A 57,671-nucleotide genomic window follows, 5' to 3' on the forward strand; every position below is an offset into this window, starting at 1 on the left:
GCGGTATGCCGGGATTACCGGCTTCGGACCTATATTGATATTGCTCTTAAATTTTTATTATTTTGAAAGCCGCGCCCGGCCGCCGAGTGTTCTACGGGATATTCTGAAAGGTGAGCCTAGACACTGGCGATACGCAGAAAGCGCATTCCTCCCGGAACCGGTGCAGCGGTTTTATTATAGCGCCGGGAATGAAAAAATGCAACGCTACAGCAGCTTTTTTATGGCATCCATGAGATAGAAGAACCATGCCAGCATCCTGCATCACCCCGCCTTCTGATAGTAGTATATGCAGAAAGCAGGATTCTTTCCGTGACAGAATGGGAACAGACTGCTATAATGGGGAAAAACGAAACGCATTTTATGCGGAGAAGAGGAGAGTCAAACATCATGATTCGTTTACACAATGATTACAACCGCGGCGCCTGTGTCAAAATTTTAGAGAAGCTGGCAGAGACCAATGCCGAAAGCTATGATGGATACGGAGAGGATACCTGGTGTGAAAAGGCAGCGGACCTGATACGGAAAAAATGCAAAGCTCCGGAGGCAGCTGTTCATTTCTTCCCAGGTGCAACCCAGGCAAACTTTATTGTCCATGCAGCAGCGTTAAGCCCGATCCAGAGTGTCATCTGCCCGGATTCCGGCCATGTGTATGCCCATGAAGCTGGTTCGATTGAGAACACCGGACACAAGCTGGTTCCGCTTCCATCTGCAGACGGAACCATTACAGCAGAACAGATCCGCAAGGCAGCCGCAGCTTATTATGAGGCAGGAGAACCGAACTATCTCTGTGAGCCGAAGCTGGTTTACATTTCCTTCCCGACCGAGTGGGGAACGCTGTATTCTGAGCAGGATCTGAAGGATATCCGCAAAGTATGCGATGAGTACGGTATGTATCTGTTTGTGGACGGTGCACGCCTGGGTTACGGACTTGGTTCTGCGAAGAATGATGTGACGCTGGAAAAACTGGCAGAACTGACAGATGTATTTTATATCGGCGGAACAAAATGCGGAGCGCTCTTTGGTGAGGCACTGGTCATCACAAACAGCGGACTGGCACGGAAATTCCGCACCTATATGAAACAGAATGGTGCGGTGCTGGCAAAAGGCTGGCTTCTGGGTCTGCAGTTCTGTGCGCTTCTGGAGGATGACACCTACGAGAAGATGACGGCCCGGGCCGATGCCTACGCTATGGAAATCAAGGCAGCCTTCAAAGAAAAAGGTATCCCGGAATTCGTGGACAGCTACACTAACCAGCAGTTTGTGATCGTGACCGACGAACAGGCAGAGAAGCTGGCGAAGGAGTATACCTTTGAGCAGGAGCGGACACTGGACGATGGAAGAAGGGTCGTACGGTTCTGCACAAGCTGGGCCACCACGGAAGCGGAGAAGAATCAGTTGATCGGAGATATTCGGAAACTGTAAGAATTCTATTGGAATTACGCTTCCTGACCGAATTTATGCCGGTATTTTAACGGCGACATTCCGTAGCTTAACCGGAACTGCTCTATAAAATGGCTGATCTGATTGTATCCCACATCGGCACTGATATCGGAGATGAATCTGTCGGTGTGCAGGATCATGTTTTTGGCAGTGTAGAGGCGGTATTCATTTACATACTTGATGGGGGACATGTTAGTGTGTGTTTTAAAGAGGGCGGTGCAGCGGTTCTTGTTTAGGCGCGCGGAATCCGCAATGTCTTTCACGGAAAGCGGCTGGGCAAAATTGGCGTGAACGAATCCAAGCATTTCGTGGAACAGCCGTGTTTCCTCCAAGTCCGGCGTTTCTGCATTTTCTTCAAATTCTTTTAAAATTTCTTCGAACACCTGGGATAAAAAGTTCATGACAGAAAAGTATCCCAGGGGTTCTTGTTTCCAGTTCTGGAATTTTTTCAGTTTCGTAATCTGATGAGGCTTTAACAACAGCAGGGAGTAGGCAAAGGCATGGCTGTCCAGCATGGGCTGGATGTATTTCTGTAAAATCAGAGGATGGAAAATCTCCGGGGTAAAGTTGATGCACAGAGTTTTCACATCGCAGGTGGTGGTACGGGAACTGTGGAGCTGATGACTCTGGAGCAGCAGCAGCTTATCACTTCTCAGCCGGAATTTGTCTCCGCTGATGCAGTATTCCAGCTCACCATCAGAAATCCAGGTAATCTGCAGCTCATCGTGCCAGTGGAATGGGATGGAGTCTGATGCCGCGTGGTTGAAATTTTGTGTATACATGGCAATGGGGAACTCTTCTGAGAGAAACTTGCTTTCCTCCTGGAGCTCTTCGTTTGTAGAAATAACAAATTCGATTCCGCCCTGATTGCATTTTGGAAATGATATGCTCATAAACCGATTTTCCTTTCTTTGTAATACAGATATTGCTTTTATGATATTTTATAGCATAAAACAGATGAAAAGAATAGTAAACGAAAAAACTTTGGTACAAATCTGATAAAAGTGATGGGGATATTGATAGAATCCGCGATGTGGGACTGATATACTAAAGGCACAAGGATAAAGATACAGGAGGGACGGATTATGTTATCAGTGAATGGAGCAAGATTACTGGAGAGAATCAATGAGCTGGGTACGATCGGCAAGGATGAGGAGGGAAGAAGAACCCGTCTTGCCGCTTCCGATACTGAGAAGCAGGGCAGAGATAAGGTGGTCAGATGGATGGAGGATGCAGATTTGAAGGTGGTTGTGGATCGCATCGGCAATATCTTCGGAATCTGGGAAACCGCGGAGAACAAGGATAAAAAGCCACTGATGATCGGCTCCCATATCGATACCGTCATCAATGCAGGCCAGTATGATGGCTGCCTGGGGGTGATTGGCGCCATCGAGGTCATCAGAACGTTAAAGGAAGCGGGGCGTCAGAGCGAGAGACCGATCGTGGTCTGCGCCTTTACCAATGAGGAGGGTGTGCGTTATTCACCGGATATGATGGGATCCCTGGTTTACGCGGGGGGACTTCCGGTAGATCAAGTATTAAAGACCGTCGGCACCGATGGTACCATCCTGGGTGAGGAGTTAAAGCGCATCGGTTATGCGGGAAGCGTGGAGCCGGGATTCTTACAGCCGGAGGCATTCGTGGAGCTGCACATTGAGCAGGGACCGATCATGGATACAGAGGGAGTGAAGATCGGCGCAGTAGAGAATCTGCAGGGTATTCACTGGCAGCGCGTTACCATTGAGGGGCTTGCCAATCACGCAGGAACTACGCCAACTAATTTAAGAGTGGACGCTGGTCTGGCCGCAGCAAAAATCAATGTGTTCTTAAGAGAACTGGTGAAGAAATCCGGCGGCGTGGCAACCGTAGGCTGCATTGAGCATGAGCCGAATGCCATCAATGTTATCCCGTCCAGGGCCGTGATGACGGTGGATTTAAGAAATCCAGATAAAGGTAAGCTGGATGCAGATGAGAAGAGCCTTGCGGCTTACTTCAAAGAGCTGGAAGAAACCGATCATGTGAAGATCAGCAGCGAGCGTCTGACTGAATTTGCCCCGGTCCTGTTTGATGAGAATATCGTACAGAAGATTGAGGCAGCTGCATCAGCCAGAGGACTGAACACCCGCCGCATGACTTCCGGCGCAGGCCAGGATGCCCAGATGATGGCGCGCATCTGTCCGACTGCGATGATTTTTGTGCCGAGCATCAAGGGCATCAGCCACAATCCCAGAGAGTACACACCGGATGAGGGCTGTGTAGCCGGCGCAAATGTATTTCTGGATGTTGTGATCGAGATGGCAGGTGTGCAGTAAACGAAGACTCAATGATGATATTCTGCTGACCGGTGCGGAGTATTTTGCTGAACTGGTAAAATAGCGGATGCCTAAATAAAGCGATACAAGTACTTTCTGTGCATCCAGATGGACAGTAGCAGTGTCACAAACTCTGCCACAGGAATAGCCAGCCATGCCCCATTGACCCCGAAGAACCGCGGAAGCACCAGCAGTGAGATCACGGTGAAGAGCAGAGTACGGCAAAAGGAGATGATGGCAGATGATTTTCCGTCGGACAGGGCGGTGAAAAAGCCGGAGGAGGCAATGTTAAAGCCGCTGAATAAAAAGTTATAGGCAAAGATCCCAAATCCGGTCACGGCCAGTGCATGAGTTTTCGGATCATCCGTGAAGATAGTTACAATACCGGTCGAAAGATAGACAGCGGCAAAGGCTATGATCACAGAGGAAAGGCTGACAAAACGGAAGGAAATACGGTAAATGCTTTTCAGCTCCTTCCGATTTTCGGCACCGTACTGATATCCCACGATCGGGCTGATCCCAATGGAAAAACCCAGGTAAAAGGCATTGAACAGAAACTGTCCGTACAGTAGGATCGTGATGGCAGCTACACCATTCGGACCTGCCAGACGCATCAGGATGATGTTGAACAGAAAGGTGATCACGGCATTGGAAAACTGGTTTACCATTTCAGAGGAACCGTTGTAGCAGGCCTGGATCAGTTCTTTTGTGTGCATGGTGAAGCGAGTCAGATGAAGAGCATGCTTCTGATTCAGAAAAAAGACCAGTCCTGCCAGGGCCGGTACCATCTGGCCAAGTCCGGTAGCCAGGGCAGCTCCGGCAATGCCAAGATCGCAGGATACGATAAGTACATAGTCCAGTCCCGCGTTGATGATCCCGGCGATCATGGTGAGGAAGAGTCCGAGGTGCGGCGCTCCGGCAGTTACCAGATAGGACTGGAACAGAGTCTGGAGCATGCAGGCCGGAGCAAAGCCCATGAGGATGCTGAGGTAGGTGCGGCAGTCTGCTAACAGCAGATCGTTGGCACCGAGTGCCCGGCTGATGAAATCCGGAAAAAGCAGGGACAGGATGGACATCAGCAGACTTAACAGAAAGCCAGTCAGAGTAAAAAGGGAGAGACATTCTTTTGCCAGCTGTATTTTCTCCTCGCCCAGATACCGGCTGATGACTGCATTGCCGCCAGTGGCCAGCATGGTGCCAATGGCAATGACGATGCTGGCCACCGGATAGACGATGTTTAAGGAGGACAGGGCATTACTGCCAATAAAGCGGGAGATGAAAATGCCATCCACGATGGTGTAGAGGGACATAAACATCATCATAATGATAGAAGAAAATGTAAACTTCAGCAGACTCCAGGGAGAAAAATGCTGGCTGATGGATGTACTCATAATCAAAAACTCCTTATAAAAAAGAAATAGCTTGAAAACTTAAGTGACCTTTGAGAGAATAAACCATAGGGTTACCCGATAGTCAAGAGGTTTGAATGTTTTTTTGAAAAACGGTCGCTAAAAAATCAGGATAGTAGCGAAGGAGAAATATGTATGGACCGTAATCTGTATATGACAACAGGAGAGTTTGCCGCGCTGATGGGCGTTTCCAAACATACGTTATTCCATTATGATGATATTGGCCTGTTTTCTCCGGAATATGTGGCAGAGAATGGTTACCGTATGTATTCACGTTATCAGCTGGAAACTCTGGAAACGATTCTGATGCTTCGGGATCTGGGTATGCCGCTGAAAGAAATCCGGCAGTTCCTGCAGGTACGAAGCCCCAAAGAGCTGGTCCGGATCTTTGCGGAAAGGGAACAGCAGATTGAGAAAGAATTATCCAGATTAAAAACGATGCAGGGGTGGATCCGGCAGCGGCGAAAAAAGATCAGCATGGTAATGCAGCAGGATTTTTCTGACATTGGGATCCATCATTTTCCGGAACGTTATTATCTGATCCGGCAGATTGACGGGACATCAGAGAAGGATTATATGGAAAAAACCAACCGGCTGATTCTGGATTTTAAACATGCGGAACAGCGCAATGATTACGAAGTGGCATATCTGCAGTATGGAAAAAATCTGTCCAGGCAGATTTATAATGCGTATGACAATGTACTTCTTCTTCTGGAGCAGAAACCGAAGCATATGGAATATCGTATCATGCCGGAGGGAGATTATCTGACGGGATTTCATGTCGGACACTGGAATGCAATCGGAGAAGCTTATGCGCGCATGGAAGCTTACCGGAAGGAACACAAAATTCAGACAGATATGGTGTATCTGGAGCGTGACATGGTGGATCAGCTTGCGGTGACAAGCGTGGAAGAGTATGTGACGGAAATTGCGGTTCGCATTGTACACGAAAACTGGACTGATTGAAAAATATAAAACTGGATATTTAAAACAATCCAGATAGCCGCTATAATCTCCATCAAGATAACCGATGCGGTCCGGAACGCAGGGATACTGACTGTTGGTTGCGCAGCATGTGCATAGCAGCAGACAATACGTTTACGCAAAGGAGACAGATGGAATGAATACAGAGAGATATGAGTTAAATAAGCAGCTGGCACAGATGTTAAAGGGCGGCGTTATCATGGACGTTACTACCCCGGAGCAGGCAAGGATCGCGGAAGAGGCAGGCGCATGCGCAGTTATGGCGCTGGAGCGTATTCCGGCGGACATCCGCGCGGCAGGTGGTGTTTCCCGCATGAGCGATCCGAAGATGATCAAGGGCATTCAGGAGGCTGTATCCATTCCGGTCATGGCAAAATGCCGGATCGGTCATTTTGTGGAGGCACAGATCCTCGAAGCCATCGAGATCGATTACATTGACGAGAGTGAAGTTCTCTCCCCGGCGGACGATGTGTTCCATATCGACAAGCGCAGATTCAACGTTCCATTTGTCTGCGGTGCGAAGGACCTGGGGGAGGCGCTCCGCCGCATTAACGAGGGAGCTTCCATGATCCGTACCAAAGGTGAGCCGGGAACCGGGGATGTTGTGCAGGCTGTTCGCCATATGCGCAGGATGAATCAGGAGATCGCTAAGATTACCTCTATGCGTGAGGATGAACTGTTTGAGGAGGCAAAGGTTCTCCGGGTTCCGTATGATCTGGTGCAGTATGTACATGACAATGGACGTCTTCCTGTTGTAAACTTCGCGGCAGGCGGCGTGGCAACCCCGGCCGATGCAGCCCTGATGATGCAGCTTGGTGCAGAGGGCGTGTTTGTTGGATCCGGCATCTTCAAATCCGGAGATCCGAAGAAGCGTGCGGCAGCCATCGTAAAAGCAGTTACCAACTTCAATGATCATAAGATGCTGGCTGAGCTTTCCGAGGATCTGGGGGAAGCCATGGTCGGCATCAACGAGCAGGAAATTGCGCTGTTGATGGCAGAAAGGGGCAAATAAGATGAAGATTGCAGTCCTTGCAGTTCAGGGTGCCTTCATCGAACACGAGAAAAAGCTGGGGGCTCTTGGAGCAGAATGCTTTGAACTTCGTCAGAAGAAGGACCTGGACACCGGTTTTGACGGCCTTGTGCTTCCGGGCGGCGAGAGCACGGTGCAGGGAAAGCTTTTGCGGGAGCTTGAGATGTTTGATACACTGAAAGAAAAAATCGAGAGCGGCTTGCCGGTTCTCGCCACTTGTGCCGGTCTTATTCTGCTGGCAGAGCAGCTGACCAATGATGACCATGTATATTTTGGTACGCTTCCGGTTTTGGTACGTCGAAATGCCTATGGAAGGCAGCTTGGAAGTTTTCATACGGTACAGGAATTTGCCGGAATCGGAGAGGTTCCCATGACGTTTATCCGTGCTCCTTATATAGAAGAAGCAAAAGCAGGTGCGCAGGTGCTGACTGAGGTGGAGGGGCACGTTGTGGCGGTGCGCAGCGGAAACCAGTTTGGAATGTCCTTTCATCCGGAGTTGGATGCAGACAACCGGATCCATGAATTATTTTTAAAGACTGTGCAGGCATGGAAAACGCACCGATAATCCGGAAAAACAAAAAAGAAAACCCGAACATTCACCGGAAAGGCGTTGGTTCGGGTTTCTTTTATAAAAGGACTGACGTTTATTCTGCAGTGGGTTCAGCTGTACAGAGCTTTTTGAGCGGCAGTTCAAGACGGGAACGCCACAGGCGGACCAGCTGGCCGACGCAGAGTGCATTGAACAGGGTACCCTCTCGCACACCGTTGAGCTTGTGGAAAGCGATAAGGGCAACTGCCATAGCCAGGATGGTCAGGGTACTGTCGAAGGCAACCTTGGCATTTCCGAAAGGAATACCGGTCTTTTTCGAAAGCTCGCGCACGAATGCTTCGGCCGGAAGCATGATCACATCGGCAATTACCTCAAAGCTGATGCCAAGTGCCATGATAATGCATCCGATGACCAGGTAAACAAAGGACGGACCCCATGGACCGCCGAAGCGGGTCGGGATAAAGCCCATAGCCGTATCAATGCAGAAGCTGAAAAAGAATGTCACCGGAATTTGCAGAGCCTGCTGGATGGTAAATTTCCTGCGAAGAATGGCTTCCAGCATCAGGAACGTCATATTGAATAAAAATGTGTAGGTTCCCATGGAAATGCTGGTGATCAGGCTCAGAACAAACGGAAGACCGGATACTGGCGAAGTGCCGAGACCGGCACGCGTAATAAAGGCAATGCCGGTGGCGCTAAGGATGACTCCGGTCAGGAACAGAGCATAGCGCCGGATGTAAGTGTGAATAGACATGACTGTAAACCTCCCAATTGTCATTGTCTATATTTTAACTGCAATCTAACTATTTTTCAAGTATAATAAAAAATATTTTGGTAAAAATCACTGTTTCAGGCCCTGAAGAAAATGGATCAATTCAGCAGAACAGTTATTTTTGATGATGATCATGCCCTGGTTGGCAGCTGTCATCAGATAAAAATGGGTTCTGGTTTCTACCAGGTGGGCAATGCTGCTGTATGGAACATCAACGGACTGCTGATTGCTGGTCTCCTGAAGATGGTCTTCATAAAAACGCATGACAGAATGGCGCTCCTGCAGCTGAGGATTGGCATTGTAGACCCTGCGGCACTGGCGCTTGGAAACATACACCAGTACAAGCGGTAAGGCAAATACAACAAGCAGGTAAGTAAAAGCCGAGGTACCGGGGGCTGTGAAAACCCGCAGGAAACCGGAGAAGATCATAAGGATGTAGCATACAGCCAGGATCTTTGGGCGGTATCTGCTGATCCGGAGCGGAACGATCATGTTGAAGCGTGTAAATTCTTCCAGGTTATAATCAGTAAAGGTCTGGTATAAAAATTTCATATGTGAAAGCCTCCTATCATCCCGATTATAGCGAAAAGTGATAAAAATTACAACCTGCATTGTGTATTTTATACAACTTTTTTGTTGTGAATGTTACAGGGGAAGTGTGTGGACTTTAGATAATTAAGAAAAATATGAAAAAATGGATTGCAATAGTGTGCAAAATAGAGAAAGTAATGACGCCAACTTGACTTTTGTAAAGTATCATGCTATCATACGTGTCAAGACAAAGGGGTCTACATCAGAGAAGGAGATGTAGGCCCTTTTTTGTTCTATCTTAACAACATTTTAATAAAAAGACCCCCAATGCAACCCCAAAACCCTTGCATCGAAAGAGAGGAGATAGACTTGATGAAAAAACTGATCGGACTGATTCCTTTGTATGACGATGACAAGGACAGCTACTGGATGCTTCCCGGATACATGAAGGTTCTCGAAGCCTGCGGAGCCCTTCCGGTCATGCTTCCGTTAACCACGGATCCGGAAGAACTGAATGACTGTTTCAGTCTTTGTGATGGCATTCTGATGACCGGCGGACACGATGTGGACCCGGCACTTTACGCAGAGACGGCAAAGAAAACCTGCGGAATACCATGCAGCAGCCGTGATAAGATGGAAGCGTATCTGTTTGAGAAAGCGTTACAGGAAGACAAGCCGGTATTTGGAATCTGCAGAGGAGTACAGCTTATGAATGTACTGCTTGGCGGGACTCTGTATCAGGATCTTCCTACAGAACATCCATCTAAGACGGAGCATCACATGGCGTCTCCTTACGACAGGCCGGTACATAAGGTTACAGTAAAGGAAGGAACACTTCTGGCGGATATCATCGGAGCCGGAGAGCATGGCGTGAACAGTTATCATCACCAGGCGGTAAAAGACCTGGCACCAAAAGCCGAAGCCATGGCATACTCTGAGGACGGACTGGTGGAGGCCATTGCGGTACCGGACAAAACCTTCATCGTGGGTGTGCAGTGGCATCCGGAATTTGCATTTGAAAAAGATCCGGAGTGCAGGGCAATTGTTCAGGCCTTTGTGGATGCCTGCAGTAAAAAAGAATATTGATCCTTGACCGGCTATGGCCGTTGGGATAGATCGGGTGGAGAGGCTTCTTCACAGCGTAAAAAGAGAGGAGAATTATTATGAAAAAGAAAGTAATGGTTATGGTAATGGCAGCAGCAATGGCAGCAGCAATGACAGCATGCGGCGGTTCCAAGAGCGCAACTGCAGATACTACCGCGGCAGCAGCAGATACCACCGCAGCAGATACCGCAGCAGAATCTAAGGCAGATGATACCACCGCAGCAGCAGACACTTCCGATAAGACCTGGGTCATCGCAACCGATACAGCTTTTAAACCTTTCGAGTATACGGATGAGAGCGGCAATTTTGTAGGTATCGATATGGATATCCTCAAGGCAATTGCAGAGGATCAGGGCTTCAAGTATGATATACAGGTACTTGGCTGGGACGCTTCCATCGCAGCATGCCAGGCTGGTCAGGCAGACGGTATGATCGCAGGCGCATCCATTACCGATGAGCGTAAGAGCTCCGGCTGGATCTTCTCTGATGGCTACTATGATGCAAATCAGAGCATGGCAGTTGCAGAGAACTCTGACATTACCGGCTTTGACGATTTGAGCGGAAAGAAGGTTGCAGTTAAGACCGCATCCATGAGTGCAGATTACGCAGAAAGCATCAAAGACCAGTACGGATTTGAGATTACCTACTTTGAGGATTCACCGACCATGTATCAGGCAGTTGTAGGCGGTCAGGTAGCTGCATGCTTCGATGATACCCCGATCATGGCAAGCAACATCAAGGATACTGGCATTGCCATGAAGCTGGTAGATGGCACCGGCAATGATCCGGCTGAGTACGGCTTTGCAATCTTTGATGACAGCAAGCAGGAGCTGGTTGATATGTTCAATGCTGGTTTGAAAGACATCAAGGACAACGGCACCTACGACGAGATCATCGCAAAATATTTAGGTGAGTAATTTCGCTTAGAAACCAGAGGATGCGCCGCCGGCGCTTCCACGATATGGAAACAAGGCAGGCCCGCGCAATGCGGGCCTTGCCGACTGTAACACTAAAACAAAGAAAGAAAAGGGTGAGGCATTATGATCAAGATTATCACCACCTACGGACAGCTTCTTCTGCTTGCAATGGGGCGGACCCTGCTGCTTGCATTCTTAGGTTTGATTTTCGCGTGTATTCTGGGAATGATCTTCGGACTTCTCAGTGTAGTTAAGAATAAGGCATGCAACATCATTGCACAGATCTTCGTATTCGTAATACGTGGTGTGCCAATGATCGTGCTGGCCTTCTATGTATTCTTTGGTATTCCGTATCTGCTCAATACGATTCTGGGTATCGGAAACGGCTTTACGCTGTCAGCACTTCAGGCCGGCGTTATCTGCCTTGCCTTAAACTGCGGCGCTTATATGGCTGAGATCATTCGTGCCGGCATCCAGTCTGTGGATATCGGTCAGATGGAGGCCGGAAGATCTCTGGGTCTTCCATATTGGAAAACTATGAGAAAGATCATTCTTCCCCAGGCAATCCGCACCATGATCCCGAGCATCATCAACCAGTTCATCATCACCGTAAAGGATACCTCCATTCTGTCCGTTATCGGTTTTCCGGAGCTGGTTCTGGCTGCAAAGAATGTGCAGGCAGGTACCTTTAAGTCCTTTGAGACCTGGACCATTGTCGGAATCATGTATCTGATCGTCATTACGATCCTGTCTTATCTTGCAAAAATGGTAGAGAGGAGGGTGAACCGTGGAGTTAAACGATAAAACTGTAAAGATCAAAGTCGAGAAGCTTCGCAAATGCTTCGGCGACCTGGAGGTTCTGCGGGATATTTCCACAGAAATCCATGAGGGCGAAGTGGTTGTTATTCTGGGACCGTCCGGTTCCGGTAAATCTACCTTCCTGCGCTGCTTAAACAAGCTGGAGACTACGACTGCCGGAAGCATTGTGATCGATGGCGTTAATATTTCAGAGAAAAAGGTAAACATGAATAAGGTGCGTGAGAACATCGGTATGGTGTTCCAGCATTTCAATCTGTTCAACAATATGGATGTGCTCCATAATCTGATGCTGGCTCCGACGGAGCTGAAAAAAGCAGACAAAAAAGAAGCGAAAGAGCGGGCGATGGCTATGCTGAAGCGGGTCGGTCTTGCCGAAAAGGCAGATGCGTATCCATCCCAGCTTTCCGGCGGACAGAAGCAGCGAGTTGCCATTGCGCGCGCACTGTGCATGAAACCGGACATCATGCTGTTTGATGAGCCGACCTCTGCACTGGACCCGGAGATGGTCGGTGAGGTACTGGCGGTTATGAAGCAGCTTGCCGCAGACGGCATGACCATGGTCATCGTGACCCATGAGATCGGTTTTGCCAGAGAAGTGGCTGACCGTGTTATCTTTATGGACGGCGGTTACATTGTGGAGGAAGGAACTCCGCAGGAGGTTATCTTAAATCCAAAAGAGGCACGTACCATCAGTTTCCTGAATAAGGTACTTTAGACGGAGGTGCAGCCATGGAAAAATATGTGATCACCATCTCCAGACAATACGGTTCCTTCGGACGCCTGGTGGCAAAAAAGCTTTCAGAGCAGCTCCATATTGATTTTCTGGATCGTGACATTGTCGAGGAGACCGCGAAGCGGATGAATACCTCGGTTAAGCAGATCAGCCGGGAAGAGGAAATCACCCACTCTAAATTTTCGTATCTCAGCTATCCCTTTGGACTGGGTACACCGGATGTGAGCGATGAGATCTTTCTGGTACAGCAGAGCATCATTGAGGATTTTGCCAGAAAGGGCTCCTGTATTATCGTGGGACGCTGCGGCGCCTACTGTCTCAGGAATGAGCCGAGACTTCTGCGGGTTTATATTTATGCACCTTATGAAGTCCGCTTAAAGAACTGCGTGGAGTACTTCGGCATGACCGGAAAAGAAGCCGTGCGGGCCGTGAATGAGGCCGATAAGGCGCGGGAGCATTATCACAAAAAATATATCCCCGGATATCAGAGCGATACGTTAAACAGCGACCTGTGCATCAACAGCGCATATTACAGTATCGAGGAAGCAGCCGAGCTGATCACGCAGGCAGCGCGGATGAAGTTTGGGGAGATATAAAAATTTAAGAGCGTACAGCACTACAGGTCCGAAGCCGGTAATCCCGGCATACCGCTGCGCAAAATATGGGTATTGTGTTCGGACGATGCAGCTGACAGATGTTTGCGGATAGTCGGACAAGATGTCCGCCTTCCTCAAACACCAGTCGCTGCATAGCCGGACACGTATACCCATATTTATGCTCCGCGGAATGCCGGGATAACCGGCTTCTATTGTATTGGCTCCACTAAGAAAAGATAGACACAGCCAGAACGGTACTGATAAAAGCCATGATTTCCAGCTTTTATCAGTACCGTTCTGGCTTGCGTTGGCGGCGAAAATCTCCTACAATAGGAAGAAGGAGAATCTTGCAAATTGTACATGAGGTGGAATTTTATGAAGCAGAATGGATGTTACATTGACCTTCACGCCCATCTGGACGGAAGTGTTACCGTAGATATCGCGAAAAAACTGGCGGCGCTGCAGAACATTGCGCTGCCAACGGACAATGACGAGGAGCTTCTGGCACTGCTTTCCGTGCCGGATTCCTGCGAGAGCTTAAATGACTTTCTGCAGTGCTTTGAACTGCCGGGACGCCTGATGCAGACGCCGGAGGGACTGCAGAATGCAGTGACCCTGGTGCTGGAAAATATGGCACAGGACGGCGTGATCTATGCGGAGCTGCGCTTTGCGCCGCAGTTTCATACCCTTGGCGGCATGACCCAGGAGCAGGCGGTGCAGGCGGCAGTTGCAGGACTGAAAAATGCTCCGATTCCGGGCAATCTGATTCTGTGCTGCATGCGCGGCGAGGGCAATGAAAAGGCAAATGAGGAGACCCTGGCACTGGCGAAGAAATACCTGGTGAAGGACCACGGTGTAACAGCCATGGATCTGGCCGGAGCGGAGGCGCTGTTTCCGACTGTGAATTATCTTGGCTTGTTCGAAGAAGCGAAAGAGGCCGGAATTCCGTACACGATACATGCCGGGGAGGCAGACGGACCGGAGAGCGTGCGGACAGCTATCCAGACTGGAACAAAACGCATCGGCCACGGGGTACGCAGCATGGAGGATGAAGCTGTGATGGAGCTGATTCGGGAAAAGGGCATCACCCTGGAAATGTGTCCCACCAGTAACCGCCAGACCCACGCCATTCTGGATATGAAGCAGTATCCGCTGGTGCGCTTTTTAGAGAGCGGCATCCGCGTGACCGTGAATACTGATGATATGGGCATTGAGCGTACCTGCCTGTCAAAGGAATTTGACTATCTGAAACGGGAGTTTGGACTGACTGAAGAACAGCAGAAGCAGGTGGTGCTGAACGCGACGGACGCAGCCTTTGCCAGTGAAGAGACAAAAAAGATGTTGCGGGAGAAGATTTTGAAAGTCTATGGAGCATCCTTATGATAAATCGCGAAGACATGATGGAACTGACCCGGCGCATGACACCGGCCCGCTCCTCTGTGGGGCGGATTGCCGGTGCTTATTTTGATGAAGAGGGTTATGTGGATGGAACCTTCAATACGAATTTTTTAAAGCTGTCCACACCGGAGCGCACAAAGAATTTAAACCTTGCAAAGACGGTGCTATTTTCCACTACCAACGAACAGCTGCGGGAATACCGCATCCCGGACAGCGCAAGAAAGCCGGGCGGCCTGTGGCAGCTTCTGAATGCCATCAAGCGGGATGGCATGAAAAATGACGCGTCCCTGGATCTGTTTTATGAGGTATTCGGTGAGCATTTTCAGCCAGGATATCCGTATGCGGTCTTTCTGTTTCATGGCCGGTATGATGTGCCGGTGAAGGGTACCGACAAGGAATGGCAGGAAGGATCGGAGGAGATTTACGAGTACCTGATCCTGACGGTCAGTCCGCTGACCGGAGAGTACGAACCGGGAGAGCCGGAGTTTGGTTTTCTGTATCCGGCCTTTAAGGAGCGGGGAGCGGCGATGAATTTTGTAAATATTTTTGAGAAAAATCCGGCACGGGTACACCGGGAACTAGGCGCCTGGATGCTGCAGGGATGAGACAGATGAACGGAATGAGATAGATGAGTGGGAAGAGAGACAGCGGAGCAATGAAAGCAGCACAGGCGGTGCGGATTCTGGCATTGGCAGCAGAGGATGATTTTGAAGCCGCAAAGAAAAAATACCGGAAGCTGATGGGACAGTTCCACCCGGACTCAGCTGGCGCAGGTGAGCCGGAGTATGTACGGCAGGAGTATGTAAGACGTTCTCAGGAAATCAACGAGGCATACCGGGTGATCCGGGGAGTCTGGGAGAACGGAGAATGGGAGCGGGTGCGGAGCCTGTGTCTGGAAATGACAGAAGGGCCGGTATCCGGGCGAAGCGGATTGAACACTTCTGGAATGTGGAACAGTGGGAAAAAACGCAGCAGACGTGCAACAGAGAACACATCCTGGCACCCATATGAGAATGGCAAAATAAATGAAGCAGCTTTTTGCGAACGCAACATTTATTGTCATTACAGTATGAAACCAGAATCAGAGACTCCGCTCTATTACAAAGCTGCCCGGGGCCGGTATTACTGGAATCCGGAGGAGGAAGCGTTTTCACTGTTCCTTACCAGTCTTCACCATGCATCGAAGGAGTTGTTGGAGCAGGCAGAGGAGCAGTGGATGGTATCTGGCGGTCATGACAGAGCTGGAACAAATCCCCGAAGCCGCCGGGAGTGGCAGGAGGGCGGCAGACTCAGCTCCGAGGAGCGTTTTGCCCGCCAGGCCAGACTGGTGCAGCTGTTAGCCGGGCAGTTTCTGCATCCGGTGGAGACCCTGCAAAAGTTATCCGAACCGGCACAGACCGACAAAAGCGGCAGGCCCATCTATCATTTCCAGGCTTTTCTGGGCAGCGGACCCTATGGTACTTACGGAAAACAGGTGGCTGGGTTAAAGGCGGGAGACTGGCTGTTTCCGGAAGCCTTTCAGGGCAGTAAGATCATGGTAAAGACGGAAGATGGGAAAAGCCTCGGACATCTCTCTTTTTCGGAGGACTGGCTGTATTTCTGCCTGATTCCGCTTTTGAAGAAACGCCATGGACAAATCAAGATGGTGGTGCGCCAGGTGCAGAATGGAAGAAAAAATGGCAGGCGCCAGCCTGTAGCGGAGATTGATCTGTATTTCCGTATGGAAGCGGGCGCCTCGTGGCATGCTGATAGTGATGAGAATCTGGAAATCGCGGAGATTCTGAACCGATGATTGGAAACGCGTGGATTGTAAATAAGATTTTGCGCGAGTTCATGATGAAATGTGAAAATGGAGCGTGATGATAAGATATGAAGAAACGGGATTTTTACCTGCCGTCCAGTGATGGAAAGTCCAGGCTGCACTGTGTGGAGTGGATGCCGGAACCTGTAGGGCGTGTTGCGAATTCTCCGGAGCGCGCGGATTTGCCAGAAGGAAAGCCGGATCCGGCAGTGCAGAAATCCAGGGCGGAAATCAAACTCTGGGTCCAGCTTGTTCATGGAATGAATGAGCATATGGGCCGCTATGGGGAATTTGCCGCTTTTCTGGCTGAACACGGCATTGCCGTGATCGGACATGACTGCCTTGGCCATGGATCGACTGCTGCTTATGGAGCAACGGAACTTTCAAAAGAAGACCGAGGCTTTTTTGCAGCGGAAAACGGCGGAGCTTTTCTGCTGCGCGATATGCGCCGGGTGGCCAGTTATGGTGCAAAACGCTATCCGAATGCAAAACACATCATGCTTGGCCACAGCATGGGTTCGTTTTTGACCCGGCGTTATCTTTCGGCATATCCGGGAAAAGAACCAGACGGAGTTATCCTTCTGGGAACCGGTTTTCCGGCTTTACCGCTGGTGTTTACCGGCGAAATGCTGGCCTCTTTATTTGGAAAACGGAAGGGAAAGCATTACCGGAGCCGTCTGCTCTATGAGCTTTCCATCGGAAACTATAACCGGAAATTCCAGCCGGTGCGCACGGACTATGACTGGCTTACCAGAGATGAGCGGTATGTGGACCGCTTTTTGAATAATCCGCGCTGTGATTTTATTTTTACTGTTGGTGCTTACCGCGATTTCTTCCATGAGATCCATGCGGCCGAGAAGGCAGAAATGGTGGGCTATATGCCAACAGTCATTCCGTATCTGATCCTGTCCGGAGACAAGGATCCGGTGGGAGAGAATGGGAAAGGCGTGAAAAAGCTTGCCGCCCTGTATCGAAAGGTAGGCGTGCAGGATATCACAATGAAGCTGTATCCCGGTGCGCGCCATGAAGTGCTCAATGAGGTGAACCGGAAAGAGGTATTTGAGGATATCCTAAGGTGGCTGACAGAGAAATATAACATCATATTCTAAAGTCTGATATCAGCGCCGTTCTGTCCGTTTGCATGCTCAGGATGCCTTCTGTCCGGGCTGTTTTTTCATCCACACAAAGGCAATGGCGCAGATCAATACAGAAAGCAGGGATCCTGCCGGAGCAGCACAGCCCATGGGAAACAGGTTGTCCGGATAGTATTTTGATGCCAGATAAGCCAGCGGAATACGGGCACAGACAACGGAAAGAATGTTGTGTAAAAAGGAGATTCCGGAAACTCCGTAAGCACAGAAATATCCGCTGAAACAGAAGTGGATTCCGGCAAAAACGCAGTCCCAGATATAACTGTGCAGGTACTGGCTGCCCAGACGGATGACATCGGCATTACCTGAAAAAAGGCTGACAATATGGTGTCCGGTAAACTGTATGAGAATGGAAATCACAATACCATAGGACACCGCAATGGTGGTGGCACAGGCCAGTGTCTGGCTTGCCCGATCGTGCTTTCCGGCACCAATATTCTGTGCGCACAGGGCTGAAACGGTAGACAGCATAGAGGACGGAACCAGAAAAAACAGGCTGATCATTTTTTCCACAATGCCAACTGCAGCAGCGTCATTTAAGCCGCGCCGGTTGGCAATAATGGTGATGACAATGAAGGCAATCTGGATAAATCCGTCCTGCATGGCGATCGGAAATCCGATTTTTAAGAGACCGCCCATCATGCTTCGGACCGGTTTTAAATCTGCAAAATGAAATTCCGGGATCATGCGTTTGTGACAGATCATGGTCAGGGAAATCAGCACGCTGATGGTCTGGGACAGGGTGGTGCCAAGCGCCGCGCCTGTGGGACCAAGCTTCAGCACGCCGATGAACAGATAATCCAGGGCAATATTAAAAGCACAGGCAATCGCAATGAAAAACATAGGACTCTTCGAGTCGCCCATGCCGCGGAAAATGGAGCTGATGATGTTGTAGGCTGTGATAAACGGGATACCGAGAAAACAGATGGTCAGGTATCTGATGGTACTGCTGACAGCTTCCTCCGGGGTGGACATGACAGCCACAATGGGTTTTACAAAACAGAGCAGGATTGCGGTCAGAGCAACGGACAGCAGCATGAACAAAGATGCCGTGTTGCCGACGGCCAGGTTCACCTGCCTGCGGTCCTGCGCGCCCACTGCACGTCCGGTCATAACCGTGGTGCCCATAGCCAGCCCTACGATCATGACGGTAAGCATGTGCATGACCTGACTGCCGATAGAGACAGCGGTGGTGCTGTCTACAGAGTTAAACTGTCCGATGATGAGCAGATCTGCGGTGCCGTACAGGGTCTGTAAAAAATAGGAAAGAAAGTATGGCAGTGAGAAAGAGAAAATGGTTTTTGGGATACTGCCGGTAGTCAAATTGCGTTCCATTTGTATGGCTCCTTATCGTTCGATTCTGATTTGATTATACTGGGAAAAAAGGATTAAGTCCATTATAATATCAGAACGGTAAAACGAAATTCAGTTGACAGTTTTTCCCTCATGCCGTAAACTATCCTACGGAATAAGTGTCGGCCGTTCGGGGCCGGTGAAAAGGGAAACGGGTGTGAGTCCCGTGCGGTGCCGCCGCTGTAAGCGCATGAAGGGCAGTCTGGATTTCACTGTTTTATATGAAAAATGGGAAGAAACCAGACAATATTGCCGCGCAAGCCAGAAGACCTGCTTTTTCCGCTTTTGCTGTCACGGTCCATGACAAGGCAAGGGAAACAAGGGCGGAGTCTGCCCTGGATGCAAAAATACGGTGCATCATCCGGTTTACTTTTGATAAGCCGGATGGTGCTTTTATTTTGCCAATATGTGTCGCAGGACACATTTTTGCATCGCGTTCCTGCATGGGTGATACGAAAAAAATTCAACATCAGGAGGAAAACAATTATGAGAAACAAGAAACTGGTAATCTTAACTATGGCTGCCTGCATAACTGCAGGTCTGGCAGCCGGATGCGGCGCAAAGAGCGCAGATATCGCAACAACAGCTGCAGCGGCAGCAGAGAGCACCGCAGCAGAGCCTGCGGAGAGCAGCGCGGAGGTGACGGAAGCAGCTGGCGATTCCACCGCAGATGAGGCATATGAGCCGGTTACCATTACCTTAAACCTGGAGCGTTCCGGTCTGGGTGAGAACGTAGAATATACCTTCACCGAGAAGCCGTCCGCAGTGGTTGCTTCCGGTGATCAGATGGCAGATTTCTTCTTTGATCTCGGTCTGGAAGACCAGATGGCCGGTTACACAAAGGGAAGCTGCTGGAGTACCGTTTCCCAGTATCCGGCAAGAGATAAGGTGCCGCAGCTGTTAGAGGCAGGAAAGGGCATTTCCAATCTTTCCAAAGAGGAGCTGGTGGCAACCGGATGCGATTTCCTGATGGGCTGGGATTCTGTATTCTCCGATAAAAACTTTGGAAAAGAGTTCTGTGATGCCAACGGAATCGCAATGTATTTCCCCTATGTATGCTCGGATAAGGCAACCTTTGAGGAGCTGTACAAAGACTATGAGACACTTGGGAAAATCTTTAAAGTAGAGGATGTGGCATCTGAGAAGATCCAGGCTATGAAGGATACGCTTCAGGAAGTAAAAGACACGCTGGGGGATGATGTTTACCAGAATCCGGTGACTGTTTTTGCATACGATTCCGGTGAGGATGCCCCGTTTACCGCATGTCAGGGTATGCCGGGTGATATCATCAAGCGGGCTGGCGGTATCTCTATTTTCGATGACATTGAGGCTGGATGGGCTACTCCGTCCTGGGAGGAAGTGGTAGAGCGTGACCCGGATGTAATTCTGATCCTGGACTATACCGGTGACATTTCTGAGAAGAAAAATTTCCTGGAGACCAACGAGTTTACCAAAGATTTAAGAGCAGTGAAAGAGGGAAAAATCTATTCCGCATGCTGCAGTGATATGCAGGGTTCTGCAGGTTCCGCAGAGGCAGTCAGAGAGATCGCAAAGCAGCTGTATCCGGATAAGTTCTAATCAGAAACTGTTGGAACATGAGGAATTTCCTGCATGGGAAGTCCCTGTTTTTGGAGAAAACATGAAATCAGAAATCAGTAAAAAAAGTGACCGGGAAACTGGACGTTTTATAGGTACCCTTCTGATGGTTCTGCTTCTGATCGCGGCAGTAACGACCATCTCCGTGACCCTGGGCGCTATCCATGTGTCACCGGATGAGATCGTAAAGATCCTGGCAAATAAGACATCCGGAAAGGATATTTTTGCGGTGTCCTGGGAGCAGAAAACAGAAAATATCATCTGGAACATCCGTTTTCCGAGGGTTATCATGGCATTTATTGTGGGAGCAGGCCTGTCTCTTTGCGGTGTGCTGATGCAGGCACTCACAAAAAATCCACTGGCAGATCCCTATGTGCTGGGAATTTCTTCCGGTGCCTCTGCCGGAGCAGTCAGCGTCATCATTCTCGGCCTGTTCAGCTTTATGGGCGGTTATTCCGTGATTTTTGGTGCGACGCTGGGTGCGGCTGTGGCCATCAGTCTTTCTCTGAGTATTGCGTCTGTAAAAGGGAGGATTACCTCTACCCAGCTGGTGCTGGCCGGAATTGCCACTTCCGCCTTGTTCTCCGCACTGACGAATCTGATCGTTTACGGGTTTAACAATGGTTCCGATAAGACCAAGATGGCGCTTTACTGGATGGTAGGCTCCTTAAGCGGAGCTACCTGGAGCCGGGTAAAATATGTGTTCATCGTGTCTGTTGTTATGATGGCAGTGATTCTGTTATTTGCGCGGGAGCTGGACATTCTTCTTTTGGGAGATGATGTGGCAGAGACGCTGGGAGCAGATACCAGACGCATCAAGCTGCTGATCATTCTGGCCTCCACCGTACTGACCGGTGTGGTTGTTTCGGTCAGCGGTGTCATTGGCTTTGCAGGACTTGTGGTGCCTCATGTGATGCGAGGCTTCGTGGGCTCCGGCCATAAGCAGCTGATCCCAATGTCTATTCTGGGCGGTGGTCTCTTTGCCATGATCGCGGATCTGATCTCCCGCATCATCATTGCGCCGGAAGAACTTCCAATCGGTGTCATTGCGGCATTTTTCGGAGCTCCGTTTTTCCTGTATCTGATTCGGAAAGGAAGTGTGGGCCGATGAGTTTAGCTGTAAAAAATCTGGATTATGAAATCGGAAATGAGCGGATCCTGAATCAGATTTCCCTCGAAATCAAAGAGGGAGAATTTGTGGGCCTGGTTGGACCGAATGGCTGCGGCAAGTCCACACTGCTGAAGCATATCTATCGGACCTATAAGCCTAAGGGGCAGACCGTCTTTCTGGATGGGAAAGATATCATGGACCTTTCAGCTAAAAAACTGGCGGGAGAACTGGCGGTCATGGCGCAGGAAAATCAGCTGGAATTTGATTTTACCGTTCGGGATATGGTTATGTTCGGACGTTACGCCCACAAGAAATTTCTGGAGGGAGATACGGCAAAGGACCGGGAGCTTTGTGAAAAATGCCTTCGGGAAGTAGGACTGAGCGGCTATGAAACACGCTCCTATTTAAGTCTTTCCGGCGGAGAAAAACAGCGTGTCCTCCTGGCCCGGGTACTGATGCAGGAAAGCCGCTACATTGTTTTGGATGAACCGACCAACCACCTGGATGTCAGCTATCAGTATCAGATCATGGATATTTTACGAAACCAGGATGTCACGGTATTCTCCTCCATCCATGACCTGAATCTGGCCGCGCTTTACTGTGACAGGATCATTTTTCTGTACCAGGGAAAGATTGTAGACCGCGGCACACCGGAAGAGGTGCTGACGAAAGAAAATATCCGGAAATATTTCGGAATCGAAGCACAGGTGACAAAAAATGAAGCCACCCGGAAGATGCAGATTTATTATCTGCCGGGGTGGGTGAAGGAAAAGGGCTGAGTTTGAAAAATAATAGTTGACGTTGGTTATTCAAAGGGGTATATTATAATTAGTTTTGTACCATACAAAATTACATCATAAGTTCAAATAACGATTTATCGTAAACGCCGCGTGTGCGGCTCACAGTGTGTGAAAAAGTAACTGCTATTCGGAATCAGAGTGGCAGTTTCTTTTTACATAAATATAAACAGAGATGAAGAATGTGGGAAAATAAAATTTGCTATTGGTAAAAGATATAAAGGAGGAAACTTTAAGTAACTGAATAAGTTGTCAGATGTGATAATATGTGTTTAAATATACTCATGGAGGTATACTATGAATACATCAAATATCACAAATTACAAGCCAAAAGATTTTGCTGAATTGCTAGGTGTTTCTGTCAAAACGTTACAGCGTTGGGATAGAGAAGGAACTCTAAAAGCAAATCGTACTCCAACTGATAGGCGTTAGTACACTTACGACCAATATCTTCAATTCAAAGGCATAAATACAGAAGATGATACGCGTCAAGTTGTCATTTATGCCAGAGTCTCTACAAGAAATCAAAAAGATGATTTACAAAAACAAGTCACATTTCTACGACAGTTTTGTAATGCTAAAGGTATTATCGTAGACCAATGTATTGAAGATTATGGGAGCGGCCTTAATTACAATCGCAAGAAATGGAACGAATTATTAGATGAAGTAATGGAACAGAAAATCAAAACCATTATCGTAACTCATAAGGATAGATTTATCCGATTTGGCTATGATTGGTTTGCAAAATTCTGTATGAAGTTCAATACAACCATAGTGGTAGTAAACAATGAAGAACTATCGCCTCAAGAAGAACTCGTGCAGGATATTGTTTCAATACTCCATGTATTCTCTTGTAGGTTATATGGACTTCGTAAATATAAAAAACAAATAGAAAGGGATGAGGAAATTGCGAAAGAGCTTCAAGACGGAAATAAATCCAACAGAAGAGCAGAAAATCAAGATACGCAAGACGATAGGAACTTGTAGGTACATCTATAACTTCTATCTTACTCATAATAAAGAACTTTATGATAATGGCAAAAAGTTTATGAGTGGTAAATCGTTTAGTGTCTGGCTTAACAACGAGTATCTTCCAAACCATCCAGAATATTCTTGGGTTAAGGAAGTAAGTTCAAAATCTGTAAAGCATTCAATCGAATGTGGGTGTACTGCTTTTACAAGATTTTTCAAACATCAGAGTGCTTTCCCTAATTACAAAAAGAAAGGTAAATCTGATGTGAAGATGTACTTCGTTAAGAATAATCCAAAGGACTGTATTTGCGAAAGGCATCGTATCAACATTCCAACTTTAGGTTGGGTACGTATCAAAGAAAAAGGATACATTCCAACAACCAAAGATGGATATATAATCAAAAGTGGTTCAGTTTCAATCAAAGTTGACAAATTTTATGTTTCCGTTCTTGTGGAAATTCCTGATGGCCAGATTGCTAATAACTCTAACGATGGAATTGGTATTGATCTTGGTTTAAAGGATTTCGCTATTGTTTCCAATGGTAAAACGTATAAGAACATTAACAAATCTGCAAGATTAAAGAAACTTGAAAAGCAACTTATTCGAGAACAAAGGTGTCTCTCTCGAAAGTATGATGAAAATTTAAAGAAAGGAGAAGTCACTCAAAGAGCAAATATACAGAAACAAAAGCGCAAGGTACAAAAACTTCATCATAAGATAGATAATGTCCGTACGGATTACATTAACAAGACAATCGCTGAGATAGTAAAAACCAAACCATCTTATATAACGATTGAGAACTTAAATGTAAAAGGAATGATGAAGAACCGACATCTTTCAAAAGCCGTTGCATCACAGAAGTTTTATGAGTTTAGAGCAAAACTTCAATCTAAATGTAATGAAAACGGTATTGAGTTAAGAGTAGTAGCCAGATGGTATCCATCTTCAAAAATGTGTCACCGATGTGGTTGCATCAAGAGAGATTTAAAACTTTCGGATAGAATTTACAGATGCGAATGCGGTTATGTTGAAGACAGAGACTTTAATGCTGCACTTAATTTGAGAGATGCTATAACTTACGAAGTTGCATAGTCAAACGCAAACGTAAGTATGTACCGAAGGCTTATTCGGGAATTAACGACTGTGGAGTGTACAAGAACCTGCAAGTAGATATGATTTCGGTCAATCAAAAGCATACACGATGAAGCAGTAAGTAGAGTTCGTGAGAACCTATATTATCTCGATGTGCGTATATTTACACACATTTTGAGTGGCAGAATGTATGGGAAAAGATTACTATGTAGGGCTTGACTCGGGAACTGGATCTCTCGGATGGTCTGTCACGAATGAAACGTATGAAATTCAGCGTTCTCACGGCAAAGCATTATGGGGAGTCAGACTGTTTGATGCAGCGGAGACAGCAGAAGAACGCCGTGGATTTCGAACAAACAGAAGAAGGCTGGATCGCAGAAACTGGAGACTGGAACTTTTACAGGAAATTTTTGCAGAAAAAATCAATCAGGTCGATGATGGATTTTTTCTGCGCATGAAAGAAAGCCGTTATCTGCCAGAGGACAAAAGAGGTACAGATGGAAATTGCCCGGAGCTTCCATATGCTATATTTGCAGATCATGATTATACAGACAAGAATTATCATAAGCAGTTTCCGACGATTTATCATTTGCGAAAATGGCTTATGGAAACGTCAGATACTCCCGATATTCGACTGGTCTATCTGGCGATGCATCATCTGGTAAAGCATCGGGGGCATTTCCTGTTTTCCGGAAGCATCGATGAAATTCGGGAATTTCATACGGCGTTTGACGCGTTTTTAGATCTGGTACGCGGTGAGGAACTGGGATTCGAGAGAACTTTCGATGAAAATTGTTATCAGGAGACAGAAAGAATCCTGAAGGATGAGCATCTTACGCGTTCCATGAAGAAAAGCCATCTGGTAAAATGTCTTGATGCCGGAACTGCTGCAGAAAAGGAACTGATTGGGGCGATTTCCGGCTGTACTGTGAAATTAAGCAGTATTTTTGCAGATGGAGAACTGGATGCCTGTGCACGACCAAAATTTTCTTTTTCAGATATTTCTTATGATGAATATGCGGGAGAACTGCAGGATATTCTGGGAGAACAGTATGTGATCATTGAAAGTGCCAAGGCCGTGTATGATTGGGCCATTTTGGCCGATGTGCTTGGCTCTTATCGTTCTATTTCGGAAGCGAAAACAGCTTTATATGAGAAACATAAGAAAGATCTGCGGTACCTGAAAAAACTGGTGAAAAAGCATTTATCCGCAGAGGCATACAAGGAAATTTTTGTACGGTCGAGTGAAAAAGTTTCCAATTATCCAGCATATATCGGAATGACCAAAAAGAACGGAAGGAAAGTACCGATTCAGGGAAAACAGTGCAGTCAGGGTGAGCTGTACGTATATCTGAAAAAAAGCGTGATCGATCAGATCGCAGATGAAAACGCAGCACAATATCTGCGGGATGAAATGGAACATGGAACATTTCTTCCAAAGTTGGTATCAAAAGAAAACAGCGTCATTCCATATCAGATTCATCTGTATGAGCTGAACCGCATTCTGGAGAATTTACAGGATAGAATTCCTCTTTTGAAACAGGAGGGAGAGCATATCAGGCAGATTTTTGCATTCCGTATTCCGTATTACGTAGGACCGCTGAATGGAGTTCGCAAAGATGGAAAGGAAACAAACTGGGTTTGTCGGAGGCAGGATGGAAAAATTTATCCCTGGAACTTTTCGGAGATTATTGATACAGAGGCCAGCGCAGAACGGTTTATCCGCCGGATGACAAATAAATGTACCTATCTTCCGGCTGAGGATGTTCTTCCAAAAAATTCATTGTTATATGGAAAATTCATGGTGCTGGATGAATTGAATAATCTTCGTCTGAATGGGGAACCGATTTCCGTTGAGTTAAAACAGGCCATTTATCAGGATGTATTTAAGCGTTATCGTAAGGTAACACAGAAGAAGCTGCTTGCTTATCTGATTCGGGAAGGAATTGCAGGGAGAGAAACAGATATTACGGGAATTGATGGTGATTTTAAGAGCAGCCTTACTGCATATCATGATTTTAAGGAAAAATTATCTGGAATAGAGCTGTCTCCATCGGAAAAAGAAACGATTATTTTAAATATTACATTGTTTGGAGAAGATAAAAAGCTGCTGCAGAAAAGACTGAAAAAGTTATTCCCGGATATGACAGAGAAACAGCGTATTGCAGTCAGCAATTTATCGTACAAAGGATGGGGACGGCTGTCCGGAAAATTCCTGGAAGGCATTACAGCGCCGGATCCGGAGACAGGAGAAGTGTGGACGATCATTCGCACCATGTGGGAAACAAATGATAATCTGATGCAGGTTCTCAGCAGTAAATATCAATTTGCAGAGGCAATCGAACGGGAAAATGATGCGGACGAAAAAAAGGAGATTTCTTATCGGCTGATAGAAAATCTGATGGTTTCACCGGCTGTCAGACGTCAGATCTGGCAGATGCTTCTTGTTCTGAAGGAATTATGCAAGGTTCAGGGAGCGCCGCCAAAACGGATTTTTATAGAGATGGCAAGAGAAAAAGCAGATTCCGGAAGAACACGTTCCAGAAAGAAAATGCTGATCGATTTATATAAAAAATGCAAATCTGAAGAGCGAGACTGGATCAATGAACTGGAGCAGACAGAGGATTCACGTTTGAGAAGCGATCGCTTATATCTTTACTATACGCAAAATGGACGTTGTATGTATTCGGGAGATCCTATTGAACTGAAGGATTTGTGGGACAACACGAAATATGATATTGATCACATTTATCCGCAGTCGAAAGTGATGGATGACAGTCTGGATAACCGGGTGCTTGTGAAGCGTGTTTATAATGGAGAAAAAGAGGACCGGTATCCGATTGAAAAGTCCATACGTGATGCAAGACACGGATTCTGGAAATCATTGTTGGATAAAGGATTTATCAGCAGAGAAAAATATAAACGCCTGACCAGAACAACGGAATTTGAAGAGGCAGAATTAACTGGCTTTATAGCCAGACAGCTTGTCGAAACCAGGCAGGGAACAAAGGCAGCAGCCAGCATTTTAAAACAGGTATTTCCGGATACGGATATCGTTTATGTGAAAGCTCCGGTGGTATCCCGGTTCCGTCAGGATTTCAAGTTTATAAAAGTTCGTGAGATGAATGATCTGCATCATGCAAAAGATGCTTATCTGAATATTGTAGTCGGTAATACTTATTTTGTGAAATTTACGAAAGACGCGGGCTGGTTTGTACGGAAAAATCCAGGAAGAACCTATAACTTGAAGAAGATGTTTCTTTCAGGCAAGGTAGAGCGGAATGGAGAAACAGCATGGATATCCGGAGACTGCGGAACAATTGGCACGGTGCGCCGCTTTATGGCCCAAAATAATATCATTGTGACGAGGCGTCCTTATGAGGTAACCGGTGGATTTTATGATCAGATGCTGATGAAAAAGGGCAAAGGACAGATTCCGATTAAGACAGGGGATGTACGTCTTCAGGATATTGCAAAATATGGAGGATACAATAAAGAGACAGGCGCGTATTTTGTATTGGCAGAGTCGGATGGGAAAAAGGATACCCGTATCCGTACCATAGAGTACGTTCCTGTTCGATTGAAGAAGGAACTGGGAGATGAGAAAAAGCTTTGTTCTTATCTGGAACAGAGAGGATTAAAAAATCCTAAAATTCTATTGAAAAAAATTAAAATTGATACCTTATTCAGAGTTGATGGTTTTTATATGTGGCTTTCTGGAAGAACTGGAAACCAGCTTATTTTCAAAGGAGCCAATCAGTTGATCTTATCTCAGGAAGACAGTGCAGTATTGAAGAAAATTCAGAAATTTATAACCAGAAGAAAACAGGATAAATCAGTTCAGATTTATGATACTGATGGGCTTTCAGAAGAAAATCTGAGCCATTTGTATGACACATTTTTAGAAAAATTGCGAACTACGGTCTATGCAAAACGATTAGGAACACAGGAAAAAACACTCTCTGAAAAGAAAAAAGATTTCCTGGCTCTTGGGAAAGAAGATAAATGCATTGTTTTGAATGAGATTTTGCATCTGTTCCAGTGTCAGAGTGGTTCCGCAAATCTGAAACTGATCGGAGGACCAGGAAGTGCCGGAATTCTGGTATTAAACAGTGACATCACAAAGTGTCAGGATATTTGCATTATAAATCAGTCACCGGCTGGAATTCATGAGCAGATCGTGGATCTGAAAGCATTATGAGCTGGCGCGTAGTAGTGATTTCAAAGCGGGCGAAACTGGATTATCAGTTAGGATATCTGGTGGTGCGAAATGAGAGTGTAACGAAGATTCACCTGGGAGAAATTTCTACGCTTCTGATTGAATCTACGGCAGTTTCCATTACTACAAGTCTTCTTGCAGAACTGACAAAGAAGAAAATCAAGGTGATATTCTGTGATGAAAAAAGAAACCCGTCATCGGAACTGGTTGGATATTATGGAAGTCATGATACCAGCAGTAAGGTTCGAAATCAGATTCAATGGAGCAGAAACAGTAAAGATACTGTATGGACAGAAATTGTGACTGAAAAAATAAGAAAGCAAAAGAAACTGTTGGAATATCAGGGAAAGGAAGAGTCAAAACTGCTTGATTCTTATTTGCAGGAGATCAAATGGAACGACGAGACAAATCGGGAAGGGCATGCTGCAAAAGTTTATTTTAATGCTCTTTTTGGTTTGGATTTTACGAGAACGACAGATTGTTCGGTTAACTCTGCACTGAATTATGGTTACAGCATTATTCTGTCTGCATTTACAAGAGAGATTACCGCAAATGGTTATATTACCCAACTTGGACTGTTTCATGATAATATGTTCAATCAATTTAATCTGGCTTCGGATTTGATGGAACCGTTTCGTGTTTTGGTTGATAAAGAAGTTCTTGAAATGAAATTTGAGGAGTTTGAAGTAGACGAAAAACGAAGACTGGTGAACATCCTGAATCATGAAGTGGTTATTGACGGAAAAGTTCAATATGTGAATAATGCGGTGAAAATTTATTGTAAAAGTGTATTTGATGCTTTGAATGAGAATGACAGTTCATTGATTCGCTTTTATAAGTTTGAGCTATAGGTTTATGAGAATACTGGTATTTTTTGATCTTCCGGTAACAACCGGAGAGGAACGGCGTGCTTATACAAAATTCCGCAAATTTTTGATCAAAGATGGATTTTTAATGCTTCAGGAATCTGTGTACTGTAAGCTGGCATTAAATGGAACTGCAGCCAATGCAATTACAGAACGGGTGCGAAAAAATAAGCCGGAACAAGGTCTGGTGCAGTTGCTTACGGTAACGGAAAAGCAATATTCTAAAATGGATCTGATCGTCGGAGAAATCAAAAGCGAGATTCTTGACAGCGATGAAAGGCTGGTGGTCTTATGAAACTGACACATACGGAATTAGAAAAACAGCTTGTGTTTGAAACTGGTAAAGCTGTGGAATGGATCATAGAATCACCTGCCAGCTTTTCAAAATATGTCAGGGATTTGTATGAAATCATGCAGGACAACGAGGGGAAATTTACGCTTTCAGATGAAGATGAAATCATTGATTTTCAAAAGTATGCAGAATTGATTATAGATCCCTTTTTGCTTGATTTTCATAACCGTCAGATACAGAAAAAATTATATGTAGAATTACAGAAGCTTGCAGTCGGCAGTGAATTTTATCTGCAGACGCAGGAATTAAAATCTCAGATTCAGAAATATTTTATTGATCTTGAATATGCAAGCGGATATGATCTTGAAATAGCGGATGAAATTGATCTGCCAGCTATTTTTAAGGCAGTTGGCATTCAATTGGATGGTGGAAATGAAGAAACACTGTTTGAGCGGATAGCGATTTATATTAAGATTATGGCAGAACTGCTGAAAAAGAAACTCGTGATTCTGGTAAACAGCAGAAGCTACCTGACCAGCGATCAGATAGATCAGATAGCAGAACTATGCATGTACAGCGAAGTTGCATTGCTGCTGATTGAAAATGTACAGCGCGACTTTTCAAAAAAGCGAAATTACTGTATAATTGATTGTGACGAATGTTGTATTAGCTAAAAAACGTTTGAGTACCATGCCCGGTGCGGATGAGGCACTGCATTTTTGAACTTTGAGGTTTGAGAATGATGTAAAAACGTATGGTACTCAAACCATGGATGCCTTTAATGATCCGCATATCCGGTTTGAGAATGATGTAAAAACGTATGGTACTCAAACATGAAAAAGAGCTGGACGAACTTTTTTCAGGTTTGAGAATGATGTAAAAACGTATGGTACTCAAACATAACACAAACGCTCATCTTTGTAAAGCATGTTTGAGAATGATGTAAAAACGTATGGTACTCAAACGGCCAGGTCAGTAGAGCCGTAACCGCTTTCGTTTGAGAATGATGTAAAAACGTATGGTACTCAAACATATCTGAAAACGGATATGTCATCGATACTGTTTGAGAATGATGTAAAAACGTATGGTACTCAAACTATCTTTCTCGATTGTACCGCACATAGTAAGTTTGAGAATGATGTAAAAACGTATGGTACTCAAACCCAGTCATGCGGTACAATTCCCAGCTTGTAGTTTGAGAATGATGTAAAAACGTATGGTACTCAAACCACGATCCACCTTCCACACGATCAAGTGTGTTTGAGAATGATGTAAAAACGTATGGTACTCAAACACAGAAGTGGTCATTTATGATGGTCATATTGTTTGAGAATGATGTAAAAACGTATGGTACTCAAACTGTTCATGTTGTTTTCTCCCTTCTGGTGTGTTTGAGAATGATGTAAAAACGTATGGTACTCAAACATCTGTATGTCAGATCTGGCTTGTGGCTCAGTTTGAGAATGATGAAAAACGTATGCTAAACTGAAGCGTACCAAAAAGTGTTATCCGCGTTTGAGAATGATGTATAATTTGATTTCTTAAAAAACTTCTATGTCGCCATCCAATAGGTGGCGAATTTCTTATACTCAATATATCGTATATCGCATTTAGCGTTTTTAATTAATGTAATTAAATTGGAGAATGTGGTTTTGAGAATGATGTAATATTGTAAAAATATTTGTTGTGGGACATTATGAGAATGTCTGCGCAATATTGAGTTTATAGTCGATATTATTTGAGTTCAATAAAAGGGAGTTTTTATGTTACAATTTACATCACAATCAGATTTTTCAGAAATCTACCGCATTATGCAGGCTAGCTTCTCGGATGACGAATATCGCCCTTATGACGAGCAGCTTGCGCTTTTTGAAGAACCGGAATACTGGATTTATTATATGCCTGCGATAGGAATGGAAAGGGTCGGCAATCATTCAACTGGAAATTCCACGATGCATGCAGCAGGCTTTCTTGCTGTATGGGAATTTGAATCCTTCACCTACATCGAACATTTTGCAGTAGATCCGGTCCTTCGCAACAGCGGAACCGGATCCGCCATGCTGCAGGAACTGGTAAGAAAATATCAGAAACAAATCTGCCTGGAAGTAGAACTTCCGGAAGATGAATTAACCCGCAGACGCATCGGATTTTATGAGCGCAATGGGTTTGTATTTAATGAATATCCCTATATTCAGCCACCCATTTCCAAAGGGAAATCTCCGGTGCCGCTTCGGATTATGACATATGGAAGCGCAATCACGCAGGATACATTTGAAGAGATGAAACGCGTGCTGTACCAGAGGGTGTACAAGTGCACAGTATAAAAATTTAAAAGCAATACCAATATAGGTCCGAAGCCGGTAATCTCGGCATACCGCTGCGCAAAATATGGGTATTGTGTTCGGACGATGCAGCTGACAGATGTTTGCGGATAGTCGGACAAGATGTCCGCCTCCCTCAAACACCAGTCGCTGCATAGCCGGACACGTATACCCATATTTATGCTCCGCGGAATGCCGGGATAACCGGCTTCTGCTGTATTGCTCCCGCTAAGAGAGAAATAAAATCAGCCAGAACGGTACTGATAAAAAGCCGGGAATTTCAGCCTTTTACCAGTATCATTCTGGCTGTGTTTTTTATTACCGTAGAATAGCAGAAAAGCAGAAGCAGGGCGGGGTGGTATCCTGCGTAGCATAAATAGAAGTGCAACGTGTCCGGCTATGTGGCGAGTGACGTTTTCGGGAGGCGGACATCTTGTCCGACTATCCGCAAACGGCTGTCAGCCACATCGTCCGAACACGGCACTTCTATTTTGCGCAGCGGGATACCGCCCCGGCCTGCTTCGGACCTTTCGTGAACAGGATTTAAATTGAAATTTAGCACTCAATATCCAGCAGGCTCACATACTGCTGTCCGCCGTGCATATCCCTCTCATCGCGGCTGCCTTCCACCGGCACTCTTGGCAGACTGATCTTGGCCACCTGGATATGTTTCAGACAGTAGATTTCCAGATCTTCCGGTTTTACATGATAGGATTTCGCGATAAATTCTTTTTCCCGCTCAAAGGCAGCGGCTACATTCTCGGTATCTTCTACGCTGTTGCAGAATGCGTCAATGGTCAGCCAGAACGGTCCTGCGTTTTTGCTGCGGATATATTTGACTGTATTTTCTATGGTTCTCATCATTCATACCTCCGAAATTATTTTTAGTACTAGACAGTTACATAATTCATGCGCACAAGCTCCAGCGGATCATCCACGGATACGGTGTGGTAGAGCTTGAACTCATAAATGGTGCCGCGTTCCATCTCGGCCGGGGAGAAGAGGAAGCCGTAGGATGGCATCTGTTTGCCCTCAAAGATGTTGTGGTGAAGCATCAGCGGGTTGAAGGCTTTGGTGATCTGGGTAGCCATTTCCTGGGTGTCGGCGGTGACGGTCAGCATCATTAGCACTTCATTCGGAACGTAGCCTTCTGGGACATCCATGCCAGATACGCCGTTGTAGCCGTAAGGACGCAGCCAGAAATGATAGCTGTCTTTGGAAATGCCGTTCTTTTCCAGCTTGTCGATACCTGCTTTGGATACAGCCTCGACCCATTTCATTGGATTCTGCATGACCTTGTGGTCGCGGATGCCGGCCATACTGACGGTCTGATAGCCCACCGGGCCGGAGCCTTCCAGCTTCATGGTATAAGGAAGATACTCGATAGTGGTTCCTTCCACGCGGACAGCATTGTCGGAGAGTGCTGTGTAAGTGGAGGTGCTGGTGTCAATGCGGATGCCTGGTTCGGTAAGCTGGATCGGGTTTGCGTTTTCGTAGATCAAATGTGCGGAAACAGAGTAGGGGGATACCGTGCTGCCTGGCTGTACGGAGCGGATGGTGAAACCCTTCTTATCCAGTTCCATAAACACGCCGCCCGGAAGTCCGGCACTGGTGCAGACGCCGCCGCACTCTACGGTCTTGGCTGCATGCCAGCAGGATGCCGGATCACAGCCCTTCATAAGCGGGTAAGCAGCCATGACTGCAGTGTCGGTAGAACGTCCGCCAATGATGATGTCTGCGCCGTTTTTGAATGCTTCTTCGTAGGCTTCCGCACCCAGAAGTGCTACGATGGTGCTGCACTCATCAAAGGTTTTTTCGGAGATTTCCGGTGCACCGTGGAGGGCAGAAATTTTGCCTTCACGATATTTTTTCTTGATGACTTCCGGGTCTTGCTGGGAGTAAATGCAGGCAATCTTTTTGTGGATGCCGGCCTCTTCGCAGATTTCCCGGATCAGCTTCAGGGCAGTGTTGACGCCTTCATCGGAACCACAGGTTCCGGCAGAGCCGATGGTCATAGGAATGCCCAGCTTGTCGGCACCCAGTACCATGCGCTTTAAGTCACGCTTTACATCGGCAATGGAATATTTTCCGTGGCCGGAGCCCAAGTAGTAAGGACCGGAATCGGTGGAACCGGCATCACTGGAAATGATATCCGGCTTCATGGCCAGTCCTGCCTCAAAAGCTTCTTCGGTACAGTTTAATCCGACTGCGCCATAAGGAACAAATACTTTTACGCTTGTCATAATGCTTCCTCCTTGTTATTGCAACATATTTGAAATGTATTTTCCTGTTTCTTAACTTCTTGACATCATTATAATGCCTGACTATAATAAAGTAAAATTCCGAAAATGTCATTTCACCATAACAAAAAGATTATGATTATATTTCTAAAAATTAAGAAAGGGATGGAACACATGATCAATGAACGGCTTGTTCAATATCTTCTGACGGTGGAGGAAGAACAGAATATCACATCTGCCGCGAAGAAGCTTTACATTTCCCAGCCCGCTTTAAGCCGCATGATCCTGGATCTGGAGAGGAGTCTTGGCACGCCGCTGTTTGTGCGGGACCGGGGGAATTTGCATCCGACTCAGGCGGGAGAGATTTACTTAAAGGGATGCCGGGAAGTGCTCGCGGTTTCCCATTCCGTGAACAAGCAGATTTCAGATCTGGGTGGCAGTCGGAGCGGACGCATTGTGCTGGGGGTTACGGCAGTGACGGGTGAGTTTCTGCTTCCTCAGATTCTCGATGATTTCGAGAGGGAATATCCGCAGGTGGAGCTGATTCTGACAGAAGAAAAGGCAGGGGTGCTGCAGGATCTGGTTAAGAAGGGAAAGACAGATCTGGCATTTATGTATCAGACAGATCCGGAGCTGGAGTGCCATATGATTGCGGAAAATCTGGTATATATTCAGGTGCCTCCTGCATTTACAGAAGGAAAAACAGGCTGGAAACCGGGAAAGCAGAATCCACAGATTGAGGCACAAATGCTTCAGAACCAGTCTCTTATTCTGCTGAAAAAGGGGAGAGGAATGCGGGCAATTGCAGAGCAGTTTCTGAAGCAGTTTTCGATTACACCAGCGCGTGTCTTCGAGACAGAAAACATTCATCTGGCCAGCCGCCTGGCGGCGCTGAACCGAGGCTTTACGTTCATTCCGGGCATTGCGGTGTCGCCGCTGATGCAGGATGAGCAGAACGGTTATTACTGCCAGGTGAAGGATTATCCCATGAAGCGGAGCCTGTACTGCTGCTACCGGGGGCAGAGTTATCAGACAGAGGCGGAGCGGTATCTGATCAGTCTGATTCAGAAGACGGGGCTGTAGTGGGTATAGGAGCCAGTGCCCTAAGTGGCCGGTCCGCTGCGTGAAACAGAGTGACGGGCTTTCTTTGGTTCAAAAATTCGAACTGCTCAAATGGTTTACACATAACGGTCCTGGTGTTATATTTGAGACAGATACATAAAATCTGTCTCATTTTTATTCGGAGGAATCATATGATGCTTTACGAAAACACAAGAACTGTTTACGATCTGGTGCACAATGCGGCGGCAGAGCACGGAGACCGTGTTTTTTTGCAATATGAAGAAAATGAAATTATTTTCCGTGTAACCTACAAAGAATTCGCAGACGAGTGTGATGCGATTGCAGCCTGGGCCAGGGAAAAGCGTGCGCAGGTGGGCCACAAGTTAAAGGTTGGTATTCTGGGAGTCAGCAGCCATCATTATCTGGCAGTACTGCTTGGCGTGATGAGCGGAGGCGATACCGGCATTCCGCTTGATGTCCAGCTCAACGCACAAAAGCTGGCAGACTGCTTAAACCGTTCCGATGTGGACGTACTGTTTTATGACTGGGATTTCCACCTGCTGACGGAGGAAGTGAAGGAGGAATGTCCGGAAGTGGTGGAGTATATTTCCCTGCAGCATGGAAAGCATGTGAACTGCTCCGATAAGATCTTAAAAGCCTATGAGGGGCAGCATGTGGAGTCTGACGCGAAGGCCGATGAGTGTGCCATGATCCTGTTTACATCCGGTACAACCGGACGCGGCAAGGGCGTGATGCTGTCCAATGGAAACCTCATGGACAACAATTTCTGCACCACAGACAACAACCATCCGGAGCGGGAAATTTATTTAAATGTTCTGCCGATTCATCATGTATTCTGCTTAAATGGAGATGTGTTTACCGTTATGCGTTACGGCGGAATCCTCTGTTTGAACCGTGACATGAAGAAGCTGGCAGAGCATATATTACTGTTTGAACCGACGGTCATCCGCATGGTTCCGATGATGGCAAAGGCACTTTACAACCGCATTGCCATCTTAAACCGGCAGCACCCGGAGATGCCCATCCGCAAGGTAAAAGAGCAGGTGCTTGGTACCAGGCTTCACAAGATCATCAGCGGCGGCGGATACCTGGCGCCGGATCTGGCAGCCAATTACCAGCGCCTCGGTATTGCTATTGCCCAGGGCTACGGCATGTCGGAGTGTTCGCCGAAAATTTCTTCCCCGGACTGGACAAGACCGGATAAGATTGCGTCCGTGGGGCGCATTGTAGACCGCTGTGAGGTGCGTATCGTGGACGGCGAGATCCAGGTCAAGAGTCCGTCTGTTATGATGGGATATTACAAGGAGCCGGACAAGACTGCGGAGGCCATCACACCGGACGGCTGGCTTTGTACGGGAGATATCGGCCATGTGGACGAGGAGGGCTTTCTGTACCTGACCGGGCGGAAAAAGAACCTCATTATCTTAAGCAACGGTGAGAATGTGGCACCCGAGGAGCTGGAAAATCTCTTTGAGGATGAGCGTCTGATCGAGGATATTCTGGTGTATGGCGAGGATGATATGATCTGTGCGGAGGTATACCCGAATTTTAAGTATGCGGAAGCTGCAAATATTGCTGATATTGAGAGTACGGTGACTCAGATCATCAAAAAGCACAATGAGGAGCTGCCGACTTTCAAACGCATTCTGCGCAGCAGCATAAGAGAAGTCCCTTTTGCGAAAACTTCTTCCAAAAAGATTATCCGCAGCCAGTATCTGGAGGGAAAACAGAAAGAAGAGCAGGAGGAGAAGCGTTTCCGTATGCCGGAAAATGAGCTTCAGAAGCAGATTTATGACTGCATTGCCGCTGTACTGGGGCACCGTCGTTTTGGCATTGATACAGAGCTCTACGAGGCAGGACTGGATTCCCTTGGAAGCGTGCTGTTACTCACGGATCTGTACCAGATCTTAACGGTTTCCATGACCCTGGATGACCTCTTACAGCATGCTTCGGTGCTGAAGCTGGAAGAATTTGCCCGGGAAGGAGCAGGCGCAGAACAGGTGGATCACACAGTGCGGCAGGTTTATCCGTTAACCAATCTGCAGCTTTATTTTGCCTATGTCATGCGTGGAAATACTACGGCCAATCTGCCGTTTCTCTATAAACTGGATAAACGGACGGATCTGCGCCGCTTAAAGTTTGCGGCGGAGCAGCTTTTTGAGGTGCACCCGGAGCTGAAGGCAATCATCCAGATGGCAGAGGGTCGTTACCAGATCTTCCGTGATGATAAGAGAAAGATTGACATTCCAATCGTGAGATTAAGCGATGTCCAGTGGGAGGAGACGAGAAAAGGATTGCTGTATCCGTACCTTTACGGAGAGGGTGAGAACCTGTTCCATATCGGTATTTATGAGACGGATTCCGCCAATTATTTCTTCTTTGATATTGCCCATATTATGGGGGACGGCATGACCATGAATGTGCTGTTTGAGGACTTAAACCAGCTTTATCTGGGTAAGGCCGTGGAGCCGGAAACCTATACCTTCTACGAATATATCCTGGATGAAAAGGATCGGGACGCGAGAGGACTCCGGGCAAAGAATGAGGCCTATTTCCGGTGCCTGATGAAGGATTTCCGGGTGCGGAAAAGTATCCTTGCACGGAAGGACTGCTACAGCCTGGAGCATGGCGTGGATGCTGATTTAAAGGGACATTTTACGAGCCTGAACCGCCGTAATGTGAGCGCATTTTGTAAAAAGCTTGGCGTTTCAGAAAATGTATTTTTCCTGACGGCCTATAACTTAAGTATTGGCCTGTTCAGCAACGAAAAGGATACTGTTTCCTCCTCCATTCACAGCGGAAGAACCGACAGCCGCTGGAACCGCCTGGCAGGACCTCTGTTCCTTACCTATTTCTTCCGGAACAAGGAAGGTGTGGATCAGACTGTGCCGGAGCTTTTGAAGGCGAATGCAACGCAGATCATGGATACCATGCGCTGCTACATATCGAACCTGCACGCAGATGAGATGTTCTTCCAGTACCAGGGGGATATCTTAAATATCGATACCGTGGGAGGGTATCCGGCAGAACGCCAGCGTATGCAGCTGGATTCCCTGCCGTTCCATCTGCAGGTATTTACTGATGCGAAGGGGTATTACTATGAGCTACGCTACTGGGAGAACCGGTTTGACACCCGCCAGCTTCAGGATTTCCTGACGGTGATGGAGTCTCTGATGGATGCCATGCAGGATGAGATACTGGTGCGCCGTTTAAGCCGCCGCCTGCCGGACCATCTGTTTCCACTGCATTACATCATTACTGTGGAAGAACTGAATCAGGCAGCGAAAGGCCAGCTGGTGACCGGCGTGGATGGCAAAGAACCGGTTAAAGTTTATGTGTTTGATGAAAACTGCAGGAAGAAGCCGTTTGGTGCTTGGGGAGAGCTGTATGTGATGGACTACAAACCGGAGCAGGTGCTGGATGAGATCACCAATCCATATGGACCGGGAAAACTTTACGATAGTGGGCGGACCGCGAGAATCCTGCCGGATGGTTCCCTGGATTTTCTGGAGCAGGGTGGCAGGACCATCATGCAGGAAGGTCTGACTGGTCGTCAGTTCCACGATCTGTATCAGATCGAAACGGCTTTAAAACAGGTGCCGGGTGTGGAGGAAGCCGCCGCCTATGTGCGTTATGCTGATGGCAACAAGCTGGTACTGACAGCAGAAGTGAAGGGCACTATGGAGCAGAATGCTGATGTACTGAAAGCACAGGTGGAGGCGCAGTGCGGCAAGGCTCATGTACCGGATATTCTCTGGAAATGATCAAAATATTTATTGAAAATTCAAATAAATAGCAATAATGAATTAATGAATACAATTAGACAAAAACTGCGAGAACCGATAAAATGAAAGGACAAAATCATTTACGGGAGACAGAAAAAATGTTCATTGACCTTCATTTACATGAATCCGCTTATTCGCCGGATAGTCAGATGACGCTGGACGAGCTTGTGCAGGCAGCACGGGAAAAGGGCCTTGGCGCTGTGTGTATCACCGATCATGACAGTATGGGACTGGCGGAGTATGTGAAAGAGTATTCCAGAGAGCATCAGTATCCGGTGCTGGTCGGGGCGGAGTTTTTCTCACTCTGGGGAGATATCACGGCGTTTGGCATTGACGCGATCCCGGACCACCGGATCAGCGCCCAGGAGTTTATTGATTACGTCAATGAAAGAAACGGATTCTGCGTTTCCTGTCATCCGTTCCGCAACAATAACCGTGGCCTGGCGGAGCACTTAAAAGATGTTCACGGTCTTGGTGGTGTGGAGGTGTTGAACGGAAGCACGGATCTGGAAGCGAACCGCATGGCTCTGAAATATTGCAGAGAGCTTGGACTCCAGCCAATCGGTGCCAGTGACGCCCACTGGACATCCCAGGTGGGTAAGTTTGTGACCTGGTTCCCGGATCCGGTTTATACCATGGAAGACCTGGTATCCCAGCTAAAAAGCGGACGCTGCAAGCCGGCTGTCTGGGAGGAAAACGGCTACCGTATCGTAGATGATTTTTAACGATTTTAAAGGAGAAGGAAGTATTATGAGAAAGAAACTCGCAGTAGCATCATTTGCGGCATTCCTGGCAGCAGCCAGCCTGACTGCATGCGGCAGTTCCAAAGATGCGCAGACAACCGCAGCCCAGACTGAGGTACAGACCGAAGCGGCAGAAACCGAGGTACAGGAGGAAAAAACGGAGACTGAAGCCTCTGCAGATGACAGAGCCTACGAGGGAACAACCCTGAATGTTATGCTGGCTTATGGCGGTGCGGAGAAGTCCTTCGACGCGTTTACCGAGAAGACCGGCATCAAGGTAGAATATGTGGAGATTTCCACCGGAAAAGCGCTGGCACAGATGCAGGCAGAAAATGGAAATACCACGGCAGATGTATGGTTTGGCGGCGGTGTAGACAGCTATATTTCCGCAGCTGAGCTTGGCTATCTGGATCAGTATGAATCTCCGGAAGCAGAGGCGATTGATGCAGGTTATCGTGATAAAGACGGTTATTGGACCGGACTTGCGCTGGTTCCGGCAGGCTTTCTGGTAAATAACGATGTCCTGGAGGAAAAGGGACTGGAAGCACCGAAAACCTGGGAAGATCTGGCAGATCCGAAGTATAAAGACGAGATCATTATGGCATCTCCGGCTATCTCCGGTACCCAGTACGCAATCCTGAACGGAACCCTCCAGGCCTGGGGAGAAGAGAAGGGCTGGGAGATTTGGACTGCCATCAATGACAACGTGGATTTCTATGCAAAGGGCGGCGGTGAGCCGGGCCCGAAGGTATGCGCAGGCGAGTACGGAATCGGAATTCTTGCCATGACAGGCGGCACCTTTGCACTGGAGAAAGAGTACCCGGTTACCGCAATTTATCCGGAAGATATGATTCCGTGGACTCCGGCGCCGATCGCAATTTTCAAAAACTCTGAGAACAAGGATGCGGCAAAAGTATTCGTGGATTACTATCTTTCCAAAGAGGGTCAGGAGGCTTTAAGAGAAGCAGATGCAAGAGTTATGGCACGCGGTGACGTAGATGTTCCGTCAGAGATCGGAACCGTAGATACCACGAAGCTGATCAAGCAGGATGTACTCTTATTTGGTTCTGAGAGAGAAGCTCTTCTGGAAAAATGGGATGAGCTTGCAGGCGAAAAGGACTCATAAAAAAATATGAAACAGGATATGAAAATCATCCGCAGAAGATGCCGGACAGCTAAGATGCTGGACCGGCTCCTTCTGTTTTTGTTGCTTGCAGGGATTGCCGTTTTTATCCTGTATCCGCTCATTTCCCTGATTGGAAGGAGCGTGTTTAAAAACGGCAGGTTTACCCTGGAATACTACCGGCTGCTTTTCACCCGCGCCAGTTTGAAGTTTTTGAAAAACAGTCTCTGGGTGGCGTCAGTTTCCTCGGTGCTTACCATGACAGGAGCTTTTTTCATTGCGCTACATCTGTATACATCCAGTCCGAAAAGGCGGAAAAGGATGGAAAACTGCCTGCTTCTTACCATGATCTCGCCGCCCTTTGTATCAGCGCTGGCGTTTATCATGCTGTTTGGAAGACGGGGACTGATTACCTATGGCCTGCTTCATATCAGCGCGAATCCGTACGGCTGGCAGGGCATCGTGATCCTTCAGGTGATTGGAAACCTGTCCTTTACAGCGCTGTTTCTTCTGACCTTTTTTGACGGGATCGACGGGCGGCTGATCATGGCATCACGGGATCTAGGGGCAGATCCGTTCCATACCCTGCGTTTTGTGATTCTTCCGGCTGTCCGACCAGGAATGCTGTCGGTACTGTTTACGCTTTTCACCATGAATCTGGCAGATTTTGGAACACCGGTGGTGATCGGCGGAAAATATAAGGTGCTGGCAACAGAGGCTTATCTTCAGGCTATTTCCTCCGCTGATCTTGGTAAAGCATCGGCAATCAGCGTGCTGCTTCTTCTCCCGGCAGTAGCGGCTTTCTGGCTGTATGGAAGGGCACTTCCCTCAGCCGGGACCTTCAGCGGGGCAGGGAAGATGCAGACAGAATGGAACGGAGATTACCGTCTGCCTCCGGTGCTTGCGTATCTGGCGGCAGGCTGCAGTGCAGCGTTCTTTGCCGTGATGGCACTGAAATATGGAAATACGTTTTTGAACACAGTTTCCAATACCTCTACAGGGCATATTCAGTTTACGTTAAAGTACTTCCGGGACCTTCCAAGGTCCCAGATGAGTTCCTTCTGCCATAGCCTTGTGTGTGCGCTGGCAGCAGGACTTCTCTCCAGCTTTGTGGGAATTTTGCTGGCTTATTATACCAGGAGGAGAAAAATCAAGGGGATGGCAGCAGCGGAATTTGCGGCTTCCCTGCCTTATATCATACCGGGAACCTTTTTCGGCCTTGGCTATGTGGCAGCATTCAGCCATCCGCCGTTTCTGCTGCGGGGAACCCTGTGGATCATTCTGTTAAACTGCGCGTTTCGTCAGATTTCTGTGGGATGCAAGGCGGCTAACGGAGCCTTTGCGACAATGGATGAAAAGACAGAAATGGCCGCAAGAGATATGGGCGCTACGGCTTTGGAAATTCTGTTTGGAATTGTATTTCCGCAGCTGAAGCAGGTATTTAAGATCTGTTTTGTCACCGTTTTTACTTCAGCAATGACAGCAACCGGCGCAATCGTCTTCCTGATATCACCCGGAAAAAATGTTGCCAGTGTAGAGCTGTTCCAGTCTGTGGAAAACGGAAGATACGGTGTTGCCTCCGTGCAGGCAGTCATGATCCTTCTGGTTACGGCGGCGGTGAATATTGGCTCCATGTATTTGTTTTCGGGAAAGGAGAAGAAGCGAAATGTATCTGGAACTGACCGGTGTACGAAAGATGTATGATGAAGATAACGGAGTAAAACAGATAGATCTGGCGGTGGAAAAGGGAATGCTCCTGACACTTCTCGGGCCTTCCGGATGCGGAAAAACGACCCTCTTAAATCTGTTGGGCGGCTTTTTAAAGCCGGATGCCGGAAGCATTTTTCTGGATGGACAGGAGATTACTTCCTGTGTGCCGGAGGAACGCCCGGTATCTACAGTCTTTCAGAGTTATGCTCTGTTTCCGCACATGAATGTCCTGGAAAATGTGTGTTATGGTCTGCGCTTTTTTCACCGGATGAAGAAACGGGACGCAGTACCTGTGGCAGAGAAATATCTTGATATTGTGGGCCTTTCGGAGTATGAAAAGGCTCCGGTCACGGCACTTTCCGGCGGTCAGCAGCAGCGGGTGGCGCTTGCCAGGGCAATGGCTACGGAGCCGAAAGTGCTGTTGTTAGATGAACCGCTGTCCAATCTGGATGCTTCACTCCGGCTTCGGATGCGGGGAGAGCTGAAGCGGCTTCAGCGGAAAACCGGGATGACCATGATCTTTGTCACTCATGATCAGGAGGAGGCACTGAGCCTTTCTGACAGGATTGCGGTGATGAAGCAGGGATGCATTGTTCAGAACGGAACTTCGGAAGAAATTTATTATGAACCGGCAAATGAAGAAATTGCCGCCTTTATTGGAAAAACAAATCCGGACTTTTTACGCCCGGAGGAGCTGTTTTTGACAGAAGATCCTGCCGCTTCCTGTACGGTGCTGGAGCGGCAGTTTATGGGATCCCATACAGAGTATCTGGTAACAGATGGAGAAAAAAACTGGCAGGTCAGTCTGTTCGGGCAGGCCGGGAGCCGTTTCCGGCCCGGAATGAAGGTGCGGCTGGACATGCAGGAAAAACGTTATTGAGAAAAAATATCCGGGTCTGCATCTTGACAGATCCGGATATTTTTTCTATACTCAATATACCCTATGGGGGTATACGAAAAGGCAAGAGAAAAAAATCATGCCGGAAGCAGAACTCACGGGAGAATGCTTTTTTATTTCATAGGAAATTGCGTCCTATGAAACAAAAAAGCGCTCCGCAGGGATGCGCACTCGGCGCAAAGGTAGATGGTTGCTGAAGCAACCGCGCCTCGGCGCGAGAATGTGCCAAGGCACATTCTTTTTTACAGAAAGGTGGAATTGCATGGAGCATACCGATAAAAGGAAATGCTGCAGTGGAATGGCAGAGCATGCAGAAGCAGCGAAGCCAGATGCTGCAGAGAAAAAAGCAGAGCATAAAGAAGGAAAGCCGTGCTGTTGTCATAAAAAGAAAGAACGTTCGGAGAAGGAATACAAGGATCTGATCCATCGCTTAAACCGCATTGAAGGACAGATCCGGGGAATCCGCAACATGGTAGAGCAGGACGCCTACTGTCCGGATATCCTCATTCAGGTGGCTGCGGCCAACGCGGCGCTCAACAGCTTCAACAAGGTCCTTCTTGGAAATCATCTGCGGACCTGCGTGGCCAATGATATACGCGAAGGCCATGATGAGACCATCGATGAGTTATTGAAGGTATTGCAGAGACTGATGAAGTAAAGGTGAGAATCTTTGCTGGCCATGACACAGAGAGCAAGTGGCAGTGAGGAGAGATTTCGAAGCAATGCGAGGCGGATAAGAAAACAGTATTCCGGGCATGGTAAAGAAGAATGCAATTGGGAAGAAGCAGTTGCAGGGGGAATCGAAAAAGGAGGAAACGACAACAAGATGGAACAGTATACAGTAACCGGCATGAGCTGCGCGGCCTGCAGCAGCCGCGTGGAAAAAGCGGTTTCCGGGGTGCCTGGTGTTACAGGCTGTTCGGTCAGCCTGCTGACCAATTCCATGGGTGTGGAAGGCACGGCATCGTCCGCTGATATCATCAAGGCGGTGCAGGATGCCGGATATGGCGCGTCTGTAAAGGGCGCGGGAAAAGAGGGCAGTGTACGGGCACAGTCCTTAGACGCGGAGGAAGCGTTAAAAGACCATGAGACTCCGGTCTTAAAGCGCAGGCTCTGGTATTCCGTTGGATTTCTGATCGTTCTCATGTATTTTTCCATGGGACATATGATGTGGGGCTGGCCGCTTCCGGCATTTTTTGACGGAAACCATGTGGCGATGGGGCTGATCCAGCTGATCTTAACCGCCATCGTTATGGTCATCAACCAGAAATTCTTCATCAGCGGCTTTAAGAGCCTGTGGCACAAAGCCCCGAATATGGATACCCTGGTGGCCCTCGGTTCCATGGCGGCATTTACTTACAGTACCTACGCACTGTTTGCCATGACCGATGCCCAGGTAAAGGGCAATGCGGACGCTGTCATGAGCTACATGCATGAGTTTTACTTTGAGTCCGCAGCCATGATCCTGACCCTCATCACCGTGGGCAAGATGCTGGAGGCGCGTTCCAAAGGAAAGACCACCGATGCGTTAAAGAGCCTGATGAAGCTGGCTCCGAAGACCGCGGTTGTGGTTCGGGACGGCGAAGAAGTCACTGTCGGCATTGAGCAGGTACAGAAAGGAGATGTCTTCGTTGTCCGTCCGGGCGAGAACATTCCGGTGGATGGCATTGTATTAGAAGGAAGCAGTGCCGTGAACGAAGCGGCTCTTACCGGTGAGAGTATTCCGGTGGATAAGACTGTGGGTGACAGCGTTTCCGCTGCAACGGTGAACCAGTCCGGCTTTATCCGCTGCGAGGCAGTCAGAGTCGGAGAAGATACGACTCTGTCCCAGATCATCCAGATGGTCAGTGATGCGGCTGCCACCAAGGCGCCGATCGCAAAGGTTGCCGACAGGGTATCCGGTGTGTTTGTACCGACTGTTATTACTATTGCAGTCATTACAACCATTGTATGGCTGCTGGCTGGCCAGAGCGTGGGCTTTGCGCTGGCCCGGGGTATTTCCGTTCTGGTCATCAGCTGTCCGTGTGCACTGGGGCTTGCGACTCCGGTTGCCATTATGGTGGGCAACGGCATGGGCGCAAAGCATGGCATTATGTTTAAGACTGCGGTTTCCCTGGAGGAAGCGGGCAAGATGGATATTGTGGCACTGGATAAGACCGGTACCATCACCAGCGGCGAGCCGAAGGTGACCGACATCATCCTTGCAGAAGCAAAGAGTGAGCAGGAGCTTCTGGCACTGGCTTACACCCTGGAGAAAAAGAGTGAGCATCCGCTGGCCCGCGCCATTAACGAGCGCGCTCAGGCGGACGGCATCACTGCAGGCGAGGTGGACGATTTCGCAGCACTTCCGGGCAATGGACTTTCCGGCATTTATGAGGGCAGTGAGCTCTGCGGAGGAAACGCGAATTTTATCGGCAGTGTTGCTTTGGTATCCGATGAGATCCGCGCGAAAGCAGAAAAGCTTGCGGAAGCAGGCAAGACCCCGCTGTATTTCAGCCGTGACGGACAGCTTCTTGGTATTGTTGCGGTGGCGGATGTCATTAAGGAAGACAGCCCGCGGGCGGTTAAAGAGCTGCAGAACATGGGCATCCGTGTTGTGATGCTGACCGGTGATAACGAGCGCACTGCGAAAGCTATCGGTGCCCAGGCCGGTGTGGACGAGGTCATCGCAGGCGTGCTTCCGGAAGGAAAAGAGAGCGTGATCCGTTCTCTGAAGGAGCAGGGAAAGGTAGCCATGGTCGGTGACGGCATCAACGATGCTCCGGCGCTGACCCGTGCGGATATCGGCATTGCCATCGGAGCAGGAACGGATATTGCCATCGATGCAGCCGATGTGGTTCTGATGAAGAGCCGCTTAAGCGATGTCCCGGCAGCCATCCGGTTAAGCCGCGCAACCCTGCGTAACATCCACGAGAACCTGTTCTGGGCATTTTTCTACAACGTTATCGGCATTCCGCTGGCAGCCGGAATCTGGTACCCGCTGTTCGGACTGAAGTTAAACCCAATGTTCGGCGCGGCAGCCATGAGCCTTTCCAGCTTCTGTGTCGTAACCAATGCCCTGCGCCTGAATCTGTTTCAGATGCATGACGCGTCCAAAGATAAGAAGAAAAAACAAAGCAGACCACATGATGAAAGTCATGTTGATCATAAAGAGAAAAAGGAGAAGAGTGCTATGACAAAGACTATGAAAATCGAAGGAATGATGTGCGGACACTGTGAGGCCAGAGTGAAAAAGACCCTGGAGGGCATCGAAGGCGTAACCGAGGCAGTGGTAAGCCATGAGAAGGGAACCGCAGTCGTAACCCTGGAGAAGGAAGTTGCAGACAGCGTTCTGAAAGAGGCTGTTGAGGCACAGGATTACAAGGTCGTATCAGTACAGTAAACACGAGCGGCGCACCGACAGATGCGCCGCGAACGTATGAAGGAGAAATAAATGTCACATTCTCAGAATTCCATGGGCTATATGGTAGCTCTTTGCATTATCCTGTACATAGTAGGCGTATCCATTTATCTTTTTGTAAAATTTGTCAGAAAAAAACTGGATGAGGCGAGAGACCGCAGATTCCAGAGAGAGCACCAGGCAGACATGATGGCAGAAGCAGCCAAAGAAAAGCCGGATGAAAAATAGAGACTGAAGGAAAGACAGAAAAAAGAAGGGAGCAATCAGTCATGACAGATATCATTGTAATTTTAGTCATTGCAGTATTTGTACTTCTTGGTATCAGATCTACCATCAAGCATTTTAAGGGCGAGGGAGCCTGCTGCGGTGGCGGCGGTGGAAGCCTTCCGCCGGAAGAAAAAAAGCTGGAGAATCCGGTTATCGGAAAGAAAATCGTCAAAATCTCCGGCATGCACTGTGAGCACTGTGTGAACGCAGTCACCGAAGTCATCAACAAGATCGACGGCGCATCCGCCAAGGTCAGCCTGCACGGCAAAAAAGCCGTAGTCAGCTTCGACCGGGAGCTGGATGAGGCGGTGTTGAAGAAGACCATTGAAGATGCGGGATATACCGTAGAGGAAATGAAATAAGAATTATAAAAGCCGGAAAGTGGGTTAATAAGCTGCTTTCCGGCTTTTGTTGTTTCTAAAAAAAATGGTCTGTGTTATACTAAAAAACAAGAAACAATTGAAAATTGGGTTTTGATAAGGAGGCGGCTGAAATGGACACAAGAACTATGAAAACCATACTGGAAATAGGCGAGACTATTGCGGTCGAATTCAAAAGATGTGGAAATGGAATTGAAAGTGATGTATACGAAACAGTATGCTCGTTTTTAAACCGTTTTGGAGGAGATATATTTCTGTGGGTTCTGGATGACGGAACCGTTTCTGGTGTGCCGGAAAAGCAGGCTCCAGATATGGTAAAAAATTTTATTAGCTGTATTAGTAATCCTGCATTGTTTTCACCGACTATTTATCTCAATCCTGAGATTTTGGATTATGAAGGGAAGAAACTCATTCATATACACATTCTTCCAAGTGCAGAAGTGCACTGCTACAAAAAAGTAATCTATGATCGTGTAAATGATGCTGACGTGAAAGTTACGGCCACAGCTCAGATTGCCCAGATGTATATCTGCAAGCAAGAAATTTACACAGAAAAGAAGATTTTCCCATATGTGGGACTGGAAGATTTACGTCTGGACCTGTTGCCAAAACTCCGGATCATGGCGGCGAATAACAGTGGTCAGACACATCCGTGGAGCAGTATGTCAGACGAGGAAGTATTAAAAAGTACAAGATTGTATAGTATAGACCGTGTCACCGGAGCAAAAGGATACAATCTGGCTGCGGTCATGCTTTTGGGAAAAGATGATGTAATTGCAGATGTGGTACCGGCCTATGTGACGGATGCACTGCTTCGCAAGGTAAATATAGATCGGTATGATGAACGGGAAATTATCAAAACCAACTTGATCGAAAGTTATGAATAGCTCATGGAATTTGGCCGGAAACATCTGCCGGATCGTTTCTTTTTGGAAGAAGACCAGCGGAAGAGTCTTAGAAATATCATTACGCGAGAAATGATAGCCAATACACTGATACACCTGGAATATACCAGTTCCTATCAGGCAAAATTTGTAATAGAAAAAGACCGGATGTATGTAGAAAATGCAAATCGTGCTTCACAACAGGCAGTTCTGACACCGGATGATATCGAACCAAATCCAAAGAATCCGATCATCGCTGCATTCTTTCGGAATATCGGGTATGCGGACCAGCTTGGATCTGGTGTGAGAAATTTGTTCAAATATAGTGAAGTTTATTCAGGGAAAGAGCCAGAGTTTGTAGAGGGAGACGTATTTCGGATTATTGTGCCGTTGGATGAAGCGTTGATGAATGAAGGAACCACCCAGACCACCCAATCGACCACCCAATCGACCACCCAATCGACCACCCAATCGACCACCCAGTCCACCCAATCGACTATTGATGAAGTGGTTCATAATATGCAAGGTGAAATAGAATATGCAATTATGCAGTTGATGATAAATATTCCAGAGATTTCTCAAAAAGAGATAGCGGCAAGAAATGGGCTTAACTTGAATACGGTGAAGTATTATATCCGCAGGATGCAAAAGAAAGGAATGATTGAGCGAGAAGGAACCAACCGAAAAGGAAAATGGATCGTAAAACAATAAGAAGGATATACGAAAAATGGATCATATTGTTCGTATATTAATAGGAAACTGTATCATACAAAACAGTGCCGGTTTTCTTATCACTCATTTCTATTATCTTATTATTCTAATATGAATCAGAGAAAATCTTATGCTTATTCCAATTCATCACAATTGAAGAGCAGGAGATTTTCATAAAATTGGATTCTCCTGTCAGAAGGGAGAACAAATGAAGAAAAAGAATTCTGTAAAGGCAAGGCGAAATCACAAGGACACAATCGAGCGGAGGCGATAGAGGTGTGTATATTTGAGTATGATGAGAAACGTGAGAAGGAATTAATTCGGAAAGCAGAATATGCGGAAGGGAAAAGAGAAGGTGCGGAGCAGATTTTTACCATTTACAGGCTGCATAAAGAAAAATATACGGAGCAGCAAATCGCGGAGCAGATGGGATTAGATGTAGGAGAGGTGAAAAACGTTCTGGAACGACTTAAGTAGGATGGATATGTAAACAGAAATGAGGAGCCACAGCAGCGGCTCCTCATTTTGGCTTTTAAAAGTATATTGTTATGACAGCTTCCAGATTTCCTCATTATACTGCGCAATGGTGCGGTCGGAGGAGAAGAATCCGGCTTTGCTGATGTTGATGAGCATCTTCTTGGCCCATTCGGTGCGGTCAGAGTAGGCTGCATAGGCCTCTTCGCGGGTCTTGACGTAATCTTCAAAGTCCGGGAAGGTCATGAACCAGTCTTTGTTTAACAGTTCTTTGTAGAGACGGTCCAGATTTTCTTTCTGGCCGATCTTCATCATTTCTTTTCCGACAATGAAATCCACAGCGGCCTTTAAAGCTTTATCTTTCTCATACCAGTCTTTGGACTTGTAGTCACCGCGCTCATAGCGGGCAATGACGGTCTCGGAGGATTCGCCGAAGGTGAAGATGTTGTCTTTGCCCACCAGCTCGGCAATCTCCACATTGGCGCCGTCCATGGTTCCCAGGGTCAGGGCACCGTTTAACATGAACTTCATGTTGCCGGTTCCGGATGCTTCCTTGGAAGCCAGGGAGATCTGCTCGGAGATATCGCAGGCTGGAATCAGCTTTTCAGCCAGGGTCACATTGTAGTTTTCCACCATGAAAACGTTCAGATGTGGACTTACCTTCGGGTCTTTGTTGATAAGTTCCTGCAAACATAAAATTAAGTGGATAATATCTTTCGCAATTACGTAAGCCGGGGCAGCTTTTGCGCCGAACAGCACGGTAATCGGCTTTTTCGGAAGCTTGCCTGCCTTGATCTCCAGATACTTATGGATGACATAGAGGGCGTTCATCTGCTGGCGTTTGTATTCATGCAGACGCTTTACCTGAATGTCGAAAATGGAATCCGGGTTCAGTTCCAGTCCTTGGGTGTTCTTCAGATAGGAAACAAGCTGAGCCTTCTTTTCTGCTTTCACATCCAGAAGCTTTGTAAGTACGGACGGGTCAGACACGAACTGTCCCAGCTTTTCCAGCTCCATGGCATCTTTTTTCCAGCCTTCTCCGATGAGAGAGGTGATGAGGGCGGAAAGCTCCGGGTTGCAGGCCATGAGCCAGCGGCGGAAGGTGATGCCGTTGGTCTTATTGTTGAAGCGCTCCGGATACAGCTTATAGAAGTTGTTCAGCTCTGTATTCTTTAAAATCTCGGTGTGCAGGTAAGCAACGCCGTTGACGCTGTAGCCGTAGTGGATGTCCATGTGAGCCATATGCACCAGACCATTCTGGATGATGTAGGTAGTCTCGTCTTTTACAGTGGCGCGGATGCGGTTGTCCAGCTCGCGGATGATCGGCATTAACTGCGGAACCGCTTTTTCCAGGAAGGCAATCGGCCATTTTTCCAGTGCCTCAGCTAGGATGGTGTGGTTGGTATAAGCACACACTTTGGATACGATGGCAATCGCCTCATCCATCAAAATGCCGTGCTGTCCTAACAGGCGGATCAGCTCCGGGATAACCATGGACGGATGGGTGTCGTTGATCTGAACGGCAGCGTAGTCAGCCAGGTCGTGAAGGTCAGAACCCCGGGCGATGCACTCGTCCAGAATCAGCTGTGCAGCGTTGCTGACCATGAAATACTGCTGGTATACGCGCAGCAGGCGTCCCTTGTCATCGGAGTCATCTGGATAGAGGAAGAGCGTCAGGTTTTTCTCGATTTCGGTTTTATCGAAATCAATGCCATCCTTTACGATGCTCTCATCCACGGATTCCAGGTCGAAGAGGCGCAGGCGGGTGGAGTGGTTGTTATAACCGGTCACATCCAGGTCATAGAGACGGGAAGTAACCGTGAAGCCGCCGAACGGGACCTGATAGCTGGTTTCGGTTTTGGTAAGCCAGCTCTCGTTTTCCATCCACGGGTTCGGGGTCTCCTGCTGCAGATGCTTTTTGTTAAAGACCTGTCTGAACAGACCATAGTGGTAGTTTAAGCCAACGCCGTCTCCGTTTAATCCAAGAGTAGCAATGGAATCCACAAAGCAGGCAGCCAGACGTCCCAGGCCGCCGTTACCGAGGGATGGCTCCGGCTCCAGCTCCTCGATCTCGGCAAGGCTCTTGCCGGCAGCTGCCAGCTCTTTTTTGACTTCATCGTAAAGACCTAAGTTAATGAGATTGTTGGAGAGCAGCTTGCCGATCAGGAACTCGGCGGAGATGTAGTAGAGCTTGCGCTTTCCGGTGCCTTCAACAGCGGTTTCCTTCTCCTTTGCCAGCTTTTTCACCTGCTCTAACAGGCAAATATAGATTTCCTCGTTGGTGCAGGAAGCCAGCGGCTTTTTATATGTTTCTTTCACAGCTTTTGTCAGATCCATAATAGTAAAACTCCCTTCCTGAAGTATCATAAATCAAAAATTCGTTTATATTATAACAAAGTCAGGCGCGGTTGTGCAACTAAAAATCTCCAGGCTTTACAGAGTCGGGCAGCATGGACTGATATGTTCGATGTCCAATTACATTCTGATAATCGTCCTGGATCAGCGCACAGCGTTCGGGGCTTTCATACAGCTTCTTCGCAGCCGCAAACAGAATCCGCGCCGCGTAATGCATGCCCTTGTGGGCCAGAGGGCTTTTTCCCTGGGCTACGATCTGCCAGGTGTGAAGGGCACAGCCGGTGGCTTCGGTGGCCACGCCAATGAGTCCGGTGGGAACCTGCCAGCTTACATCGCCGACATCGGTGCTGCCGAGGTTGATGGTCTGGTCTGCAGGGAGAATATCGGTATCAATCGAAGGGGAATTTTCGTCAGCAGCAAACTGCGCGGCATACGCATAATCCTCTTCCGTATACTCCGGCTTCTCCGCCTCCTGCATGGCCTCCATCATCACTTTCTCCATAGCCGGAATGGACAGCAGATCCGCATAGGCGCTGACGGTCCGATAAGAAACTTTGGTTCCCGTCATGAGTGCAGCGCCCTTTGCAACATCACCTACCCGCTCATAAAGCTCCGCTACATAAGCACTTTCCGGTGCGCGGAGGGCGTAGAGCAGGGTGGCAGCAGCTGGGACAATGTTCGGCGCGTCGCCGCCATCGTTTAGATAAGCGTAGTGCATGCGGGCGTCACTTTTGACATGCTCCCGCAGGTAGTTGACACCCACGTTCATAAGCTCGCAGGCATCTAACGCAGAGCGGCCAAGCTCCGGGTGAGCCGCTGCGTGGGCGCTTTTTCCGGTAAAGTCAAAGATCACGCGGATATTGGCGAGCGCCTCTTTGATCAGGCCGGTTTTGGAACCCGGGTGCCAGGCCAGGGCAAAATCCAGGCCATGAAAACAGCCGGAGCGGGTTAAGAATGCCTTTCCGGCGCCGCCTTCCTCAGCCGGACAGCCAAAGTAAATGACGGTACCTTCTGAACGGGTCTGCAAAAGCCAGTCGCGGATGAGGCAGGCCGCCTCCATGGCGCCGGTTCCAAGAAGGTTGTGTCCGCAGCCATGCCCTGCCGCGCCGGGGCGCTCCGCCTGTTTTTCGGGAACATCTGCCGCCTGGTTCATGCGGGGCAGTGCATCAAACTCCCCTAAAAGTCCGATGACCGGGTGACCGGAGCCGAAGCTGGCAGAAAAGGCGGTGGCAATGCCGCCGAGATTCCGGGTTACGGTAAAACCTTCTTTTTCCAGAAAATCAGCCTGCAGGGCTCTGGAGCGGAACTCCTGGTAACGGGTCTCCGCAAATTCCCAGATCTGGTCGCTGATTGCTTCAAATTGCTGTTCAAAATCTTGTCTGTTCATAACTGAAGAGGTCCTCCAAAGATGTAGATGGGCTTAAAAAATTCCCTGTATCAAACATATTGTAATATGTCATTATCATAGCACATTTTTGAGGTCCGTTCATTATGTAATTTTGCGAAAATACAAAGGTTTTTGTGCTTTGCTTCCTGCAATTTCGGCCACATGGCATTTACAGAAGCAGCAAAACTTGATAGAATATAACGATAATCAAAAAAATAGTCAGGTGCGTGATAAGAGCGTACTGTAAAAAGGAGAACGTGAAGTATGGGGATTGAAAACAATGTATATGGGGAGCTTCTTTCCGGCCTGCAATCGGAGAACCAGAAGCTGCTGTTGACAAAATTAAATCCGGATGGAACCCTGGAAAAGCACTTATATGTGCCGGGCACAGAACCAGAAGAGGCGGAGGCACTGGCGCAGCAGGCTGCTTTTGAGAAGAAGGTATGCATTACGGGGTTTGACGATGAGCAGAAAACAGAAAAGTGGATCGCGGAGCCTTTCTGTAAGGAAAACCGCATGCTGATCTTCGGCGGTGGTCATGTTTCACTGGCACTGGCAGAGTTTGCGGCCCGCACCGGTTTTGCGGTAACGGTGACCGATGACCGGCCTTCCTTTGCCAATGAGCTTCGCTTCCCGACGGCAAAGCAGGTCCTTTGCATGGATTTTGAGACGGCGATTGAAAAGCTGCATGTCAATTCCTCTGATTTCGTGGTGCTCTTAACCAGAGGCCATCGTCACGATGGTGTCTGTCTGCGGGCCCTGGCAAAGCAGGGGGAGACGGCATATCTCGGCATGATCGGTTCCAGAAAGCGCGTCCGAGAACTGAAGGATACACTGGAGGAGGAAGGCATCAGCCGTAAGTGGCTTGACTGGATCCACACCCCGGTGGGACTTGATATCGGAGCAATAACCCCGGAGGAGATTGCGGTCGCAATCCTTGCAGAAGCAATTCAAGTGAAACGCAAACCGGAAGATGAGGCCAGAAGAGTTTCCCAGTCCGACATCGACATGGAAGTCATTCACAATCTGGCAGAGCCGGAAGAAAAATTTGCGGATCAGAAAAAGGCGGTTATTACCATTCTGAGCACAAAAGGTTCCACACCGAGAAAGGCCGGAGCCAAGATGATCGTCTACGAGACCGGGCTGATCCAGGGAACCATCGGAGGGGGGTGCGCAGAGGCAAACCTCATGCAGCATGCTCGGGAAGTGATCCGTGATGGCGGATATCAGATCCGTCATGTGGATATGACCGGAAGAGTGGCAGAGGAAGAGGGCATGGTCTGCGGCGGCGTGATGCAGGTGCTGATTGAACGGGGCTGAGTGTGCATTCTGATAAGTAACGAAACGCATGAAAAAAAGTTAGGGAAACTGTCAATAAAACAGATTAGGGGATTGCATTTCCCAGAAAAACAGATTACAATAGAATAATCTGAAAAGCCGGTTTGCCGGAAGGCAGGCCGGTTTTAAAAGTCCACCGTTATTTTCACAAAAAAATAACGAACAAAACGGATGAATGAAACAAAAAACGGAATGATAACGAAGATTCACAGGAAGATTGGGAGGCAGCACACATGAAACTGATCAAAACCGTCGATGCGGAGGGCGCAGTCCTCTGTCACGACATTACACAGATCATTCGCGGAGTCACCAAAGACGCAGTGTTCCGCAAGGGTCACATTGTTACAAAGGAAGATATTCCGGTGCTTTTAAGCGTTGGAAAGGATACCCTCTATGTCTGGGAGAAGGAAGAGGGCATGATGCATGAGGATGAGGCAGCCGAAGTGCTCTGCGAGATCTGCAGGGGTGAGCACATGGACCGTTCTTTGCCGAAGGAAGGTAAGATCGAGCTGACCGCGGCCTGCGATGGCCTGTTAAAGATTGACGCAAAGGCACTAAAGGAGGTCAATTCCTTCGGCCAGATGATGATCGCCACCCGCCACGGCAATTTTGCCGTAAAAAAGGGAGACAAGCTGGCAGGCACCCGCATTATCCCTCTGGTCATTGAGGAAGAGAAGATGAAAGCGGTGAGGGAGCGGACCATGGAGCTGACCGGCGGAAAGCCAATTCTGGAATTAAAGCCGTTTCAGCGTAAGCAGGTCGGTATTGTGACAACCGGAAATGAAGTGTTCCACGGACGTATCAAAGATACCTTCACCCCGGTCATTGTGGACAAGCTGTCTGAGTTTGACACAGAGGTCATTGACCATGTCACCTGGGATGATGATGACAAAAAGGTAACGGCCAGCATTCTGGATATGATCGGAAAGGGAGCGGATGTTGTCATCTGCACCGGAGGCATGAGTGTAGATCCGGATGACAAGACTCCGCTGGCCATCAAAAATACCGGAGCACGCATTGTTTCCTACGGTGCCCCGGTGCTTCCGGGCGCCATGTTTCTGCTGGCTTATTACGACCGCATAGAACATGGAAGGAACCGGAGAACCGTCATCATGGGGCTTCCGGGTTGCGTGATGTATGCAAAACGCACCATTTTTGATCTGGTACTTCCACGTGTCATGGCAGACGATGAGGTGACACCGGATGAGCTGGCAGCCCTTGGCATGGGCGGCCTGTGCTTAAACTGCCCGGTCTGCACCTTCCCGAACTGCGGTTTTGGAAAGGGGTATTGATATGGAATTTACCCATTTTGACGAACAGGGCAATGCCCGCATGGTCGATGTGACTGCCAAGGGCGAAACGGTACGTGAGGCGGTAGCAAAGGGCCGTATCCGCGTGAGCGAGGAATGCTTTGGAAAGATCAAAGAAGGTACTATGGCCAAGGGGGATGTGCTTGGTGTGGCCCGGATCGCTGGGATCATGGGAGCAAAGCGTACTTCGGAGTTTATTCCGCTGTGCCACATCTTAAATCTGACCAAGCTGAACGTGGATTTTAACCTGCATCCGGAAACCTGTGAGATCGAGGCAGTCTGCACGGCCAAGACCACCGGAAAGACCGGAGTGGAGATGGAAGCGCTGACCGGCGTGTCAGTGACGCTTCTGACCATCTACGATATGTGTAAGGCGGTAGATAAGGCGATGGAGATCGGAGACATCCATCTGGCAGAGAAGACAGGAGGGAAGAGCGGACATTTTGTGAATCCGCGTGAGCAGGGCGGTGAGCAGGTGTGAAGGATGCCCAGGGAAGAGAAATTAAGTATCTGCGTGTGTCCGTGACGGACCGCTGCAACCTGCGCTGCAAATACTGTATGCCAAACGGCATTGAGTGCGTGGAGCATAAGGACATATTAAGCTTTGAGGAGATACGGCAGATCGCGGTGTGCGGGGCCAGGCTCGGCATCACCAAGATCCGGCTGACCGGAGGAGAACCGCTTGCCAGGAAAGGCTGCCCGGAGCTGATCCGCATGTTAAAAGAAATTCCGGGCATTGAAAAAATTGCCATGACGACCAACGGAACCCTGGTGAGAGCTATTCTCCCGGAACTGGTAGAGGCAGGACTGGATGAGATCAACATCAGCCTGGATACGCTGGATGCCAGGACATTTGCGGCCATCACCGGTCAGGATCTTCTGCCGGAGGTCCTGCTGGCTATTGACGCGGCTCTTGCGGCAGGCTTGAAAGTAAAGGTTAACGCAGTTTCCATGCCGGATACCGACTGGAAACGTCTGATCACGCTGGCAAAGGATAAGCCTGTGGATGTCCGGTTTATTGAGCTGATGCCCATTGGAGAAGGGCGGCACTCGGAGGGACGCAGTAACGAAGATCTTTTGGAAGAGATACGCAGTGAATTTCCTCAGCTTCAGGCCGATGACAGCGTACACGGGGCCGGGCCGGCGGTCTATTATAAGATTCCGGGATATCAGGGAAGCATCGGACTCATCAGTGCCATGCACGGAAAGTTCTGCAGCTCCTGCAACCGGGTACGACTGACTTCAACAGGATTTTTGAAGACCTGTCTTTGCTATGAGGACGGGACAGACTTGAGAGAAATTCTGCGTGGTGAATGCGTGCGGCAGGAAGCGGTCAGCAAAAATCAGAAGCTTCTCAATGCCATGGCCCGCACCATATACGGCAAACCGGCAGAGCACTGCTTTGAGCAGCCGGAT

The 57,671-nt window shown here is 48.0% G+C and carries 50 protein-coding genes, 1 pseudogene, 1 CRISPR repeat array and 1 riboswitch (1 of these 53 running past the window's edge); of the genes and pseudogenes, 42 read left to right on the plus strand and 9 right to left on the minus strand.

Annotation, left to right across the window (positions count from 1 at the left end; translation table 11 throughout):
- Together DWY84_RS17570 and DWY84_RS09805 are read left to right on the plus strand one after the other, a co-directional pair.
- Window positions 1-238 (plus strand): hypothetical protein (locus DWY84_RS17570; RefSeq protein WP_207665127.1); only part of this gene is annotated, 238 nt, incomplete at its 5' end.
- 149 nt (window positions 239-387) lie between these two features.
- A complete protein-coding gene (locus tag DWY84_RS09805; RefSeq protein WP_118532798.1) occupies window positions 388-1,422 on the plus strand; it encodes an aminotransferase class I/II-fold pyridoxal phosphate-dependent enzyme in 1,035 nt (344 codons plus the stop codon).
- A 14-nt stretch (window positions 1,423-1,436) separates the two neighbouring features.
- On the opposite strand, the gene DWY84_RS09810 is transcribed toward DWY84_RS09805, so the two are convergent.
- On the minus strand, window positions 1,437-2,333 hold the full coding sequence (locus DWY84_RS09810) for an AraC family transcriptional regulator (RefSeq protein WP_118532800.1): 897 nt from the start codon (window positions 2,331-2,333) through the stop codon (window positions 1,437-1,439).
- A gap of 192 nt (window positions 2,334-2,525) precedes the next feature.
- Here DWY84_RS09810 and DWY84_RS09815 point away from each other — a divergent pair, with 192 nt between their 5' ends.
- Window positions 2,526-3,752 (plus strand): Zn-dependent hydrolase, encoded by a 1,227-nt coding sequence (locus tag DWY84_RS09815; protein ID WP_118532802.1) that lies wholly within the window; start codon window positions 2,526-2,528, stop codon window positions 3,750-3,752.
- 71 nt (window positions 3,753-3,823) lie between these two features.
- Here the strand turns inward: DWY84_RS09815 and DWY84_RS09820 are convergent, their stop codons facing one another.
- Window positions 3,824-5,143 carry an MATE family efflux transporter gene (locus tag DWY84_RS09820; protein ID WP_118532804.1) on the minus strand — a complete coding sequence of 440 codons (1,320 nt, stop codon included), beginning with the start codon at window positions 5,141-5,143 and terminating at the stop codon, window positions 3,824-3,826.
- Between the two features lie 153 nt (window positions 5,144-5,296).
- On the opposite strand from DWY84_RS09820, the gene DWY84_RS09825 reads away from it, so the two are divergent.
- The 3 genes from DWY84_RS09825 to pdxT all read left to right on the plus strand — a co-directional run bounded on the left by DWY84_RS09825 (window position 5,297) and on the right by pdxT (window position 7,740).
- Window positions 5,297-6,127, plus strand: a complete 831-nt coding sequence (locus DWY84_RS09825) for a MerR family transcriptional regulator (protein WP_118532806.1) — start codon at window positions 5,297-5,299, stop codon at window positions 6,125-6,127.
- A gap of 154 nt (window positions 6,128-6,281) precedes the next feature.
- Window positions 6,282-7,157 (plus strand): pyridoxal 5'-phosphate synthase lyase subunit PdxS, encoded by an 876-nt coding sequence (gene pdxS, locus DWY84_RS09830; RefSeq protein WP_118532808.1) that lies wholly within the window; start codon window positions 6,282-6,284, stop codon window positions 7,155-7,157.
- A gap of 1 nt (window position 7,158) precedes the next feature.
- A complete protein-coding gene (gene pdxT / locus DWY84_RS09835; RefSeq protein WP_118532810.1) occupies window positions 7,159-7,740 on the plus strand; it encodes a pyridoxal 5'-phosphate synthase glutaminase subunit PdxT in 582 nt (193 codons plus the stop codon).
- A 79-nt stretch (window positions 7,741-7,819) separates the two neighbouring features.
- On the opposite strand, the gene DWY84_RS09840 is transcribed toward pdxT, so the two are convergent.
- Together DWY84_RS09840 and DWY84_RS09845 are read right to left on the minus strand one after the other, a co-directional pair.
- Window positions 7,820-8,479, minus strand: a complete 660-nt coding sequence (locus tag DWY84_RS09840) for a DUF6198 family protein (protein ID WP_118532812.1) — start codon at window positions 8,477-8,479, stop codon at window positions 7,820-7,822.
- A gap of 87 nt (window positions 8,480-8,566) precedes the next feature.
- Complete coding sequence (locus DWY84_RS09845) at window positions 8,567-9,049, minus strand: YcxB family protein (RefSeq protein ID WP_178716857.1); 483 nt, start codon at window positions 9,047-9,049, stop codon at window positions 8,567-8,569.
- Between the two features lie 351 nt (window positions 9,050-9,400).
- Between DWY84_RS09845 and DWY84_RS09850 the strand changes: the two genes are divergently transcribed.
- The 9 genes from DWY84_RS09850 (at window position 9,401) to DWY84_RS09890 (ending at window position 17,505) form a co-directional block, all read left to right on the plus strand.
- The gene (locus DWY84_RS09850) at window positions 9,401-10,114 is read left to right on the plus strand and encodes a gamma-glutamyl-gamma-aminobutyrate hydrolase family protein (RefSeq protein ID WP_178716859.1); all 714 of its coding nucleotides are present in this window, start codon (window positions 9,401-9,403) and stop codon (window positions 10,112-10,114) included.
- A gap of 77 nt (window positions 10,115-10,191) precedes the next feature.
- A complete protein-coding gene (locus DWY84_RS09855) occupies window positions 10,192-11,049 on the plus strand; it encodes a transporter substrate-binding domain-containing protein (protein ID WP_178716861.1) in 858 nt (285 codons plus the stop codon).
- Between the two features lie 123 nt (window positions 11,050-11,172).
- Entirely contained in the window at window positions 11,173-11,853 is a 681-nt protein-coding gene (locus DWY84_RS09860) for an amino acid ABC transporter permease (protein ID WP_118532818.1), read from the plus strand.
- Window positions 11,837-12,583, plus strand: coding sequence for an amino acid ABC transporter ATP-binding protein (locus tag DWY84_RS09865; protein ID WP_118532820.1), 747 nt, complete (start codon window positions 11,837-11,839; stop codon window positions 12,581-12,583). The genes DWY84_RS09860 and DWY84_RS09865 overlap by 17 nt, the downstream gene beginning before the upstream one ends.
- A gap of 14 nt (window positions 12,584-12,597) precedes the next feature.
- Window positions 12,598-13,197 carry a cytidylate kinase-like family protein gene (locus DWY84_RS09870; protein ID WP_118532822.1) on the plus strand — a complete coding sequence of 200 codons (600 nt, stop codon included), beginning with the start codon at window positions 12,598-12,600 and terminating at the stop codon, window positions 13,195-13,197.
- A gap of 375 nt (window positions 13,198-13,572) precedes the next feature.
- The gene (add, locus tag DWY84_RS09875; protein WP_243024820.1) at window positions 13,573-14,580 is read left to right on the plus strand and encodes an adenosine deaminase; all 1,008 of its coding nucleotides are present in this window, start codon (window positions 13,573-13,575) and stop codon (window positions 14,578-14,580) included.
- Complete coding sequence (locus DWY84_RS09880) at window positions 14,577-15,200, plus strand: DUF4317 family protein (RefSeq protein ID WP_118532826.1); 624 nt, start codon at window positions 14,577-14,579, stop codon at window positions 15,198-15,200. The genes add and DWY84_RS09880 overlap by 4 nt, the downstream gene beginning before the upstream one ends.
- A 23-nt stretch (window positions 15,201-15,223) precedes the next feature.
- Window positions 15,224-16,387 carry a J domain-containing protein gene (locus DWY84_RS09885; protein ID WP_147354293.1) on the plus strand — a complete coding sequence of 388 codons (1,164 nt, stop codon included), beginning with the start codon at window positions 15,224-15,226 and terminating at the stop codon, window positions 16,385-16,387.
- A gap of 77 nt (window positions 16,388-16,464) precedes the next feature.
- On the plus strand, window positions 16,465-17,505 hold the full coding sequence (locus DWY84_RS09890; RefSeq protein ID WP_118532830.1) for an alpha/beta hydrolase: 1,041 nt from the start codon (window positions 16,465-16,467) through the stop codon (window positions 17,503-17,505).
- Window positions 17,506-17,541: 36 nt separating this feature from the next.
- Here the strand turns inward: DWY84_RS09890 and DWY84_RS09895 are convergent, their stop codons facing one another.
- Window positions 17,542-18,882, minus strand: a complete 1,341-nt coding sequence (locus DWY84_RS09895) for an MATE family efflux transporter (RefSeq protein WP_118532832.1) — start codon at window positions 18,880-18,882, stop codon at window positions 17,542-17,544.
- A gap of 118 nt (window positions 18,883-19,000) precedes the next feature.
- A riboswitch (cobalamin riboswitch) is annotated at window positions 19,001-19,193 on the plus strand.
- Window positions 19,194-19,386: 193 nt separating this feature from the next.
- On the opposite strand from DWY84_RS09895, the gene DWY84_RS09900 reads away from it, so the two are divergent.
- The 10 genes and pseudogenes from DWY84_RS09900 (at window position 19,387) to DWY84_RS09945 (ending at window position 32,170) form a co-directional block, all read left to right on the plus strand.
- Complete coding sequence (locus DWY84_RS09900; RefSeq protein WP_243024821.1) at window positions 19,387-20,478, plus strand: ABC transporter substrate-binding protein; 1,092 nt, start codon at window positions 19,387-19,389, stop codon at window positions 20,476-20,478.
- A 61-nt stretch (window positions 20,479-20,539) separates the two neighbouring features.
- On the plus strand, window positions 20,540-21,607 hold the full coding sequence (locus DWY84_RS09905; RefSeq protein ID WP_182434940.1) for an iron ABC transporter permease: 1,068 nt from the start codon (window positions 20,540-20,542) through the stop codon (window positions 21,605-21,607).
- Entirely contained in the window at window positions 21,604-22,386 is a 783-nt protein-coding gene (locus tag DWY84_RS09910) for an ABC transporter ATP-binding protein (RefSeq protein ID WP_118532834.1), read from the plus strand. Before DWY84_RS09905 ends, DWY84_RS09910 begins: the two co-directional genes overlap by 4 nt.
- A gap of 330 nt (window positions 22,387-22,716) precedes the next feature.
- A pseudogene (locus DWY84_RS09915) lies at window positions 22,717-23,391 on the plus strand (IS607 family transposase).
- Window positions 23,312-24,469 carry a transposase gene (locus DWY84_RS09920; RefSeq protein WP_347560785.1) on the plus strand — a complete coding sequence of 386 codons (1,158 nt, stop codon included), beginning with the start codon at window positions 23,312-23,314 and terminating at the stop codon, window positions 24,467-24,469. The pseudogene DWY84_RS09915 and the gene DWY84_RS09920 overlap by 80 nt, the downstream one beginning before the upstream one ends.
- Before the next feature lie 190 nt (window positions 24,470-24,659).
- On the plus strand, window positions 24,660-28,670 hold the full coding sequence (gene cas9, locus DWY84_RS09925) for a type II CRISPR RNA-guided endonuclease Cas9 (RefSeq protein ID WP_118532838.1): 4,011 nt from the start codon (window positions 24,660-24,662) through the stop codon (window positions 28,668-28,670).
- Window positions 28,667-29,539, plus strand: a complete 873-nt coding sequence (gene cas1, locus DWY84_RS09930; protein WP_118532840.1) for a type II CRISPR-associated endonuclease Cas1 — start codon at window positions 28,667-28,669, stop codon at window positions 29,537-29,539. Before cas9 ends, cas1 begins: the two co-directional genes overlap by 4 nt.
- A 4-nt stretch (window positions 29,540-29,543) precedes the next feature.
- The gene (gene cas2, locus DWY84_RS09935) at window positions 29,544-29,849 is read left to right on the plus strand and encodes a CRISPR-associated endonuclease Cas2 (RefSeq protein WP_118532842.1); all 306 of its coding nucleotides are present in this window, start codon (window positions 29,544-29,546) and stop codon (window positions 29,847-29,849) included.
- Entirely contained in the window at window positions 29,846-30,520 is a 675-nt protein-coding gene (csn2, locus tag DWY84_RS09940; protein ID WP_118532844.1) for a type II-A CRISPR-associated protein Csn2, read from the plus strand. The genes cas2 and csn2 overlap by 4 nt, the downstream gene beginning before the upstream one ends.
- Window positions 30,521-30,577: 57 nt before the next feature.
- Window positions 30,578-31,337: direct repeats of the CRISPR family, unit length 36 nt; unit sequence GTTTGAGAATGATGTAAAAACGTATGGTACTCAAAC.
- A gap of 272 nt (window positions 31,338-31,609) precedes the next feature.
- On the plus strand, window positions 31,610-32,170 hold the full coding sequence (locus tag DWY84_RS09945) for a GNAT family N-acetyltransferase (RefSeq protein ID WP_118532846.1): 561 nt from the start codon (window positions 31,610-31,612) through the stop codon (window positions 32,168-32,170).
- 552 nt (window positions 32,171-32,722) lie between these two features.
- On the opposite strand, the gene DWY84_RS09950 is transcribed toward DWY84_RS09945, so the two are convergent.
- Complete coding sequence (locus DWY84_RS09950) at window positions 32,723-33,031, minus strand: DUF4387 family protein (protein WP_118532848.1); 309 nt, start codon at window positions 33,029-33,031, stop codon at window positions 32,723-32,725.
- A 26-nt stretch (window positions 33,032-33,057) separates the two neighbouring features.
- A complete protein-coding gene (locus DWY84_RS09955; protein WP_118532850.1) occupies window positions 33,058-34,410 on the minus strand; it encodes an acyclic terpene utilization AtuA family protein in 1,353 nt (450 codons plus the stop codon).
- Between the two features lie 171 nt (window positions 34,411-34,581).
- Between DWY84_RS09955 and DWY84_RS09960 the strand changes: the two genes are divergently transcribed.
- From DWY84_RS09960 to DWY84_RS17410, 13 genes are all read left to right on the plus strand, one after another.
- Window positions 34,582-35,490 (plus strand): LysR family transcriptional regulator, encoded by a 909-nt coding sequence (locus DWY84_RS09960; RefSeq protein WP_182434941.1) that lies wholly within the window; start codon window positions 34,582-34,584, stop codon window positions 35,488-35,490.
- 170 nt (window positions 35,491-35,660) lie between these two features.
- Window positions 35,661-39,254: an AMP-binding protein gene (locus DWY84_RS09965; RefSeq protein ID WP_118532854.1), complete on the plus strand. Its 3,594-nt coding sequence runs from the start codon at window positions 35,661-35,663 to the stop codon at window positions 39,252-39,254.
- 119 nt (window positions 39,255-39,373) lie between these two features.
- Entirely contained in the window at window positions 39,374-40,000 is a 627-nt protein-coding gene (locus DWY84_RS09970) for a PHP domain-containing protein (protein ID WP_118532856.1), read from the plus strand.
- 25 nt (window positions 40,001-40,025) lie between these two features.
- Complete coding sequence (locus DWY84_RS09975; protein ID WP_118532858.1) at window positions 40,026-41,144, plus strand: ABC transporter substrate-binding protein; 1,119 nt, start codon at window positions 40,026-40,028, stop codon at window positions 41,142-41,144.
- A 6-nt stretch (window positions 41,145-41,150) separates the two neighbouring features.
- Window positions 41,151-42,845: an iron ABC transporter permease gene (locus tag DWY84_RS09980; RefSeq protein ID WP_118532860.1), complete on the plus strand. Its 1,695-nt coding sequence runs from the start codon at window positions 41,151-41,153 to the stop codon at window positions 42,843-42,845.
- Window positions 42,808-43,731 carry an ABC transporter ATP-binding protein gene (locus DWY84_RS09985; protein ID WP_118532862.1) on the plus strand — a complete coding sequence of 308 codons (924 nt, stop codon included), beginning with the start codon at window positions 42,808-42,810 and terminating at the stop codon, window positions 43,729-43,731. The genes DWY84_RS09980 and DWY84_RS09985 overlap by 38 nt, the downstream gene beginning before the upstream one ends.
- A 316-nt stretch (window positions 43,732-44,047) precedes the next feature.
- Window positions 44,048-44,407, plus strand: coding sequence for a metal-sensing transcriptional repressor (locus tag DWY84_RS09990; protein WP_118532934.1), 360 nt, complete (start codon window positions 44,048-44,050; stop codon window positions 44,405-44,407).
- 168 nt (window positions 44,408-44,575) lie between these two features.
- Window positions 44,576-47,131, plus strand: coding sequence for a heavy metal translocating P-type ATPase (locus DWY84_RS09995; protein WP_118532936.1), 2,556 nt, complete (start codon window positions 44,576-44,578; stop codon window positions 47,129-47,131).
- 51 nt (window positions 47,132-47,182) lie between these two features.
- On the plus strand, window positions 47,183-47,377 hold the full coding sequence (locus DWY84_RS10000) for a hypothetical protein (RefSeq protein ID WP_118532864.1): 195 nt from the start codon (window positions 47,183-47,185) through the stop codon (window positions 47,375-47,377).
- A 41-nt stretch (window positions 47,378-47,418) separates the two neighbouring features.
- Window positions 47,419-47,778, plus strand: a complete 360-nt coding sequence (locus DWY84_RS10005) for a heavy metal-associated domain-containing protein (protein WP_118532866.1) — start codon at window positions 47,419-47,421, stop codon at window positions 47,776-47,778.
- A gap of 131 nt (window positions 47,779-47,909) precedes the next feature.
- Entirely contained in the window at window positions 47,910-48,683 is a 774-nt protein-coding gene (locus DWY84_RS17775; RefSeq protein ID WP_243024822.1) for an RNA-binding domain-containing protein, read from the plus strand.
- 3 nt (window positions 48,684-48,686) lie between these two features.
- Complete coding sequence (locus DWY84_RS17780) at window positions 48,687-49,391, plus strand: winged helix-turn-helix transcriptional regulator (protein ID WP_243024823.1); 705 nt, start codon at window positions 48,687-48,689, stop codon at window positions 49,389-49,391.
- 276 nt (window positions 49,392-49,667) lie between these two features.
- Entirely contained in the window at window positions 49,668-49,868 is a 201-nt protein-coding gene (locus DWY84_RS17410) for a hypothetical protein (protein WP_178716822.1), read from the plus strand.
- Window positions 49,869-49,937: 69 nt separating this feature from the next.
- Here DWY84_RS17410 and DWY84_RS10020 read toward each other — a convergent pair whose 3' ends face one another.
- Together DWY84_RS10020 and DWY84_RS10025 are read right to left on the minus strand one after the other, a co-directional pair.
- Window positions 49,938-52,202 carry a glycogen/starch/alpha-glucan phosphorylase gene (locus tag DWY84_RS10020; RefSeq protein ID WP_118532868.1) on the minus strand — a complete coding sequence of 755 codons (2,265 nt, stop codon included), beginning with the start codon at window positions 52,200-52,202 and terminating at the stop codon, window positions 49,938-49,940.
- A gap of 79 nt (window positions 52,203-52,281) precedes the next feature.
- Window positions 52,282-53,607 carry an amidohydrolase gene (locus tag DWY84_RS10025; protein ID WP_118532870.1) on the minus strand — a complete coding sequence of 442 codons (1,326 nt, stop codon included), beginning with the start codon at window positions 53,605-53,607 and terminating at the stop codon, window positions 52,282-52,284.
- A gap of 264 nt (window positions 53,608-53,871) precedes the next feature.
- On the opposite strand from DWY84_RS10025, the gene DWY84_RS10030 reads away from it, so the two are divergent.
- The 4 genes from DWY84_RS10030 to moaA form a co-directional block, all read left to right on the plus strand.
- The gene (locus DWY84_RS10030) at window positions 53,872-54,927 is read left to right on the plus strand and encodes an XdhC/CoxI family protein (RefSeq protein WP_118532872.1); all 1,056 of its coding nucleotides are present in this window, start codon (window positions 53,872-53,874) and stop codon (window positions 54,925-54,927) included.
- Between the two features lie 251 nt (window positions 54,928-55,178).
- The gene (locus tag DWY84_RS10035; protein WP_118532874.1) at window positions 55,179-56,237 is read left to right on the plus strand and encodes a molybdopterin-binding protein; all 1,059 of its coding nucleotides are present in this window, start codon (window positions 55,179-55,181) and stop codon (window positions 56,235-56,237) included.
- Between the two features lies 1 nt (window position 56,238).
- On the plus strand, window positions 56,239-56,736 hold the full coding sequence (moaC, locus tag DWY84_RS10040; protein ID WP_118532876.1) for a cyclic pyranopterin monophosphate synthase MoaC: 498 nt from the start codon (window positions 56,239-56,241) through the stop codon (window positions 56,734-56,736).
- On the plus strand, window positions 56,733-57,671 hold the 5' portion of the coding sequence (gene moaA, locus DWY84_RS10045) for a GTP 3',8-cyclase MoaA (protein ID WP_118532878.1). 42 nt of this gene lie beyond the right edge of the window; the window shows 939 of its 981 coding nt (coding positions 1-939); the start codon lies at window positions 56,733-56,735; its stop codon lies beyond the right edge, outside the window. Before moaC ends, moaA begins: the two co-directional genes overlap by 4 nt.

This window comes from Clostridium sp. AF27-2AA (genome assembly GCF_003478505.1).
In the GTDB taxonomy this organism is placed as follows: Bacteria; Bacillota; Clostridia; order Lachnospirales; family Lachnospiraceae; genus Brotaphodocola.

What these genes read in the sequence shown, in the direction of transcription:
- DWY84_RS09995 (WP_118532936.1), top strand. Translation starts at nt 44,576, where the DNA reads ATGGAACAGTATACAGTAACCGGCATGAGCTGCGCGGCCTGCAGCAGC.
- DWY84_RS09905 (WP_182434940.1), top strand. Translation starts at nt 20,540, where the DNA reads ATGAAATCAGAAATCAGTAAAAAAAGTGACCGGGAAACTGGACGTTTT.
- csn2 (WP_118532844.1), top strand. Translation starts at nt 29,846, where the DNA reads ATGAAACTGACACATACGGAATTAGAAAAACAGCTTGTGTTTGAAACT.
- DWY84_RS09805 (WP_118532798.1), top strand. Translation starts at nt 388, where the DNA reads ATGATTCGTTTACACAATGATTACAACCGCGGCGCCTGTGTCAAAATT.
- DWY84_RS10005 (WP_118532866.1), top strand. Translation starts at nt 47,419, where the DNA reads ATGACAGATATCATTGTAATTTTAGTCATTGCAGTATTTGTACTTCTT.
- DWY84_RS09890 (WP_118532830.1), top strand. Translation starts at nt 16,465, where the DNA reads ATGAAGAAACGGGATTTTTACCTGCCGTCCAGTGATGGAAAGTCCAGG.
- DWY84_RS09985 (WP_118532862.1), top strand. Translation starts at nt 42,808, where the DNA reads ATGTATCTGGAACTGACCGGTGTACGAAAGATGTATGATGAAGATAAC.
- DWY84_RS09880 (WP_118532826.1), top strand. Translation starts at nt 14,577, where the DNA reads ATGATAAATCGCGAAGACATGATGGAACTGACCCGGCGCATGACACCG.
- DWY84_RS09825 (WP_118532806.1), top strand. Translation starts at nt 5,297, where the DNA reads ATGGACCGTAATCTGTATATGACAACAGGAGAGTTTGCCGCGCTGATG.
- DWY84_RS09900 (WP_243024821.1), top strand. Translation starts at nt 19,387, where the DNA reads ATGAGAAACAAGAAACTGGTAATCTTAACTATGGCTGCCTGCATAACT.
- DWY84_RS09955 (WP_118532850.1), bottom strand. Translation starts at nt 34,410, where the DNA reads ATGACAAGCGTAAAAGTATTTGTTCCTTATGGCGCAGTCGGATTAAAC.
- DWY84_RS09945 (WP_118532846.1), top strand. Translation starts at nt 31,610, where the DNA reads ATGTTACAATTTACATCACAATCAGATTTTTCAGAAATCTACCGCATT.
- DWY84_RS09990 (WP_118532934.1), top strand. Translation starts at nt 44,048, where the DNA reads ATGGCAGAGCATGCAGAAGCAGCGAAGCCAGATGCTGCAGAGAAAAAA.
- DWY84_RS10030 (WP_118532872.1), top strand. Translation starts at nt 53,872, where the DNA reads ATGGGGATTGAAAACAATGTATATGGGGAGCTTCTTTCCGGCCTGCAA.
- DWY84_RS10035 (WP_118532874.1), top strand. Translation starts at nt 55,179, where the DNA reads ATGAAACTGATCAAAACCGTCGATGCGGAGGGCGCAGTCCTCTGTCAC.
- DWY84_RS09845 (WP_178716857.1), bottom strand. Translation starts at nt 9,049, where the DNA reads ATGAAATTTTTATACCAGACCTTTACTGATTATAACCTGGAAGAATTT.
- pdxT (WP_118532810.1), top strand. Translation starts at nt 7,159, where the DNA reads ATGAAGATTGCAGTCCTTGCAGTTCAGGGTGCCTTCATCGAACACGAG.
- DWY84_RS10025 (WP_118532870.1), bottom strand. Translation starts at nt 53,607, where the DNA reads ATGAACAGACAAGATTTTGAACAGCAATTTGAAGCAATCAGCGACCAG.
- DWY84_RS09820 (WP_118532804.1), bottom strand. Translation starts at nt 5,143, where the DNA reads ATGAGTACATCCATCAGCCAGCATTTTTCTCCCTGGAGTCTGCTGAAG.
- DWY84_RS09885 (WP_147354293.1), top strand. Translation starts at nt 15,224, where the DNA reads ATGAGTGGGAAGAGAGACAGCGGAGCAATGAAAGCAGCACAGGCGGTG.
- DWY84_RS09970 (WP_118532856.1), top strand. Translation starts at nt 39,374, where the DNA reads ATGTTCATTGACCTTCATTTACATGAATCCGCTTATTCGCCGGATAGT.
- DWY84_RS09965 (WP_118532854.1), top strand. Translation starts at nt 35,661, where the DNA reads ATGATGCTTTACGAAAACACAAGAACTGTTTACGATCTGGTGCACAAT.
- DWY84_RS09855 (WP_178716861.1), top strand. Translation starts at nt 10,192, where the DNA reads ATGAAAAAGAAAGTAATGGTTATGGTAATGGCAGCAGCAATGGCAGCA.
- DWY84_RS09895 (WP_118532832.1), bottom strand. Translation starts at nt 18,882, where the DNA reads ATGGAACGCAATTTGACTACCGGCAGTATCCCAAAAACCATTTTCTCT.
- DWY84_RS10020 (WP_118532868.1), bottom strand. Translation starts at nt 52,202, where the DNA reads ATGGATCTGACAAAAGCTGTGAAAGAAACATATAAAAAGCCGCTGGCT.
- DWY84_RS09910 (WP_118532834.1), top strand. Translation starts at nt 21,604, where the DNA reads ATGAGTTTAGCTGTAAAAAATCTGGATTATGAAATCGGAAATGAGCGG.
- DWY84_RS09950 (WP_118532848.1), bottom strand. Translation starts at nt 33,031, where the DNA reads ATGATGAGAACCATAGAAAATACAGTCAAATATATCCGCAGCAAAAAC.
- DWY84_RS10000 (WP_118532864.1), top strand. Translation starts at nt 47,183, where the DNA reads ATGTCACATTCTCAGAATTCCATGGGCTATATGGTAGCTCTTTGCATT.
- DWY84_RS09840 (WP_118532812.1), bottom strand. Translation starts at nt 8,479, where the DNA reads ATGTCTATTCACACTTACATCCGGCGCTATGCTCTGTTCCTGACCGGA.
- cas1 (WP_118532840.1), top strand. Translation starts at nt 28,667, where the DNA reads ATGAGCTGGCGCGTAGTAGTGATTTCAAAGCGGGCGAAACTGGATTAT.
- DWY84_RS09815 (WP_118532802.1), top strand. Translation starts at nt 2,526, where the DNA reads ATGTTATCAGTGAATGGAGCAAGATTACTGGAGAGAATCAATGAGCTG.
- DWY84_RS17780 (WP_243024823.1), top strand. Translation starts at nt 48,687, where the DNA reads ATGGAATTTGGCCGGAAACATCTGCCGGATCGTTTCTTTTTGGAAGAA.
- DWY84_RS09960 (WP_182434941.1), top strand. Translation starts at nt 34,582, where the DNA reads ATGATCAATGAACGGCTTGTTCAATATCTTCTGACGGTGGAGGAAGAA.
- DWY84_RS09980 (WP_118532860.1), top strand. Translation starts at nt 41,151, where the DNA reads ATGAAACAGGATATGAAAATCATCCGCAGAAGATGCCGGACAGCTAAG.
- DWY84_RS09870 (WP_118532822.1), top strand. Translation starts at nt 12,598, where the DNA reads ATGGAAAAATATGTGATCACCATCTCCAGACAATACGGTTCCTTCGGA.
- add (WP_243024820.1), top strand. Translation starts at nt 13,573, where the DNA reads ATGAAGCAGAATGGATGTTACATTGACCTTCACGCCCATCTGGACGGA.
- moaC (WP_118532876.1), top strand. Translation starts at nt 56,239, where the DNA reads ATGGAATTTACCCATTTTGACGAACAGGGCAATGCCCGCATGGTCGAT.
- DWY84_RS09860 (WP_118532818.1), top strand. Translation starts at nt 11,173, where the DNA reads ATGATCAAGATTATCACCACCTACGGACAGCTTCTTCTGCTTGCAATG.
- DWY84_RS09810 (WP_118532800.1), bottom strand. Translation starts at nt 2,333, where the DNA reads ATGAGCATATCATTTCCAAAATGCAATCAGGGCGGAATCGAATTTGTT.
- DWY84_RS17775 (WP_243024822.1), top strand. Translation starts at nt 47,910, where the DNA reads ATGGACACAAGAACTATGAAAACCATACTGGAAATAGGCGAGACTATT.
- DWY84_RS09975 (WP_118532858.1), top strand. Translation starts at nt 40,026, where the DNA reads ATGAGAAAGAAACTCGCAGTAGCATCATTTGCGGCATTCCTGGCAGCA.
- cas9 (WP_118532838.1), top strand. Translation starts at nt 24,660, where the DNA reads ATGGGAAAAGATTACTATGTAGGGCTTGACTCGGGAACTGGATCTCTC.
- DWY84_RS09850 (WP_178716859.1), top strand. Translation starts at nt 9,401, where the DNA reads ATGAAAAAACTGATCGGACTGATTCCTTTGTATGACGATGACAAGGAC.
- cas2 (WP_118532842.1), top strand. Translation starts at nt 29,544, where the DNA reads ATGAGAATACTGGTATTTTTTGATCTTCCGGTAACAACCGGAGAGGAA.
- pdxS (WP_118532808.1), top strand. Translation starts at nt 6,282, where the DNA reads ATGAATACAGAGAGATATGAGTTAAATAAGCAGCTGGCACAGATGTTA.